This window comes from Streptomyces sp. NPDC030296 (assembly GCF_055572815.1).
The window spans coordinates 53,017-109,386 of record NZ_JBVICQ010000015.1; the positions used below are offsets into that span (position 1 = coordinate 53,017).

The window sequence follows — 56,370 nt, forward strand, 5'->3', positions numbered from 1 at the left end:
CGCCCCCGTACGCGGCCAACCGGTCCACGCCCTACGGCGGCGGCCCCACCCCGCCGAGCCACGCGGGGTACCCGACGGTCACCGCCGTCGCCCCGCAGCCCGGCACCCCCCGGCGCAAGATGCCCCCGGCCGCGCTCGTCGCGCTCGTCGTGGCGATGCTTCTGGTGGCGGGCGGCGGTACCTGGGCCGTGGTCAAGGTGCTGAAGGACCGCTCGGACGGCCCGGACCAAGACGTGATCGCCAAGTACCCCTACGGCAAGAAGGCGGCCCTCACCCAGCCGCTGCAGGTAGGGGACTGCGTCAAGGCGGTCTGGACGGGGGCGGCGTTCAAGTCGCTGCCCGACCTCGGCGTGGTGGACTGCGACGAGGACTGGCCGGACGGCCAGGTCGTGGCCATCGAGACGGCCTCCGACCACGACGACGCCCGGGACAACGGCCCGCAGCGCTGCGCCAACCAGGCCGACTCGATGGCCGAGGCCCTCCCCGACGCCGGGGTCTACGCGCTCGTGCCCACGAAGGAGGGCTTCACCGCCGCCAAGGGCGGTACGGCATGTCTCGTACTCGGCAAGCACGTCCCGATCGGCGGGGAAGTGGGCCGGCTCCGCGACACGGGCATGAACCTGTGGCCCACGCAGATGGCCGTCGGCGACTGCTGGGACTACACCACCAGGGACGACAAGGGATATGACGCGCCGCTGACCGACTGTGCCCAAGCGCACACCGACCAGGTCGTCGGATCGGTGCAGGCGCCGGACAGCATGACCTTCCAGGGCGCCCTCGACGAGGGGGGAAAGCTCTGCACCAACAGGTTCGAGACGACTTGGGCGCCCGGCTCCGAGCTGATCGTGTCGGGCTGGGTCTCCGACGAGGACGAGTGGAAGAAGGGCTTCAACAAAGTGGTGTGCACGGTGCGCAACGCCGACATCTCCAGGACGACCGGGAAGATACCCACGCCCGGCTCGGTCTGAGGACCCGGACGCCTCGCGTTCACCTCGGGTTCGCATGTCCGCTTCCCGTGCGTGCCAGCCTCCCCTCGCTGGGTGTCGAGGGGTGGGAGAGCGGGACATGGAAAGCGAATCGGCGATCTTCGCGGGAGTGGTGTTCGCCCTGTTCGGGGGCGGGCTGCTGCTGTGGACCACCGTCCGGCTGCGGCAGGGACTGCCGGTCGCGCACGGCGTGCGCCCTGTGATGTCGGCAACGCTCGCGAGCGCCGCCGCGGTCGCCGCCCTCCTGCTCGGAGCGTGGTGCTTCGCGCAGATCTGAGGGTGCTCCGGGCGCCGGAGCGGGGAGCGGGCCGGGTGACCACGGTGTGACCCTCCGCATCGGTCCGAAAGGGCCGGTGAACACGCCGGGCGGCAGGAATGGCGGTAGTCGGGTTACCGTTCGAGTGGCCGTTGCGGGCTTTTCCCGTTTGACACGGGGGCGGGATGTACCGTCACACTCCGCAGCGTCAGCATGACCCGATCCCCGGGCCCATGGCCGCGCCTCCTGCGAGGCACCGGTCTCCGGGGGTGCCCGACCCCGGACACAAGGCGACCCCGGGGAGATCCCAGCGTCGACCGGAGAGAAGAGCGAAGTTGTCCCCGACCAGCGAGACCGCGAAGGGCGGCCGCCGACTCGTCATCGTCGAGTCGCCTGCCAAGGCGAAGACGATCAAGGGCTATCTCGGCCCCGGCTACATCGTCGAGGCGAGCGTCGGGCACATCCGCGACCTTCCCAACGGCGCCGCGGAGGTGCCCGAGAAGTACACCGGCGAGGTCCGTCGCCTCGGCGTGGACGTCGAGCACGACTTCGCGCCCATCTACGTGGTCAACGCGGACAAGAAGGCGCAGGTCAAGAAGCTCAAGGACCTGCTGAAGGACTCCGACGAGCTCTACCTCGCCACCGATGAGGACCGCGAGGGCGAGGCCATCGCCTGGCACCTCCAGGAGGTCCTCAAGCCCAAGGTCCCGGTCAAGCGGATGGTCTTCCACGAGATCACCAAGGCCGCGATCCAGGCCGCCGTCGCCAACCCGCGCCAGCTCAACCAGAAGCTCGTCGACGCCCAGGAGACCCGCCGCATCCTCGACCGCCTCTACGGCTACGAGGTGTCGCCGGTCCTGTGGAAGAAGGTCATGCCCCGGCTGTCCGCGGGCCGTGTCCAGTCCGTGGCGACACGGCTCGTCGTGGAGCGGGAGCGGGAGCGGATCGCGTTCCGCTCGGCCGAGTACTGGGACCTGACCGGCACCTTCTCCACCGGCCGCGCCGGCGACCCGTCCGACCCGTCGTCCCTGGTCGCCCGCCTGCAGTCCGTCGACGGCCGCCGGGTCGCCCAGGGCCGCGACTTCGACTCGCTGGGGCAGCTCAAGGGCGCGAACGTCCTGCACCTCGACGAGGCGAACGCCCGCGCGCTGGCCGCCGCCCTGGAGAACACCCGCTTCGCGGTCCGCTCCGTCGAGTCCAAGCCGTACCGCCGCTCGCCGTACGCCCCGTTCCGTACGACGACGCTCCAGCAGGAGGCCTCGCGCAAGCTCGGCTTCGGGGCCAAGGCGACCATGCAGGTGGCACAGAAGCTGTACGAGAACGGCTTCATCACCTATATGCGTACGGACTCCACGACGCTCAGCGACACGGCCGTGGCCGCCGCCCGCGCCCAGGTCACCCAGCTGTACGGCGCCGACTACCTGCCGGCGCAGCCCCGGACGTACGCCGGGAAGGTCAAGAACGCGCAGGAGGCGCACGAGGCGATCCGACCCTCGGGTGATCGTTTCCGCACGCCCGCCGAGACCGGGCTGACCGGCGACCAGTTCAAGCTGTACGAGCTGATCTGGAAGCGGACCGTCGCCTCCCAGATGAAGGACGCGACCGGCAACTCCGTCACCGTCAAGATCGGCGGCACCGCCTCCGACGGCCGGGACGCCGAGTTCAGCGCCTCCGGCAAGACGATCACCTTCCACGGCTTCCTCAAGGCCTACGTCGAGGGCGCCGACGACCCGAACGCCGAGCTGGACGACCGCGAGCGCCGACTGCCGCAGGTCTCCGAGGGCGACGCGCTGGCCGCCGAGGAGATCACGGTCGACGGGCACGCCACCAAGCCGCCCGCCCGCTACACCGAGGCCAGCCTGGTCAAGGAGCTCGAGGAGCGCGAGATCGGCCGCCCGTCGACGTACGCGTCGATCATCGGCACGATCCTCGACCGCGGCTACGTCTTCAAGAAGGGCACGGCCCTCGTGCCGTCCTTCCTGTCGTTCGCCGTGGTCAACCTCCTGGAGAAGCACTTCGGGCGGCTCGTCGACTACGACTTCACCGCCAAGATGGAGGACGACCTCGACCGCATCGCCCGCGGCGAGGCCCAGTCCGTGCCGTGGCTGAAGCGGTTCTACTTCGGCGAGAGCACCGGTGACATCGGCGCGGCCGCCGAGGCCGGCAACGGCGACGGCGACCACCTCGGCGGACTGAAGGAACTGGTCACCGACCTGGGCGCCATCGACGCGCGTGAGGTCTCCTCGTTCCCCGTCGGCAACGGCATCGTGCTGCGCGTCGGACGCTACGGCCCTTACATCGAGCGCGGCGAGAAGGACAGCGAGGGGCACCAGCGCGCCGACATCCCCGAGGACCTGGCGCCCGACGAGCTGAACGTCGAGCTGGCGGAGGAACTGCTGGCGAAGCCCAGCGGCGACTTCGAGCTGGGCACCGACCCGGCGACCGGCCACCAGATCGTCGCCAAGGACGGCCGCTACGGGCCCTACGTCACGGAGATCCTCCCCGAGGGCACCCCGAAGACGGGCAAGAACGCGGTCAAGCCGCGGACGGCCTCCCTGTTCAAGACGATGTCCCTGGACACCGTCACGCTCGACGACGCCCTGAAGCTGATGTCCCTGCCGCGCGTCGTCGGCGCGGACGCGGAGGGCCAGGAGATCACCGCGCAGAACGGGCGGTACGGGCCGTACCTGAAGAAGGGCACGGACTCGCGCTCCCTCCAGTCCGAGGACCAGCTGTTCACGATCACGCTGGAAGAGGCGCTGGAGATCTACTCCCAGCCCAAGCAGCGGGGGCGGACCGCCGCCAAGCCGCCGCTGAAGGAGCTGGGCGCGGACCCCGTCAGCGGCAAGCCGGTCGTGGTGAAGGACGGCCGCTTCGGGCCGTACGTCACCGACGGCGAGACCAACGCGACGCTGCGGTCCGGCGACAGCGTGGAGACGATCACGCCTGAGCGCGGGTTCGAGCTGCTCGCGGAGAAGCGGGCGAAGGGGCCGGCCAAGAAGACGGCGAAGAAGGCGCCCGCGAAGAAGGCGACCACGGCGAAGACCGCTGCCGCGAAGAAGGCGGCGCCGGCGAAGAAGACGGCCGCGAAGAAGACCGCCACCGCCAAGACGGCCGCGGCGAAGAAGGCCGCGACCGCGAAGACGGCGGCTGCGAAGAAGACCGCCGCGTCGTCCGAGGGCTGAGAGGCGTCGAGGGACGTCGGGCGTCCGGCACAAGGCTGCCGGGCGCCCAGCGGTTCGTGAGCACCCAAGGAGTGGGGGGTTCGGGAACTTTGCGCGGGTGCGGGAGCGTTGTGGCTGGTCGCGCAGTTCCCCGCGCCCCTGGGTCGGCTGTCGATGAGCTTGGCTGGAATCTTCACCTCGGCTTTTCTGAACCCGCGCTATTTACACGACTTGGTGGCGACGTGTGCGTGCGTTCGGGCGTCGGTCCGGGGTGCCGGTGGGTGCCGATAGGCTGAAAGCATGATGCGAGGCGAGCAGCCGACTGCCCTGACTCCGGCCCCCGACGACGCCCTGGCAGCCGACTCCAGGGAGCGCGCGGTACGGGCGCTCTTGCGCCGACCTCAGCTCAAACGGCTGTGGAGCGCACAGCTCGTCGGCGGCGTGGGCGATGTCCTCGCCCTGTTCGTGCTCGTCCTCCTGGCCTTCCAGACGGCGATCGCCGAGGAGGCGTTCGGGGGCGGGTACCGGGGCGTCGCCCTGACCGTCGCCGTCGTCTTCGGCACGCGGGTCCTCGCGACCCTGCTCTTCGGCGCCGTACTCCTCGGCCCCCTCACCTCGCTGACCTCGCAGGACGGCCCGCTCGACCGACGCTGGACCATGGTCGGCGCGGACGGGCTGCGCGTCCTGCTGCTGATCGTCGCGCCCCTGTGGATCGACTGGACACCCGGCAACGCGCTCGCGGTGCTCCTGGTGACCGTCTTCGTGACCGGCGTCGCCGAACGGTTCTGGACCGTCTGCCGGGAGAGCGCGGCACCCGCGCTGCTGCCCGCGCCGCCGCTGGAAGGCGCGACCGTACGCCCGCTGCCGGACCACATGGACGCGCTGCGACGCCTGTTCCTGCGCACCGGATTCGTGGCGGTGCCCCTCGCGGCCGCCACCCTCGTCGTCGTGGCGCTGCTCAACAACCTGCTGGGCGCCGGCCTCGACTGGTTCGGCCAGCACCAGGCGGCGCTCGCCTCGTACGTCGCCGCCGGACTCTTCGCCGCCTCGCTGTCGGTGGTGACCTTCCTCGAACTGCCCAAGACGCGCACCCCCCGCGCGCGGTCCCCGCTGGAGGGGCTGCGCCGGCCCAGGACCGGCACCGGCGTCGACAAGGGCCGCACGGGCGCCATCCCGATCCTGGTGCCCGCGTGCGCGGCGGTCGCCGGCGCTGTCGCCGCCGCTGTCGCCGTCGCCGTGCTGCACGCCAAGGACCTGGGCGGCGGCCCGGTGCTGTACGGCCTGCTGGTCGTCGCGCTGACCGGCGGCGTGGGCCTCGGCATCCGCCGGGCGCCGTCGCTGCTGCCGGCGCTGTCCCGCCGTCGGCTCCTCGCCCTGGCCATCGCCTTCACCGGTGTCGCCCTGCTCGCCGGCGGACTCGTGCCGGACGTCACCAGCGTCGTCCTGATCTTCGGGCTGGCGGGTGTCGCCGCGGGCATCGCCGCGAACACCGGGCACACACTGCTCGACCAGGAGGCCGAGGAATCCCGGCGGTCCCGGACCACCGAGCACCTCCACGCGGTCGTACGCGTCTTCGTCGCGCTCGCCGCCGTCGTCGCCCCGCTGGTCGCCGCCGCCATCGGCCCGCACCGGCTGGAGAGCGGCAAGTTCGTGTTCGCGCACGGCGGCGCCGCGTTCACCCTGATGCTGGTCGGGGCGCTGCTCCTGCCGGTCGCCGCGCTCGTCCTCGCCAAGGTCGACGACCGGTCCGGAGTGCCGCTGCGGCACGACCTGCGGGACGCGCTGCTCGGCGGCGACGACCCCGACCAGGCACCGGCCGAGACCGGGTTCTTCATCGCCCTGGAGGGCGGCGACGGCGCCGGCAAGTCCACCCAGGTCGAGGCGCTCGCCGAGTGGATCCGCGCCAAGGGGCACGAGGTCGTCGTGACCCGCGAGCCCGGCGCCACCCCCGTGGGCAAGCGGCTGCGGTCGATCCTCCTCGACGTGTCCAGCGCCGGACTGTCCCACCGGGCCGAGGCGCTGCTGTACGCGGCGGACCGCGCGGAACACGTGGACACCGTGGTGCGGCCCGCGCTGGAGCGGGGCGCCGTCGTCATCTCCGACCGGTACATCGACTCCTCCGTCGCGTACCAGGGAGCCGGCCGGGACCTCTCGCCGACCGAGATCGCCCGGATCTCCCGCTGGGCCACGAACGGGCTCGTACCTCATCTGACGGTGCTGCTGGACGTCTCGCCCGAGGCGGCGAGGGAGCGGTTCACCGAGGCGCCGGACCGGCTGGAGTCCGAGCCGGCCGAGTTCCACGAGCGCGTACGGGCCGGATTCCTGACGCTCGCCGCCGCCGACGCCGGACGGTACCTGGTCGTCGACGGCGGGCAGGACGCGGAGGCCGTCAGCACCGTCATCCGGCACCGCCTCGATCTGATGCTCCCGCTGTCCGAGGCCGAGGTGGAGGCGCGGGAGGAGGCGCGGCGCAAGGCCGAGGAGGAGGCCCGCAAGAAGGCCGAGGAAGAGGCCGCGCGCAAGGCCGAGGAAGAGCGGCTGGAGCGGGAGCGCCAGGAGGAACTCGCCCGGCTGCGCGCCGAGGAGGAGGAGCGCAAGCGGCGCGAGCTGGAGGAGGCGCAGCGGCGCGAGGCCGAACGGCAGGCCGAGGAGGCCCGGCGACGGGCCGAGGAAGCGCGGCGCCGCGCCGAGGAGGAGCAGGCACGGCTCCTCGCGGAGGAGAAGGCCCGCGCCGAGGAGGAAGAACGCCGCCGGGTCGAGGAGGAACGGCGACGCCGGCAGGCCGCGGAGGAGCAGCGACTGCGGGCGGAGGCCGAGGCGCTCCGCCTGGAGAAGCAGCGCAAGGCCGAGGAAGCGCTGCTGCGCGCCGAGGAGGCGCGACGGATCGCCGCGGAGCGGGCCGCCGCCGCGGAGGCCGAGCGGGTCGCGGAGGCCGCGCGGGCGGCAGCGGCGGCGGCCGAGGCGGAGCGGGCCGCTGCGGCGGAGCGTGCGGCGGCGGTTGCTCGGGCGGCTGAGACGGCGGCCGCGGCTGCGGCGCCTCGGGATGCCGAGGATGCTCGGGGGGCTGACGGCGACGGGGAGCGTGGCGGTCGAGCTGAGCGGGGCGACGGGGCTGAGCGGGGCGGTTCGGGTGACGCCACCGTGCCCACGCCTGTGGTGACGCCCACGAACGCGTCCGGGGGGCCGTGGGACGAGACGGCGGTGCTGCCGCCGGTTCGGCCCGGGGGAGCGACGGATTCCGAGACCACGGCGAAGCTGCCTCGGCCGCCTGAGCCGTCGGCATCGGCGGAGGGGGCTGGGTCCGGGTCCGCGTCGTCGGATTCCGCGTTCGGGGCGGGGGCTCGGGCGGAGGACGAGACCGCGGTGCTGCCGCCGGTGCCTTCGGGGGCGGCCGACGAGACCGCTGTGCTGCCGCCGGTGCGTGAGGATCGGGTGCCGCCGGGGTTCTTCCGGGACGAGCGGCCCGCGCCGGACGGGGCCGCGGAGCGGACGCGGGAGTTGCCGCAGGTCGACGAGGAGGGGACTCCTCGGCGTCGGCAGCGGTCCGACTGGGCCGAGGAGACGCCGCTCGACGATCTGCCGACGCTGGCGGACGAGCTGCTGGGGCCGCACGACTCGGACGATCCGGACGAGAGGCGCGGTCGTGGCTGGGGGCGGCGGCGGGGCTGAGCCACGTTCGTGCCGGGGGTGAGCTTGTCGGCGTGGCTGGGCTGAGCCTGTGTGCCTGTGTGCCTGTGTGCCTGTTTGCCTGCTTGAGCTGCGGTGGCTGCCTGCCTCCGGCTGCGCCCTCGGGTTTCGTCGGCTGAGTCCTGCCGTCGGGGCGCGTGCGGTTCGTTGCGGGGGCGGGGCCGTGCCGCGGTGGGGGTACGTTTCTGCGCCGGGCGGGCGCCGGGCGGGCGCGGGTGCGCGTCCGCGGCCGGCCCTTCCCGGTGGTTCGGTGGTGTCAGTGGGGTCGCGCAGAATGGGGCCGACGGGGTTCGGGTTCGGTGCTTGGGACGGAGGGCGGTGGGGGCATGACCGTGTGGGACGACCTGGTGGGGCAGGAGCGGCTGAGCGGGCAGCTGGACGCGGCCGCCCGGGACGCGGATGCCATCGTCACGGCGGCGGAGACCGGGGGGCCGCCTCCCGAGGCCTCGAAGATGACGCACGCCTGGCTGTTCACGGGGCCCCCGGGGGCGGGCCGGAACACGGCGGCGCGGGCGTTCGCGGCGGCGTTGCAGTGCGTGAGTCCGGACCGGGCGCTCGGGGGGAGCCCGGGGTGCGGGTTCTGCGACGGGTGCCATACGGCGCTGGTGGGGACGCACGCCGATGTGACGACCGTCGCGGCCGTGGGCACGCAGATCCTCGCCGAGGACATGCGGGACACGGTCCGCAAGTCGTTCACGTCGCCCGCGAACGGGCGGTGGCAGGTGATCCTCGTCGAGGACGCCGAGCGGTTGAACGAGAAGTCGGCGAACGCGGTGCTCAAGGCCGTGGAGGAGCCCGCCCCCCGGACGGTCTGGCTGCTGTGCGCCCCCTCGCTGGAGGACGTGCTGCCGACCATTCGCTCGCGATGCCGGCACGTCGGGCTGCTCACGCCGTCGGTGGACGCCGTGGCGGACATGCTCGTACGGCGTGAGGGCATCGAGCCGGAGGCGGCCGCGGTCGCCGCCCGGGCCACCCAGGGGCACATCGAGCGGGCGCGGCGGCTGGCGACCGATCCTCGGGCACGGGAGCGCAGAGCCGCCGTACTGAGGCTGCCGTTGCGGATCGAGGACATCGGCGGATGCTTCAAGGCCGCGCAGGAGCTGGTGGACGCGGCCTCCGAGGAGTCCAAGCAACTGGCGGAAGAGGTCGACACCAAGGAGACCGAGGAGCTGAAGGCGGCGCTCGGGGCCGTGCAGGGCGGGCGGATGCCGCGCGGCACGGCGGGCGTGATGAAGGACCTGGAGGACAAGCAGAAGCGGCGCCGTACGCGGGCCCAGCGGGACAGCCTGGATCTGGCGCTGACCGAGCTCACCGGCTTCTACCGGGATGTGCTGGCCCTGCAACTGGGGTCGAGGGTCGCCCTCGCCAACATCGAGGTCCAGGACGTGCTGGAGCGGATGGCCCGCCACGGGACGCCCGAGGCGACGCTGCGGCGGATCGACGCGATCGCGGCCTGCCGGGAGGCGCTGGACCGGAACGTCGCCCCGCTGCTGGCGGTGGAGGCCATGACCATGGCTCTGCGGTCCGGCTGACGGCGGCGAGGGACGCGCTCGGTGGCTCGGGCGGGTGGGGGCGGTGGCGTTCGGGTCAGTGGTGGCGGGGCGTTCGGGTGAGTGTGGGCGGGCGATCGGTTGACCGTGTCACACGTACGGGGAGCATTCGTCGTCGTTCGCGATCATTTGGGTGCCTTTGGTTACGCTCGCGAGATGCGACCCAGGCGTACTTCCCGGCCGAATCGGTCCGCGCGTATCGGCGGCACGTTGCTCGCAGCCGCCGCGATGCTCCTGTCGGCCTGTTCCTCCGGCGGTGCGAGCCGGGCGGCCACGGCGGACGGCGCGGCGCCCGCGCTCGGCGCGCTGCCCCGCGCGACGCCCGCCGCGCTCGCGCCGTACTACGAGCAGAAGCTGCGCTGGCGCGACTGCGAGGTGCCCGGTTTCCAGTGCGCCACGCTGAAGGCGCCCCTGGACTACGCGAACCCGGGCGAGGGCGACATCAAGCTGGCGGTCTCCCGGAAGAAGGCCACCGGCCCGGGGGAGCGGCTCGGTTCGCTGCTGGTCAACCCGGGCGGCCCGGGCGGCTCCGCCGTCGGCTACCTCCAGGGCTACGCGGGCATCGCCTACCCGGCGCAGATCCGCGCGCGGTACGACATGGTCGCCGTCGACCCGCGGGGCGTGGCCGGCAGCCAGGGGATCGAGTGCCTCACCGGCCGCCAGATGGACGCGTACACGCAGACGGACCTCACCCCGGACGACGGGGCGGAGAAGGAGGCGCTGGTCGCCGCGTACAAGCGGTTCGCGGAAGGGTGCGGGGCGCGGGCGCCGAAGCTGCTGCGGCATGTGTCGACGGTCGAGGCGGCCCGTGACATGGACGTCCTGCGGGCCGTGCTCGGGGACCGGAAGCTGACGTACGTCGGCGCCTCGTACGGGACGTTCCTCGGCGCGACCTATGCGGGGCTGTTCCCGGAGCGGGCCGGCCGGCTGGTGCTGGACGGAGCGCTGGATCCGTCGCTGAGCGCGGACCGGCTGAACCAGGAACAGACGGCGGGCTTCGAGACGGCGTTCCAGGCGTTCGCGGAGGACTGCGCGCGCAGGGACGACTGCCCGCTGGGGCGCACGCCGGCACAGGTCGGCACCAACCTGAGCGCCCTCTTCGAGCGCCTGGACGCGCGGCCCCTGGCGACCGGTGAGACGGGCAGGCGGAAGCTGGGCGAATCCCTGGCCACGACTGGGGTGATCGCGGCGATGTACGACGAGGGGGCGTGGCCGCGGCTCCGCCAGGCCCTGACCCAGGCCGTCCGGGACCGGAACGGCGCCGGACTGCTGGGCCTCTCCGACGGCTACTTCGAGCGGGAGGCCGACGGCAACTACTCCAACCTGATGTACGCCAACGCGGCGGTGAACTGCCTGGACCTCCCCGCGGCCTACGCCACGCCGGACGAGGTGGAGCGGGCGCTGCCCACGTTCGAGAAGGCGTCCCCGGTGTTCGGCCGGGCCCTGGCGTGGGCCTCGCTGAACTGTGCGTACTGGCCGGTGAAGCCGACGGGGGGACCGCACCGGATCGAGGCGAAGGGCGCCGCCCCGATCGTGGTGGTCGGCACCACCCGCGACCCTGCCACGCCGTACCGCTGGGCCCAGGCCCTGGCCTCCCAGCTGTCCTCCGCCCGCCTCCTCACGTACGACGGCGACGGGCATACGGCGTACGGGCGGGGCAGCGCTTGCATCGACTCGGCGATCAACACGTACCTGCTGCGCGGCACGCCTCCCACGGAGGGAAAGCGCTGCTCACCGGCCTGACGGGCGCCTTCGCCGACAGCCGGGAGGCGAGGCGTGCGGCCCCGCCCCAGGCTCCGCGCCGCCCGGCCGCGGGGGTGCTCCGGACCCTGGTTCGGAGCACCTCAGAAACTGTGTAGACTTACCGACGTTGCTGATCGCACCATGGTGCGGACGGCGCGCCGCCTTAGCTCAGATGGCCAGAGCAACGCACTCGTAATGCGTAGGTCTCGGGTTCGAATCCCGAAGGCGGCTCCACCTTTGACCAGCGGTTTCCATCGGGGAGCCGCTGTTCTGCTTTCCGCCTAGTTGCAGTGCTAGTTGCGATAGAACAGTTGTTCACCCCCACAGCGCGTCTCCCATCCGCTTCGCCGCGTCGTTCGCGAGGACAGACGCGACGTGGGTGTAGCGCGTCATCATCCGCATCGAGCTGTGGCCGAGGATCTCCATCACGACGCGCGGCGAGACGCCCGCCTCGATCAGCAGCGTGCCCGCGGTATGCCGGTTGTCGTGCACCCGAGCGTCGCGCAGGCCCGCAGCGCCGAGGATGTCCTTGAACTCCTCCCAGTCCATGCGGGGATCGATCGGCCGGCCGTTCTCCTGGCAGAACACGAGGTCGTGCTCCTCCCACAGCTCCCCGGCCGCCAGCCGCTCGCGAAGCTGGTCCTTGCGGTGCGCCTTCAGTAGCGGGACCAGCGGGGGAGGGATCGGGGCCAGGCGCTTGTTCTTGCCCTTCGGCTCCCGGAAGACCAGGCCCCCGCCCGTGCGCTCCGGGCACGCCTTGGCGTGGTCCGTGCAGCCCTTCGGGCACGGCTTCGGGCACCCGCGCTTGTAGTTCTTGTGGGTGGTGCAGTCCTTCTTGCAAGCCTTGCGGTGATGCTTCTCCCCGCAGGCGTGCGGGTCCTCGCAGCCGTGCTGCCACGTGAGGCGCTGCAACTGCCACCAGACCTTGGCGACCCCGGCGTCCAGGTCGACGTACTTCCAGCGCAGGCCGAGCGCCTCGCCTTGACGCAGGCCGAGCGCGAGGGCGACGGACCAGCGGGCGCCGTTGCGCCGGTCGGCAGCCGCGGCCAGCAGTGCGCGGGCCTCCGACTGGCTGAAGGGCTCGATCTCGCCCTCGGCGGCGGACGGCGGCTCCACGAGGGTGGCGACGTTGCGGGTGACGATGTCCCGCTGCATGGCCACCTTGAGCGCACGGGCGATGATCCGGTGCGTCTTCAGGACCGTGCCGGACGACAACCCACGCTTGATCATGCCGAGGTACAAGGCGTCGAGGTGCGACGCCTCCAGCTTGTCGACGCGGTGCTTCCCGATGCCGGGGAACAGGTAGAGCTTGCACTTCGACCGGTAGTCGTCGAGGGTCCGCGGGCTCATCGTCCCGTCGGCCACCTTGCGGGCGCAGGCCGTGTCCATCCACGTGGTGAGCCACTGCTCGACGGTCGGCGGACGGCCGGCCTTCCGCGTCTTGCCCGCGTCGCGCTCGCGCTCCAGCTGGCGCACCTTGGCACGCACGACCGCCTCGTCGGCGCCCATCCGGTGACGGCGGTCCGGCGCGCCGTTCGGCTTCGTGCCGACCGTGACCCAGCCGTGCCACTTCCCGTCCGCCTCGGAGAAGTAGACGCTGCTCTCGCCGTTGCTGCGGCGCCCGCTCATCCCGCACGCCCCGGACGGCCGGGAGGCAGCATTCCGCGCTGCCGCGCGTTCACGATCCATCGTCGGACTGTCGCCACCGGGGCCCCGGTCTGCTCGGCGATCACTGTTGCCGGTGCGGTCTCCTTGGAAGCCACCAACCACTGATAGGTGCGGGCGAGGCTGGTCAGGAACTCGTCCGTGATCCGGCCGTCCGGCTTGCTCAGCGGAGGAGGAGCTTCTCCAGGCGTGCTGGTGCCTCCGACGAGAATCATCATGTTGTTCGAGATGACCGGGTTCGGGCCGTCCATGGACGCCAAGTCCTCGGCCGTCCCGAAGTGGCGCTCCAGCTGCTCGATGCCGACCGGTTCCACGGCTGCGGGCTTCAGCAGTTCTTCGCGAAGCGGGTTCCAGCCTGTAGCGCCGAGGATCCCGTGCAGGTTGTTCGCGACCTCTTCGACGCCCTTGAAGGGCACATCACGCCAGATGTGCGTGCTGATTGGCGAGTCGCTGTCCATGACCACGGTGTGCACGTTGAGGCGCTGCATTGGGCCCTCGCCTGCGCCCCGTAGACGCATGTAGACGGTGGTCGCATCGGCCGGCCTGGTGGCCCGGACCCATCCGCCAGGGGCACAGATCACGCGCCAGTTACTGGGATCCTCCATGGCCCACAGCATCGCAGTGAACAGGTCCGTGCGCAACCTGCGTGAACAATCTGGACGGTCTTGCACGACCCGGCGCGACCCTGTACCTTCGAGTGAACAGCCTGGCTGATTGGTCGGCCAGCCGTTTCATGGAGACCGCATGTCCCAGATCCTCTACGACGCCAAAGAGTGCACGACGGTGCTTCGCCTGGGGCTCACGACCGTCAAGGCGCTCATCCGCTCGGGAGAGCTGCGAAGCATCAAGATCGGCCACGCCCGCCGGGTCCCGGCGGATGCCCTGCACGAGTACGTGCGTCGCCTCGACGCCGAGCAGAACGGCGACGGCGCCGGGGGTCCAGCCCCGACGCCGTCTGTCGAGAACGTCCCGTCCATCGCCTGAACAAGCAAACGGCCGGGGGTCCAGCCCCGGCCGCTCGAAGGAGTTCTCATGGCCCAGACTAAGGCTCTCGCGTCCAAGAAGGCCACCGGCCGCCCGAACATCGCGGCCCGGATCGCCGCCGCGCTCGCCCACCCGGTCGACCCGTTCGACGCACACCCGGCCCTGCCGGTGGTGCCCGGCATCGACACTGAGACGTGCGGTGACTGCTCGGCCCCCGCCACCACCACCTTCACCGGCCTCGACGACATCACGTTCGGCCTCTGCGCCGACTGCGACCGCCGCCGCGCCAACATCGCCCGCGCCAACGCCGCCACGACGCCGGCCGCCGCCGCTGCCCGCGCCGAGGCCGCCATCACCGAGGCCATGCGCCTCCGCCTCGACGGGCTCACCACCAACCCGCGCGACACCGCCGAGCAGCTGATCCGGGCCGTCGAGGAAGCGCAGGCCGAGCACCTCGCCCGCCCCGACGTCGGCGGGTTCCCCATCGACCAGGCGCGCTGCTCGGAGGCGTTCGGCACCGCTCACGCGGCGATGGAGCGGGCGCTGCGCCTGTCGGACGACCCGGCGGAAACCGCGCGCGGACTGCGCTGGCTCCTCGGTGAACTCACCCGCGAGGCGGGCGCGTGACCAGCCGCACCACCGACCGGTGGTACTTCCTGACCGAGCCCTATCAGGCGCTCCTCGACCTCGATGGATTCCCGATCGTCGAGGGCGACCCGGACACCTTTCCCCCGGTCTTCCTCGCCGGCATCGAGTACGCGCCGCGCCGCATCATCGTCCACCCGTCGGTCACCGGCATCGAGCGCGAGTACGTCGTCCGTGGCCTGCTGGCCGCACGGATCGGCGTCGACACCTCGGACTGGCCGGTGCCGATGGATCTCACGAGGGCCGTATGAACAGCCGCAGCAACCCGGACCGTCCTCGCCTGGCCCTCGCGGCCGGGCGGGGGCGGCCCCTGCACACCGTCCCGCCCGATGCCGACGCCGGGGAGGTCACCCACCTCCGCGCCTGCGCCCAGGCGACCGCGCTCCTCCGCGACGGCGACACATGGCCGACGTACGGCACCCTCCCGTGGCTGCAACTGCCACCGGACGACCCGCGCGTCTACGTCGCCACCCTCGAAGCCGCCGAGCTGCACCGGATGGCCGACGAACGCCGCTACGCCGACGCCCGAGCCCAGGCCGTAGTCACCGTCCGGGCCGCCGCCGAGGAGCGGCTCACGCAGCCCCGCACCAGTCGCACCCGTGAGCCGCACCAGCTCACCGCAACTCCCGGCTGGCCGCCCATCCAGATCCCCGGACGGCCCGGCGAGTACCTCACGTACCAGGAGACCAGCGAGTGACCACCTCGTACGACCCCGCAGACCCGCTGCCGCACATCCGCGCAGCGGGCCTGCGGGGTTCCGACGTCGCCCGGACCGAGTCGGGGCTGTACGTCCCCACGCAGCCCGTACGGCCGGACCCCGAGACGATGTCGAGCGAGGAGTACCTCGCCGCCTGCGTCGCACAGATGCGGGCCGAACTCCTCGACACCGATGGCCTCGACAAGATCCCGCCGCTGGAGCCCCTCGTCGGTGACCTCCTCCAGATGAACACCACAGCGCGGATCATCGGGCCGTCAGGCACCTTCAAGTCGTTCGTCCTCCTCGACCTCGCCGGGCACGTCGGGACCGGCATGCGCTGGCACGGCCACTACGTCCGCCAAGGGCTGGTCGTCTACCTCGTCGCCGAGGGCGAGCAGGGCATCCGCAAGCGCGTGAGGGCCTGGGAACAGCACCACGGCGTCCGCATGGACAACGTGAAGTTCCTGCCCCGGCCGGTGCAGGCCCGTTCCCCGGAATGGACCGTGTTCACCGAGCTGGCGCACCAGTTGGCGCCCGTGTTCGTCGTCATCGACACCCAGGCCCGCGTGTCCGTCGGCGTCGAGGAGAACTCCAACAAGGAGATGGGCGAGGTCGTCGACCGCATGGACGACCTCCGCCGCGCCACCGGCGCCTGCATCGGCCTGGTGCACCACACCGGCCATGTCGGCGAGCACGGCCGCGGCGCCTCCTCAGTGAAGGGCGCGATGCAGTCCGAGATCAACGTCAAAAAGACTGGCGACCGGATCTCGAACATCGTCCTCACCTTGAAGCCGACGAAGCAGAAGGACGAGGAGGAGGGCAACGACCTTCAGTTCGGCCTGAAGCGGATCGCCCTCGACGGCGAGTACAAGCCTGACGGCCGGCCGGTCACCTCCCTCGTCATCGAGTCGCTCGACGCCATTCCCGCGCAGGAGCGCACGCCTGCCGAGGGCACCGTCGAGTGGATCGTGTGGCAACTCGACCGGGCCGGAGTGCCCAACGACTACGGCCGCCGCAGGCTCGCCGAGGAGTGCCAGAGGCTCGGCTTCCGGGCCCGGAACGAGAAGTTGCAGGAGGCCGCCAACATCCGCAAGGGGCGGTCCCAAGACCGGTCCCCGGGGCAGGCAGCCGTCTTGGTCCCCGTTGACGGGACCGGATCGCAAGAAACCGCAGATGAGACCGGTCCCGGACCGCACTCGGGACCGGTCGGGACCGCACCCTCTTCACCGGTGGTCCCCTCCTCCTCTCTAAGGAGGGGACCGGTGGTGAAGGAGGGACCAACGTGCTCCGTCTGCCACACCCCCCTCGATGCCGAATGGGCCGCACGCGGCCACGACCGACACGTCGCCTGCTAACCCCTGGAGCCCCTCATGAGCGTCATCCCCGACCACCTCGACGGCGCCGTCATCCCCGGCGGCTGCAACACCTGCAACGCCGAACAGCGCATCACCCAGGTCGAACCCGGCATGTGGACCATCGGCATCGCACACGACGACTGGTGCCCCACCTGGCAACGCATCCAAGCCCAACGCCAGACCCACCCCTGACCCGCCGCGCATCCGGTTCCAGCACCCCTCGCGTGCATCGCCCGCATACATGTACGGAGACCCCGTGACCGCCAAACCCCAGTACCCCGGCCGCGACCAGCTCGACACCGCCAACGCCCGCTTCCGCCGCGCCATCTCCCGACTCCACCGCGAGGCCGGCCGCCACGATCCCAAGCTGATGCCCGAGGTCGAGCGGATCGCCAGGGAGGCCGCCGAGACCCTCGGCAGGCTCGCCGCCGACGCCGAGGCCGCCGAGTCCACCAGCGCCCGCCACCAACGCGACCTCAAGGCGCAGGAGGACAAGCTCCGGGCCACGCTGCGGCCCGCCGCCCGGCGCGGCGACCAGCGGGCCGTCAGCATCCTCGCCCGCCTCGACGAACGCGCGGCACGCCGTCCCGGACCGGCGCCCGACGATGCCGCCTGACCCCACGGTCGCCGCGCTGCTGCGGCCGGACGGCTCAGTCGTCATCCCGCCGCACGTCGCGGGGGAGGTACTCCGCGCCCTCGTACGCGATCTGACGGCCCAGACGCGCGCCAACGGCGGCGAGATCTCCCCGGCCGCCCGGCGCGTCCTCTACGCACTCCACGCCGCCGAGCAGCAGGACACCCCCGGTTTCCCCACCGAAACCCCCACCGCCCCCGCTGCCACCGTGGAGTTGGGCATGAGGGAGGTCGCCGCGCTGCTGGAGTGCTCACCCCAGTACGCGCGGCGCCTCGCCCGTGAGGGACGTCTCACCGCCCGCCGCGCCGGCCGCATGTGGCTGGTCGACCGCGCGTCGCTCGACGCCTACCGCCACGGAGGGACCGAATGCCCGACCAGCCCCGCCCCACCCTCGGCGAAGCCGTCGCCGCCCGCCTGACCAGCCAGCCCACCCCCAACGCGGACGCCGAGCGCCAGTTCGTGGCCCGCCTCGACCCCGACGCCCAGCTGTACGGCACCCCGGCCTACGACGCGCTGCCCGCCCCGTACCGGGCCCGACTCGCCGCCCGCGCCCTCGAAGTCGCCCGCACCACCACCACCGGCCAGGGAGGCCAGGAATGAGCACCGTCACCCACCCCGCCGACCTCACACCCGCGCAGGCCCGCGAAGCGCTCGCCGCCGCCGAGAAGGAGAAGGCGGAAGCGCAGGGCCTTGCCGAGGCGCTCGCCGAGCGCGCCCGCGACGGTGACCCCGACGTCACACCGGCCAAGCTCGCCGAGGCCCGCCAGCTCGCCGACTTCGCTCAGCTCCGCATCACCGCCGCGGAACGCAAGCTCGCCGCCGCCGAGGACGCCGACCGCCACGCACGCGCCGACCAGCTCGCCGCCGAGGCCCGCGACCTCGTCGACGAGGACGACCTCCAGGCCCTCGCCGACGGCGTGCGGAGAGTCGCCGAGGCCACCGCCGCCCTGTACGAGGTCGCCGTGACGCGCAACGAGCGCATCCGTGCCGTGAACGCGAGCGCGCGCACCCTGGAGGGCGAGTTCACGCAGGCCGGCCAGCCCGGCGAACTGTCGACACGGCACGGTGTGGTGCGGCACCCCGAGGGCGTGATCGTCGGCCGACACGGACAGGCCATGCTCCTTGGCGCGGCCGAGCTACTCGCCGCCGCCGTACGTCTGGCCGGTGGCCCGTACCAGGTGACCGAGGGCGAGCTGATCGAGGCGTTCAACGGCCCGGACGGCACCCTCGGGCGCGTCCTCAAGGCGGTGCCTTCCCTCGCCGAGGAGTGGCGCCACAGCCCCGAGGAGTGGGCGCAGATGAGCCGCAGGCAGCAGTCCCACGCCGTCGCCGCCCGGCGAGCCCCTGTAACGGCCTCCATACCCCGCTGACTCCACTCTCTCCGCACACGACTGCGCCCGGCACCCCACCAGGGGCCGGGCGCTCTGCTGTTCCTCAGAGGACCGGATGCGTCCATGTCTTGCGGCGGCGGAACCAGCCACGCCACGTGACCACAACGGCGAAGTCGCCCTCCCCGACCCCAGGCGTCACCAGCACCATCAGCCCTTCCCCTTTGGCCACGGCCGCGGCCTCGGCGGATGACGCAACATGCATTGGATCGGACAGCCGACCCACGCGTATGTGCACGTCCCTCGCCACACGGTCCCCGACGTTCACGACCCGCGAGCGGCCCATCCCGCTCTTGGGAGGCTGCACTTCCCACGACGCGGCGTGACGCCCGCGCCACCAGGTCGCCACGGACGCTACGGCTGCGACGCTGCTCGCCGTGGCACTGACCAGCACGGCCCACTCTGTTGCCTTCACGAGGCAGCACCGTACGGGATGAGTGGAGCGCGGGCGCAGCTGTACCGTGCCCAGATGGCACAGGACAGACCACCCATCCCCGCGGCGATGCGCCGAGCCGTGCTGGAGGAATCCGGGTACGCGTGCGCGATTCCGGTTTGCCGTATGACGCCCGTGGAGATCGCCCACATCGAGCCATGGTCGAAGGCCCAAGAACACACCTTCGACAACCTCATCGCGCTCTGTCCGAACCACCACACGCGGTACGACGTCGAGAACCGCATCCCGCGGGCCTCCATGCTGAACTACAAGGCGAACCTCGCCCTGTTGAACGGCAGATACAGCACCCTGGAGCGGCGGCTCATCGAGCAGGCCGCTGACTGGGCACCCAACACTGAGATCCCGATCCACATCGGCGTGCGCATCCTGATCAGCCGCTTCCTGGATGACGGACTCCTCGCGGAAGCCGACGATCTGATGTACCAGATCACCGGGTTTGAGGGCGGGATGAAGACCACCCTCCTCTATCGGTTCACAGAGAAGGGGCGGGAGTTCATTCGCCGATGGCACGGGGGTGAACCGCTCGCCGTCGCGACGGAGGCCGCAGACTGCTAACCCGTACGACACAGCGCCCAGCACCTCACTGCAAGGAGCTGGGCGCTGCTGTTTGCGGATCGTCAGGCGTGGTCGTAGCCTCCCGCTCGACCTCGCCCAAGCGGGGTGGGAAGGAAGCGCGATGAGCGAGTCGTTCGAGGAACTGGAAACGCGGTACAGGACCGCCCTCAACCGGGTGAGCGAGGCGTACCGAGCCTTGCAGGAGGTCATGGGCGACCCCAAGCCCCTTGCGCTGGGGGAAGATCCTCCGGTACTGACCAAGGCAGAGCGTGACGCACAGACCGAAGCCATGCAGGCGTTCCAGGAGTACGTGCCCTTGCGGGACCGGTACTGGGCGACACGTTGGGGACGCGAGGGTAATCCGCCCAAAGCCTGACGGCAGAGTTCCGCGCCCGGCAACCTCCCTCGACGAGGTGCCGGGCGCCGCGGCGCGAGCAATTCCGAGCAATCTTGCCCCGCCTGGCCCGCATTCCTCGCATCCTGATGGTCAACCCGACAGCACGAGAGGCAGAGGACCCATGGCCCTTCAGCTCCGCATGCTCGGTACCACCAGCGAGGACGGCAAGTGCCCCACCCTGTACGAGGACACCGCCACCGGCGACATCGTCGTGCAGGGCTACACCGTCACCGACCCCGAGGACATCGCCCAGATTCAGCACGTCCTCGACGGCGAGTCGTTCGTACGGGTGCCACGCGAGCTGCTGACCCGCTTCGCCCCGAAGGAGTAGGTCGCGTGCCGCAGTTCATCGACGACGACTCGTTCGGCGCGTACTTCGAGGACTTCGCCCACACGGCCTGGAGGCTGGAGACCCGCCGCGGGTACGGCTCCGACCGTGCCGGCGCGAAGTTCCGCACGTGGCTGGAGACCGGCCGCACGGCGGACGACATCGACCGGCCATGGTGCGTCAACGTTCGCGCGCAGACCAGCGCGGGCAAGCGCATCGAGCGCGTCCGCCTGGCCGATACCCCGCCGACCCCGGAGCAGCGCTACCTCCTCGCCGCGGCCTCGACGAACAACGCGGCCGGGGAGGACATCCGCTACCTGTGGCGGGCGGACGCCGAGAAGCTGCGCCTCCCCGCGGTCGACTTCTGGCTGTTCGACTCCCGGCACGCCCTGGTGCTGCACTTCGACGATGCGGACGACTACCTCGGCGCCGAGCTGGTCGACGATGCCGCGCGCATCGTGGAGTTCTGCCAGATCCGCGATGCTGCCTGGCATCACGCAGTACGGCGTGACGAGTTCGCCGAGCAGGTAGCTTCGGGGCCGTGACCGACTACCAGCACGCTCGGAGGGTCCTCGGCGCGCGTCTGCGGGAGCTGCGCGTCGAGGCCGGCCTGAACGGGCGGGAGTTCGCCGCCCGGATCGGCTGGCAGCAGTCCAAGGTGAGCAAGCTGGAGAACGGTAAGCAGACCGCCAGCATCCCCGACGTTGAGGCGTGGGCGCTGGCGGTCGACCGCCCCGAGGCGGCGGCCGAACTCCGGGCCAGTCTGCGCACCCTGGAGACGTCCTACCGCAGTTGGAAGCGCCAGCTCTCGGCCGGACACCGGGCGGTGCAGGAGGGTCACCTCCTTCAGGAGCAGGACGCCCGCGAGATCCTCATCTTCGAGTCGGGCATCGTCCCCGGCATCTTCCAGACCCCTGAGTACGCCCGCGGTGTGCTCACCGATGTGTCCAACCGGGTCGGCTCGCCGAAGGACATCGAGGAGGGCGTACAGGCCCGCATGAGACGACAGGAGATCCTCTACCAGCCCGGCCGCCACATCCACGCCGTGCTGTGGGAGGCCGCCCTCCACGTCCTGCGGTGCGAGCCTGCGGCCATGGGCGCGCAGCTGGAGCGGCTGACGGCCCTGATCGGCTCCACCACGGTCACGCTCGGCGTGATCCCGTTCGGGGTCCGTACGCCGTTCTCCCCGAAGCACGGTTTCTGGATCATGGATCAGTCTGTGGTCGTCGCCGACACATGGAACGCTGAGCTGTGGCTCAACTCCGCTGACGACGTCACGTTCTACGCGAAGGTGTGGACGTTGATCAGCGAGTCGGCGGTGTACGGCCACCAGGCGCACCGGCTGATCATGCGGGCGCGGGCCGCCCTCGACCTCGCCTGAGCAATCCAGCGCCAGGCGCCGCACGTTGCCGCAATACCGAGCAATCGGCGGGCATTGCCGCAATTTGCGCGCCTACGGTGCCCGGCATGGACGCGCAGACCACCACCCCGAGCACCAGCCAGGACACCGCCGAGGACAGCCCCGCGCCGGTCGCGTACGGCTGGTGCAGCTGGCATGAGGGCTACGCCGGCGGTATCCGGCTGATCCACATTCACGAGCAGGGCTCCGGGCCCGGCGGCGGCATCTTCGCGTGCGGGCCGTGCCGTGACGTGCACGGCCTCGTGCCGTTCGCAGACCAGCCACGGTGACCGTGCGGGAGTTGCCCAGCGCGGTCGACATGCCGCGTGAACGGTGGGCGGGCCGGGCGTGCGTCTGGTGCGGCACCCCGCTTACGTCCGGGGCGGTGTCGCAGGGCATCGCGCGCGGGCAGGTGGGGGCGATCGTCCTTGATGCCGAGGTGTGGGCGTGCCCTGGGTGCGCCGAGAGCCCCCGGCCCGACAGCTAGCCGCCCCCGTGCGAGGCGGTTGGACCGGGCCCCTGCGCGCGTACGCGTCTCCGCGCGCAGACATGAGGCGGCCCCCGGACGGTTCGCGTGTCCCGTCCGGGGGCCGTTCTCTGTGGTGCGAGCGGCACGGATCGTACCGCCGATTGTGCAACGGGGTGCACAACCTGTGGATTCGCCCCGGCCTCCATCCCGCAAACCCGCTACAGGCCCGATTCCGGAGCCCCGAGCGAGGGCCCGAAACTCGAAACTTCCCAGCTCAGCCCCGATACGCGGCGGGACGCCTCTCCGAGGTGAAGGACGAGGCAGGCAACCTCTGGTCGTACCAGTACGACGTGCGGGGGCGGCAGACCAAGGCGGTCGACCCGGACGCCGGTACGTCCTGGATGACCTACAACGACCTGGACCAGCTGAAGACGGTCCGCAACCAGCGTGAGATCACCCTCACCTTCACCTACGACAAACTGGGCCGTCAGCGCTCGCTCTTCAACGGCGACAAGAAGCTGACGACCTGGGAGTACGACAGCGCGACCGTGCCCAACGGCAAGGGGCGCCTGACCTCAGCCACCAAGTGGGTGGGGGAGAACGGCTACGTCTCGTCGGTCGACGCGTACGACGTGGCGGGCCGCCCGACGAAGACCTCGGTGGTCATTCCGGCCTCCGAGGGCAAACTGGCCGGGACGTACACGGCCACGGCGTCGTACAAGCCGGACGGCTCGATCGACGACATCGGCCTCCCGGCGGCCGGCGGCCTCCCCGCCGAGACAATCACCACGGGCTACACGGCGACCGGTCTGACGTCCTTCACCCTGGGCGACACGACCGACTACGCCCGCGAGACCCGCTACTCCAACTACGGCGAGATGCTCCAGCTGACTCTGGGCACCGCCAGCGCGGACAAGTACACCTGGCTCACCAACACCTACGAGGAGGGCACCCGGCGCCTGGAACGCGTCCGCATCGACCGGGAGATCGTCAAGACCCCCGACTCCGACATCACCTACGGCTACGACGCCGCAGGGAACATTCTCGGGATTGCTGACGCGCCCGAGGGCAAGACGGCGGACGTCCAGTGCTTCACCTACGACTACCTGCGCCGCCTGACCGAGGCCTGGACCCAGACGGCGACCACCTGCGCACCGAGCGCCGGTGAGGCGACCGTCGGCGGCCCGGCACCGTACCGGCACTCCTACACGTACGACGCCGCGGGCAACCGCACCGGCGAGGTCCGCCACGCCACCGGCACCACCGGTGATGCGGCAATCACGCAGACGACGACGTATGTGCCCAAGGCCACGGACACCAAGGGTGGCACGCACGCCCACGCCTTGAAGTCGGCCGAGGTCCGCACCGCGACGGCGGCCAAGGAAGTGACGGCGGCCCAGAGCTTCCAGTACGACGAGGCGGGCAACACCATCCGCCGTACCAAAGCGGCGACGGACCTCTCCCCGGCGGTCGACCAGAAGCTGGACTGGGACGAGGAAGGCCGTCTGAGCGCGGTCACCCCGTACCTGTCCGGCGACAACCTGGACGAGGCCAACAAGACCTCGTACCTGTACGGCCCGGACGGAAGCCGCCTGCTCCGCAAGGAGAAAGGCGCGGTCACGCTCTTCCTGGGCAGCCAGGAGATCCGCCTCGACACGACGAAGAACACCCTGTCGGGCACGCGCTACTACTCCCACGCTGGCAAGAAGATCGCCGTACGGACGACTGCCGGGGTGACCTGGCTGGTCGGTGGTCAGAACGGCACCGCCGAGATCGCCATCAAGGCTGCGAACTCGGCGATCACACAGCGCCGCACCCTCCCCTTCGGTGAGGTGCGCGGCGCCAAGCCGACGGCAGGCGCGTGGCCGGGCGACAAGTCCTTCGTGGGCGGCACAGCGGACGCGACGACGGGCCTGATCCAACTCGGCGCCCGCGCGTACGACCCGGCGACGGGACGGTTCGTCTCCGTCGACCCCGTGCTGAACGTCGGGGATCCGCAGCATCTGAACGCCTACGCGTACGGCCGCAACAACCCGCTCGCCTTCCCGGACCCGACGGGCCTGTACTGGGGTGAGTCCTGGATCAGCCCGATCGGTCACGGTGCTCTCGATGTCGTGGGGTTGGTCCCAGGCTTCGGTGAGCCCGCCGATCTGCTCAACGGCCTGTGGTACACGGCCGAGGGCAACTACATCGACGCAGGTCTCGCCTACGCCTCGGCGATTCCGCTCGCGGGCTACGCGGCGACCGCGGCGAAGGGCGCGCGATACGTCAACAAGGCGGTGGATGCCGCCGACACGGCGTCGGATGCCACCAAGGCGACCGAGAAGACCAAGGACGCGGTCGACGCCGCCGACAAGGTCACCCCGCCAGTCACTCCGAAACCGAAGCCGGTTCCCAAACCAGCGCCCCCGGCCAAGGCCAAGCAGGCACCCGAAGCCAAAAAGGGTGATTCCGGCGGGAAGAAGGACGACGGGGCGGCGAACAAGTCCGATGCCGGAGGAAAGAAGGACGGCAACGGCGGCAAGAACGGCAAAACCGGTCAAGCAGGTCCGGATGTCCTGTACCGCTCGCCGGGCACAGGTAAGAGGGCCAGTGAGGCGAAGGGGCTCAACCCCGCCAACCACTCGGGCAAGTATCCCACCGCCTATCTGTCCAACCTGCCCGAGGGCGCTGCCCACTACGCGGGCAACGGCCACGATCTCGGCATGCATGTCTTCACCATGAAGCCCGGATTCAGGGAAGCGTTCGGTAATAAGGAATACCCCTTGGAGAACTCCATGGGCTTGACGGAGGGGCTCACGGAATGGAGAATCCCGGCCGACCGTTTTGACGAGTTCAACTCGTACATCGACCATGATCTGACGGAGTGGTGGCCCGCTGCTGATGGCCACTTCTTCCCACCACCGGGAACCAGGCACACGGTATGACGGAAGGTGAAATTCTGATGGTTCACCCAGACGACCGCGACCGGTTCGGACGTTTCGTGGAAAGCATGAGGGCGAAGTTCGCCGCGGCGCCGGACATCCAGGATGTTCCGCCACGGGAGCCCGAAGACGGGCCGGTCCTCGCCTTGGTGTACACGAATGTGCCCGAGCCCGGGTTCGTGACCGGTCTCACCTATGGCCTGTCACCGTTTCGCCGGGCGAACGCGCAGACACCCGCTCGCGAGCTCTGCATCACGATGCGGTCGACCGATCCTGCATGGGCGAGGGTGCCGGCTCTCACTGTGGCCGCTCTGCGCGGCTTGTGCCCGTTTGATTCGGGGATGGTGGTCGGGTACAAGAAGCCGTACGTTCCGCCCTCGGATCTGAGCAGTCTGGTCCTGGCTTCGGCTCCGCCGCCGTTGGCGCTCGCCGACCCTGTGGATGTGACGACCCCGGGTGCGGACGCCCAGGATCTCATCGAGATCGTCGGTGCCTATCCGGTCTATCCCTCGGAGCGGACTGCCGTCCATGCCGACGGGCTGGGGGTGCTGTTCGATTCCGAATGGGATCCGTACGACCCTGGTCGCCAGACCGTGGTCTGACAATTCGGGCCCCTGGATATCCAGGTAGCACGATCGTCGGGGAGTGCGTCACGCGCTCCCCGACGCGCACCTGTTTATGTTTGTCGAAGCGCTCGCTCACGTCTTGCTCTGCTTGGTCGTGAAGGCTGGTAATGGCTGTGGATCTCGATGTTCGTGTCCGAGACACGTGATGGATCGCCATGTGCGACATCTGCGGCCCTTCGCATTGTGACAGTGGGCAAGTCGTCGGGGCACTGTTGTTTGTATGGAAACGACAAGGCGTCCTGATCGTCCTGCTACTGTTTTGAACAGCTAATTTGTGTGCTCGGGGTGCTCTTGCTGGTCGCTCTGCAGCAAGTCCCGGTGGACAGCCGGTGGACAGACGCCTTTGGACGGTGCGTCACGGGGTAACACGAGTCAATCTGCTGCACGTGCTCTGATCAGGAAAAACATCACCACGCAGCACGGCGAGACACCAGGCAACACGAACGCTCATGGTCTCGTAATGCGTAGGTCTCGGGTTCGAATCCCGAAGGCGGCTCCACTTGGAACCCCAGGTCAGGATTCTGATCTGGGGTTTTTGCTGTGTGGGCTTCGCTGGGGCCGTAGGTCAGGTGTGTTGTTGGTGTTGTTCTGGTAGGTGGCTTTGCGGGTGGGCCCAGACGACGACGTTGTCCGGGTGAGTCCGGCCTTCTTGGGCAGGGGGATCCGGGGGCGGCTTCCGGGCTTGTCGATGCTCTGCTCGATCTGGTCCCCCGGGGCGTGGACGGGCGCCGCGACTGGTGTCTTGCCCCCTCTCCGCTGCGGGAGCATCTGGCCGGCCTCGCGGACTCCGCCGGGCGGCTGGAGGAACTGGCCCTCGACGCCCGGTTCCTGGTCTTCGCCGATCCGGATCGGCTTGCCCGCGTACTCCACCGGGTCGATCTCCCGGGCGGTTGAGCGCCCTCGCCTTCGGGGCGGTGGGTGGGCGGACCGTTCTCGCGACCGGTCACCGGGGGCTGGGACTGGTTCAGTTGTGGGATCCGGTGCGGGGGAAGCTACTCGAACGGTTTGACGGGGGTGACGCCGGTCTGGCCCTCGGCTCCGTCGCCGGGCGGGACGTCTTCGCCGCGGGAGTGGGGCGCGAGGTCCGGATCGGTGACGCCCGCGACGGGCGGCCCGTGGCGGTCGTCGAGAACCCGGGGGCCACGGTGACCTGCCTCGCCCTGGCCACCGTCCGCGGCCGTCCGCTGCTGGTCACCGGGGACAGCGCCGGCACCGTACGGATGTGGGACCCGGTCACGGGACGGTACCTCACCACCCTCGCCACGTACGCCCGCCTCGTCCACGAGGTCGCCGTCGGGGCCATCGACGACGAGGCGTACGTCTTCGCCCAGTCCCGGGCAGGGCGCGTGACCGCCTGTCGGCTCCACGGTGGCGACCTGTCGATGCTGTGGCCGGCTCGCGACGAGGACTCCCGGCGGCTCGGGCAGGGAACCGGGGGCCCGGCCGGTCAGGGGGCGGCAGCCGTGGAGCCCGGGGTGATCAGACCCGACTCGTAGGCGACGACCACCGCCTGGGCGCGGTCGCGGAGGTTCAGTTTCGCGAGGATGCGGGCCACGTGCGTTTTCACGGTGGCCTCGCTCAGGTGGAAGTGCGTGGCGAGTTCGGCGTTGCTGAGGCCCGTGGCCAGGGCGCGCAGGATCTGGCGCTCCCGGGGGGTGAGGGGTGTCAGATCGCGGTGGAGGGCCGGGGTGTCCGGGGTGGGGGACAGGAAGCGTTCGATGAGGCGGCGCGTGATCGTGGGGGCCAGGAGGGCGTCGCCGGTGCGGGCCAGGCGGACGGCGGCCACCAGGTGTTCCGGGGTGACGTCCTTGAGGAGGAAGCCGCTGGCACCCGCCGCGAGGGCTGCGTAGACGTACCGGTCCAGGTCGAACGTGGTCAGCATGACGATGCGGGGTGGCGTCGGGAGATCGGCCGCGAGGATCTCGCGGGTCGCCTCCAGACCGTCCTTGCCGGGCATGCGGATGTCCATCAGGACCAGGTCCGGGTGGGTGCGGTGGACCGCGTCCACCGCCTCGTCACCGTCGGCCGCCTGCGCCACCACGTCCATGCCGTCCGCCGTCAGGATCATGCTGAAACCGGTGCGGACCAGGGCTTGGTCGTCCGCTATCACCACACGGGGCGGCACAGGGGGAGAAGAGGGAGGGGGAGGGGGAGAGGAGCGTGGTGGTGGCTGGGTCATGGGGCCTCCTCCGGGCGGTTCAGCGGAATCGCCGCTTCCACGCGGTAGCCGCCTGTGGGGCGTGGGCCCGTGCTGAGGGTGCCTCCGTAGACCGTCAGACGTTCGCGGAGGCCCAGCAGACCCCGGCCCGTGCCCGTGGCGGCCTCGGGCGTGGGGGTGCCGCCCGTGTCCGTCACCTCCACCCGGACCGTGGTGGGCGTGTGGTCGACGGTGACCTCGACCCGGGCGCCCGCCGCGTGCTTCACCGTGTTCGTCAGGGCCTCCTGCACCACCCGGTACGCCGCGAGGTCCGCGCCGGGTGGCAGGGAGGACGTGGGTGACGGGGTACCGGTGACGGTGAGGTGCACGAGGACGCCCGTCTCGCGGACGCGGTCCACGAGGGCGGGCACATGGGCCAGGCCCGGTTGCGGGGAGAGCGCGGGGTCCAGCGGCGTCGGCACGGGGGAGGCCGCAGCGGACGGGGCTTCCGTCGTCATCGTCAGCAGGTGCATGACGTGCCGTAGTTCGGACATCGCCGTGCGGCCGCTCGCCTCCACGGCGAGCAGCGCTTCGCGGGCGTGGTCCGGCGCGGCGTCCATGACCTTGCGGGCCGCACCCGCCTGGATCACCATCACGCTCACATTGTGGGTCACGACGTCGTGCAACTCCGCGGCGATACGGGAACGTTCACGGTCGACGGCCAGCTGGGTCGCGGTCTCCTGCTCGTCCTTCAGGGCGTGCACGCGTTGCTTCCAGGTGTGGATCGCGTTGGCGCCCAGGCCCACACCGAGCAGGGCGACGAACGGGATCACACTGGGAGTGAGGTACGGGAAGTTCTCCTCGGGGTACGCCGCGATCAGGCCGGCGCCCGCCACGAGGCTCGCGATCGCGCCCAACCGGTGCGGGCTGTGCACGGCCGCGCTGTACGCGGCGATCACGCACGACAGGAACGTGTACACGGTCGTGTCGCCGGCCCCCAGGCGCTGGTTGAACAGCAGCGCCGTACCCGTCACCGCCCAGAACGCCACCAGTGGCCAGCGGCGTCGCACGGCCAGGGGCAGCGCGGTCAGGGCGGCGAGGACCAACTGCCAGGCGGGGACGGGGGCGAGACGCGGTTCCGGGGGCGCCCCCGGCAGGGGCGGTACGACCGGCGGCGCCGGTACGGCTCCCGGGAGCGGCGACTCCAGCGGGGCGGGCGGCAGCAGGACCGTGCCCGTCCCCTGGCGCAGCGCCGTGACCACCGTGCACACGGCGAGGAGGAGCGCCAGCGTCGCGTCGGCCGTCCACATCCAGCGGGAGGGGCGGGGGAGCGGGACCGGCGTGAGGACGGGGGAGAGGAAAGCCGGCGGGTTGAGGCGCGAGAGGCGGCGCAAGGGGGACGGCAGCCGCGCCCCACCGAGTCCTCCTGACCGCCGCGGCGCGTGCGGGTTCGGGTCGATGTCCGAGGCTTGTCCGGCGGCGTCCGGCCCCGTCCGTCGCCTTCGGTTCGTCAGTCCCTTGCGCATCGCATCGCCCGTGTCGTCGTCGCCCCGCCGCCCATGCGCACAGTCTGGCAAGCGGGTTCGGGCGTCACATCGTTCTCCGTGCGGACGGGGTCTGCATCCTCCGCGTACATCCCAGGGATGACGCCCCGTACGGGTCCGTCGTGTGCGGCAGACGAGGTCGTCGCCGTGGGGGACGACCGGTCGCCCCGCGCTTCCTAGCGTCGTGGTGCGTCATCAACCACCGTCCTGGGGAGGTCTCGTGGCATCGACCACGACCGCGAGTACGGCCATGAACGGGGCCGTCGCCGCGCCCGTCATCGACATCCGTGAGGTGAGCCGGGCGTACGGCGGCGAAGGACCGCCCGCGCTCTCCGGTGTCACCTTGAGCGTGCGGGCCGGGGAGGCCGTGAGCATCATCGGGCCCTCGGGGAGCGGCAAGTCGACGCTGCTGAATCTGATCGCCGGACTGGACCGGCCCAGTTCGGGAAGCGTCACGGTCGACGGCGTACGGGTGGACAAGCTGAACGAGGCGGGCTCCGCGCGCTACCGGAGGGCCAAGGTCGGCATGGTCTTCCAGTTCTTCAACCTGCTGGACGACCTGACCGTCGGCGACAACGTGCTGCTGCCCGCCCAGTTGGCGGGGATGCCCGGCGGCGAGGCACGGCGACGGGCCGCGAGCCTGCTGGAGTATCTGCGGGTCGACCGGCACACCCGCGCGTATCCCGGACGGCTCTCCGGTGGCGAGCGGCAACGCGTCGCCGTCGCACGGGCCCTGATGAACCGTCCGGCGCTGCTGCTCGCCGACGAGCCCACCGGCGCGCTGGACACGGCGTCCGGCGACGACGTACGGCGACTGCTCACCGACCTCCACGCCGACGGGCAGACGATCGTCCTCGTCACCCATGACCTGGGTCTCGCCCGTTCCTGTGCCCAGCGGACGGTCGAGCTGGTGGACGGCCGGATCGTCCGTGATGTGGCCGCCGACGGAGCCGGTGCCGGCGCCGGTGCCGGTGCCCGTGCCGGTGGCGCAGGGGACGACTGGGGTGGTGGCCCGCAGGGTCCCGGTCGGCGTCCGGGTGGGGGCGTGGCGGGGGTGGGGCGGTGAGCGCCCTCGGGAAGGTGGTGCGCGCCGGAGTGGGGCGGCGGCGGGTGCAGACCGTGGTGATGGTGCTGACGACGCTGATGGCTGTCACCGCCTCGGTCCTCGCGGCCGGGCTGCTGGTCGCCGCGCGGGCCCCCTTCGAACGGGCGTTCGCAGAACAGCGTGGGGCGCATCTGGTGGGGCAGTTCGACGGTGCGCGGGCCTCGGCCACCGAGGTGAAGGCCACCGCCGAAGCCGCGGGGGTGGCTGCCGCCGTGGGGCCCTTCCTGAGTCTCTCCGTGCGGCCGCGTACCGCCTCGCAATCGGAGTTCGTGCCCGCCGGTGTCGATCTTCCGCCGTTGACCGTCGTCGGCCGGGCCGACGCCGCGGGGCCGGTCGACCGGATCGAACTCGTCGAGGGCGCGTGGCCCTCGCGGGCGGGTCAGATCGCGGTGGACGAGAGCGAGGTGCCCGTACGGCCGGGGGCGCGCCTCACGGTCCCGGACGCGCCGGGCAGTCCGACGCTGACGGTGGTGGGCGTCGCGCGATCGGTCACGGGCACCGCGGACGCGTGGGTCACCCCGGACCAGGCGAAGGCGCTGGCGGGGGCGCCGGCGGGGGCCACCGATGCGGCCGTGGCCTCCCGCCCGTCCCCGTCTCCGTTCCCGTCTCCGTCCCCGTCTCCGTCTCCGTCTCCGTCCGCGTCTCCGTCTACGTCGTCGTCTGTGGCCCCGTCTTCGTACTCGTACGAGATGTACTACCGCCTCCGTGACGCCCGCACCGCCGCCGACGTCGCCGCCGGGCGGGCCGCGGTCGCCGGTGCCGTGCCGGAGGGGGTGATGACCGGGGCGCGGTCGTATCTCACGGTGAGGCAGGAACAGACGGCGAACGCGATGGCGTTCGTACCGTTCCTGGTGGCCTTCGGCGGGCTCGGGCTGTTCCTGTCGGTGCTCGTCATCGGGATCGTGGTCGGCGGGGCGGTGGGGGCCGCGACGCGCCGGATCGGGGTGCTCAAGGCGCTCGGGTTCACTCCGGGACAGGTCGTACGGGCCTACGTGGCGCAGGCGTTCGTACCGGCGGCCGTGGGATGCGTGCTGGGGGTGGGGCTGGGCAACGCGCTGGCCGTGCCGGTGCTCGCGGAGGCGGGCGACGTGGTCGGGGCTCCCACGACGACGGTCCCGCTGTGGATCGACGTGGCGGTGCCGGCGGGCGCGCTCGTCCTGGTCGCGGGTGCCGCGCTCGTCCCCGCGCTGCGGGCGGGACGGCTGCGGACGGTCGAGGCGATCACCGTGGGGCGTACGGCCGGCGAGGCCGGGCGGGGAGCCGGGCGGCTCGGGCGGCTCGCGTCGCGGCTCGCCCGGCGGGTGCCGCTGCCCAGGGCGGTCGGGCTCGGGCTGGCGTATCCCTTCGCGCGGCCGGGGCGGTCGCTGGTCGCCGCGGCGGCGGTCGGGTTCGGGACGGTGTCCGTCACCTTCGCGGTGGGGCTGGCGCTGACGCTGGGCGCGGTGCAGGAGGGGCGCCTGCTGAACTCGGCCGCCGACGTGGTCGTCGAGGCCGGCGGCGGACAGGGGCCGCCCGGCGCGGACGTCGTCCGGGCCGGAGGCGAGGAGGAAGGGGAGCGGGCCGATCCGGGGGCCGTGGCGGACGCGCTGCGGGCGCAGGAGGGCACCGCCCGGTTCTACGGCACCGCCCAGGCCCAGGTGGCGGCGTCCGGGGTCACCGGGGCGACGACCGTCGTGGCGTACGAGGGCGACTCGGCGTGGGGTGCCCCGCAGATCGTCTCGGGGCGCTGGCTCGACGGAGCGGGCGAGGCCGTCGTCACGGAGCGGTTCCTCGACGCGGCCGGTATCGGGGTCGGGGACACGGTGGCGCTCACGGACGACGGGCGGCGGACCACCGTACGGGTCGTCGGGGCGGCGTTCTTCACCGAGGGCGGCAGCATGGCACTGCTCACCTCGACCACCACGCTCGCCGACCTCGGGCTCGGCGCCGACGCCCGGCCCGGACAGTTCCATGTACGGACGGAACCCGGCACCGATCCGGCGCGGTACCTCGACTCGTTGAACGGCGGGCTGAAGGCCGCCGGTGTGGGCGCCGTCGCCCGGACCGGCACCCCGGGCACCTCCGGTGTGATCGTGGCCATGGACGCGCTGATCGGGATGCTCACGCTGATGCTGGTCGTGGTCGCGGGGCTCGGCGTGCTCAACACGGTCGTCCTCGACACCCGCGACCGGGTCCGTGACCTCGGTGTCCTGAAGGCGCTGGGGATGACGCCCCGCCAGACCGTCGCGATGGTCGTCACCTCGGTCGCGGGGGTCGGTCTGCTCGCCGGTGTCGTGGCGGTCCCGGTCGGTGTCGCCCTGCACCGTGCCGTCACTCCTCTCATGGGCGACGCGATCGGCATGTCCGTACCGGCCGCCGACATCGCCGTCTACGACCCACCCGTCCTGGTGCTCCTCGCGCTGGGCGGGCTGGTCCTCGCGGTGGCGGGCGCCCTGCTCCCGGCCGGCTGGGCGGCACGGGCGGGGACGGCGACGGCGTTGCGGACGGAGTGAGCGGAGGCCTGGCGGCAGACCGAGGGGAACGGTGGGGGCGCGAACCGGCCACGGGGCGGGGCTCCGGTCCGCCGTCGGGCGGGCGCGCCTTCCTCGGCCATCCGCTGCGCGAGCCGCGCACGCGGGGCGGCCTTCCGGGTGGCGGAGGGCCCCCTGGCCGCTCCGCCCTCGGCCGAGGGGGCTTGTCGCGGCGGTGGCTCGGCGTGGAGGGGGCTGGGTGTGCAGGGGCTGGGCGTGGAGGGGGCTGGGTGTGCAGGGGCTGGGCGTGGAGGGGGCTGGGCGTGCGGGGGCTGGGCGTGGAGGGGGCTCGCGGAGGGGTTGCGTGGGGGCAAGTTCCGGGCGGCAGTCCGGCGATTGCCCCAACCGGCGCGCGTGTCACAGCCGTTGACCCGGATCAGGAGCGCCAGCACAATGAGCGGCGCGCGCTCTGAGAGCGCTCTCAAACGGCAGGTGCCGCCTGATGTCCCGCACCCCAAGGGAGAACCATGACCGGCAGACCAGGTCCGACACCCAGCCGTCGCGCGCTGCTCGGCTTCGGCGTGGCGGCGCTCACCGCGACCGGCCTCTCCGGCACGGCCCACGCGGCACCCGGGGTCCCCGCCAGGCAGGAGCCCGGCGCCGCCAAGGCCCCCGGCGGGTCGGCCCGACGGCGTGCGCGGTCCTTCCTCGCCGCCGCCATGGACGCCTACCCGGACCACGGCACCGTCCGGCTGACGCAGAGCTACACCGACCAGGCGAACCTGTTCAGCACGGCGTTCACGTACGACAACGCCCTCGCTATCCTCGCCCACTTGGCGGTGCGCACGCGGGACGGCGAGGCCCGGGCCGTCACCCTCGGGGACGCGCTGATCTACGCCCAGACGCACGACCCGGCGTACGACGACGGCCGGTTGAGGCAGGCCTACAACGTCGGGCCGTACGTCTTCTTCGACGGCGTGCCGCAGCCGCACGGCTTCGTACGGCCGGACGGCACCGCGAACGTCGGCACGCAGTTCGGCTTCACGGGGACGGCCGTCGGGGACATGGCGTGGGCCGGTATCGCGCTGAGCGCGCTGGCCCGGCGGACACGGGCCCGGCGGTTCCTCGCGGCGGCGGTGCGGATCGGGGAGTGGATCGAGCGCACCGGCCGTACGGACGAGCCCCTCGGCGGCTACAAGTTCGGTGTGAACGGGGCGAACGAGAAGCTGCCGTTCACGTCGACCGAGCACAACACGGACCTGGTCTGCCTGTTCGGGCGGCTCGCCCGGCTCACCGGCGACCGGGTGTGGCGGGAACGCGCGGCGCGGGCGGAGGCGTTCGTGCGGCGCATGTGGGAGCCGGAGGGCGGCTTCTTCTACACGGGCACCAACGACGGGGTCACCGTCAACAAGTCCCCCGTTCCCGAGGACACCCAGACCTGGACCCACCTCGCGCTCGACTCGCGCCGCTTCGCGCGGTCACTGGACTGGGCGGCCGGTGAACTGGCCGTCCTGGACCACTCCGGGCGCCGCAACAGCACGGTGCCGGCCGGGCAGTCGTTCGAGGGGGTCACGTTCAGCTCGGCGAGCCTCGTCGCCGACGAGGACAAGCCGATCGCCGAGTTCCAGCCGAAGCCGGACCGCAACGGCGTGTGGTTCGAGGGGACCGCCCATCTGGCGCTCGCGTTCCGTGACCGGGGGGCGCGCGGCGACGAGTACCGCGCCCGGCGCCTGCTCGACTCCCTCGAACGCGCCCAGGACCACCTCGGCACCGCTCAGACGGTCGGCGGCCGTACCCTCCCGGAACGCTCCGGCATCGTCTCCGCGAGCAGCCCCCTCGACACGGGTTTCGGCTTCGGCTACTACCCGTACCGGCACACCGGGGCGACGGCCTGGTACCTGATGGCGGCGGTACGGGCGAACCCGCTGCGGGCGTGAACGGGCCCGGGTGACCTCGGAGAAGCGGCCCCCTTCGCGCGAAGCCATCGCGCGGGGGAGGGGCCGCGCGGTGTCCACGAAGCGGAGATCGTTTATTGGTTTGCCGCCGGTCCGAGCGGTCGGATAGGAAGCTCGCATGCTGAAGGGGACCAAGGTCGGGCTCAGGGCCCGGTACGAGGACGACATCCCGGTCCTGCGGACCGAGCTCTACGACGACGTGGCCAACTCCGCGCGCGCCGAGGCCGGGCCGTGGCGGCCGATCACGCCCGACTCGAAGGACCCCCGGCTGTTCGTGGACGGCAAGAACGACGGAGTCGTCCAGTTCTCCGTGGTGGACCTGGAGAGCGACACCCTGGTCGGCACCGCGACGCTCTGGGGCATCGACAACCACAACCGGTGCGCCCACATCGGGCTCGGGCTGCTGCCGTCCTGCCGAGGCAAGGGCTACGGCACCGACGTCGTCGCCGTGCTGTGCCACTACGGGTTCGTCGTGCGCGGCCTGCACCGGCTCCAGATCGAGACGCTGTCCGACAACACCGCGATGCTCCGCTCCGCCGAGCGCAACGGCTTCGTCCGCGAGGGCGTCCTGCGTTCCTCGGCCTGGGTGATGGGCGAGTTCCTCGACGAGGTGCTCCTCGGCCTCCTCGTCGAGGACTGGAAGCCGGCCGCCAAGAGCTAGCCCGGCCGGCGGGCCCGCCGGCCCCCGGCCCGCTGGCCCCCTGGCTCCGGCCGGTGGCCGCCGGTGTCACCGGTCACCCGCCTCCGATCACCGGCCGGCGGTCACCCCGGGCCACGCCTCCGCATCGGCCCGCGCCCCTTCAGCGGCCTTCCCGCCCCGCACCGGCGCGGCGTCCTCCGCCCGTCCCGTGCCCTCGTCGCGCCCCCGTCCGGCCCGCCCGGGTTGTGTCGGTGGCGCGGTTCTGGCATGCCGGAAGGGTGGAGGTGTGTGTCTTCTACCTCGGAGGTCCGGCATGGGTGCTGGTTCGGGTGGGGGCGGGTACTCCGGTACGCCGCTCGCCAAGAAGATCGGCGTCAAGGCCGGGCAGCGGGTGCGGTTGCTGCACGCGCCGGACGGGTGGGAGATCCCGGGGCTGCCGGAAGGGTGTGACGTTGGCGAGGGCGGGCCGCGGGGCGCCGATGTCGTCGTCGCCTTCTACCGGGCGTACGGCGATCTCGCCGCCGAGGGGCCCGGCCTGGTCGCGGACCTCGCCGACCCGGCCATGCTCTGGATCGCCTGGCCCCGCAAGGCGGCCGGCCACACCAGCGACATCACCGAGAACGCCCTCCGCGACCTCTTCCTCCCCCTCGGCGTCGTCGACGTGAAGGTCGCCGCCCTCGGCGACGACTGGTCGGGGCTCAAGTTCGTACGCCGGAGGGAGGAACGGCGGGGCGGCGGCGGGAAGCGGTAGCGCGAGTCGAGAGCCGCCCACCTCATCCCCCTTGCACCCGCCCCCTCCAGCCCGCCGCCGCACCCCGCCCCCTCCAGCCCGCCGCTCCGCCCCGCCTCCCAGCCCACCCCGCACCCATCCCCATTCGCCGCAGGCAACCGCGTACTTGGGGCGTCCCTGAGAAGTCGTCGGCATGAACGGCTAGCATCCGGCGGTAATCAGTCGGTCGGTTGCGGGGGCTCGTCGGCTGTCTCGGATGGTCGGTCGACGGGATGGGGTTGGTGTCGTGACGGACGCGGAGGAGGGGCCTCGGATCGCCGTCGCCGTGGTGACGATGGGGAACAGGCCCGCCGAGGTGGACGCGCTGCTCGCGTCCGTGGCCAAGCAGGACCTGGCGCCCGCGCGCATCGTCATCGTGGGCAACGGCTGCCCGCTGCCGGAGTTCGCCGAGCGCCTCGGCCTCCCCGGCGAGGTCACGCCGATCGAGGTGGACGAGAACCTCGGCTGCCCCGGCGGCCGCAACGTGGCCATCGAGCGGCTGCGGGCGTTCGGGGACGTCGACGTCGTCGTCGAACTGGACGACGACGGACTGCTCGTCGACGCCGACGTCCTGCGCCGCGTCCGGGACCTCTACGTCGCCGAGCCGCGCCTCGGCATCGTCGGTTTCCGTATCGCCGACGAGACCGGCGAGACCCAGCGGCGGCACGTGCCGAGGGTCGGGGCCAAGGATCCCCTGCGGGGCGGCCCGGTCACCGGCTTCCTCGGCGGCGGACACGCCCTCTCCATGGCCATGCTCCGTGAGACGGGCGACTGGGCCGCCGAGTTCTTCTTCGCGCACGAGGAGACGGACCTGGCGTGGCGGGCGATCGACGCCGGCTGGACCGTGCTCTACGCCCCCGAACTGCTCCTCCAGCACCCGAAGACGTCGCCCGCCCGGCACGCCATCTACTACCGGGTCAACGCCCGCAACCGCGTCTGGCTGGCCCGCCGTCGGCTCCCGCTGCTTCTCATCCCCGTCCATCTGGGAGTGTGGGTGCTCATCACCCTGCTGCGGACCCGTTCCGGGGGCGGATTGCGCGCGTGGTTCGGCGGGTTCATGGAGGGCTGGCGCGAGTCCGGCGGCGAACGCCGCCCCATGCGCTGGCGCACCGTATGGCGCCTCACCCGGCTGGGCCGCCCACCCATCCTGTAGCCCGGTCGGCGGCGGCCATCCGCCAGGCGCTCGCGTACACACACGAATGCCCCGGTCGTTCACCTCCACCGACCGGGGCACCGCGCGTTTTCGGATCCGGCAGCGGCGGCGGCGCTCCCCCGAGCTACGCGTCGTCCGCGTGCGCCGTCGGCGCCGGATCCGATGAAGTGATCACATCAGGTCCCGCCAACGGATCGCTAACATGTGCCCAACGGTCCTACCGGGACCGCACGGAAGCCGTGGGAGAGTCGGCGCGGGCCGACGCGAGTCGCCGGGGGGCGCGGTCCGGTACGACGGCACGGGAAGGCAGCGGACGGACGCTATGCGGGACGGGCTGCGGTTCGGACTGCTGGGTCCGCCGGTGCTGTACGACGCCTCCGACACATCCGACGGCGACACCGCCCTCACCTCCGACTCGGGCCCCCAGCCCGGCCCCCACACCGGTCCCGGCTCAGGTCCCGCCCCCGGCCCCGACTCCGGTCCCCACCCCCGCCCCGACCACCGGTACGCCCGCCCCGGTCACCCGTACGCCCGCGCCGTACGCCCCGTCGGCAGCGGCAAGGTGCGCGCCCTCCTCGTCGCGCTGCTCCTCGAACCCGGCCGTGTCGTGTCCGTCGACGCGTTGAAGGACGTGCTGTGGGACGGGTCGCCGCCGCCGTCCGCGCAGGCGTCCCTCCAGAACCATGTGACCCGGCTGCGCAGGCTCCTCGACGACCCCGACCGGCTGCGCGCCGTACCACCGGGTTATCTCCTGCGGGTCGACGAGGGCGAGTTGGACGTCCGCGTCTTCGAGGCGCGCGCCGCTGCCGCGCGTGCCGCGCACGCCGCCCACGACTGGGCCCGCACCGTCCGCGAGGCCACCGCCGCGCTCGACCTCTGGCGCGGCACTCCGCTCGGCGGCCTGCCCGCAGGGGACTTCGGCGCGCACGCCTTCGTCCAACGCCTGGAGGAGGCCCGACTGCTCCTCCTCGAACGCCGCTACGACGCCGAACTCCACCTCGCGCGCGCCGCCGCCGACGTCACCTTCGGCACCGCGGGCCATGAAGGCTCCGCGCCCCACGGGGAGGCGCACGCCCTCACCGCCCTCGCCCCCGAACTCGCCGCCCTCGTCGCCGAGCACCCCCTGCGGGAGGCCTTCCACCGCCTCCTCATGCTCGTCCTGCATCGCACCGGCCGCCAGGCCGAGGCCCTCGCCGTGCACCGGGACCTCCGGGACCGGCTCCGCGACGAACTCGGTGTGGACCCCGGCCCCGCCGTACGCGAGGCCCATCTGGAGATCCTCCGGGAGGGCGAGGGCACACCGCCGGTCCCGCCGACCGCCGAGCCGCCCGCCCCCGAGCCGCCGCGCCCGGCGCAACTTCCGCCTCCTCCCGCCCACTTCACGGGCCGACGCCGAGTCCTGGCCGAGCTGCGCGCCGCGCTCGCCGTGACCACGCCGGCCCGCGGCCACGGCGTACGGGACACCACGCGGCCCGCCGCCCGCGAACCGCGCCCACCGGGCGGCCACGGCCCCGGTCACGCCCCCTCCCGTGCCGCGCGTCGCCCGGCGGCCGCCGAACCCGTCGTGATCAGCGGCATGGCCGGTGTCGGCAAGAGTGCCCTCGCTCTCCACCTCGCCCACGAACTGGCCGACCGCTTCCCGGACGGCCAGCTGTACGTCAACCTGCGCGGCGCGACCCCGGGCATGACGCCCCTCACGCCGGCCCAGGCCCTTGCCGCCCTCCTCCGCGACCTCGGCACGGACCCGCGCCGTATCCCGGAACACCCCGACGCGGCCGCCGCGTTGCTCCGCTCGACGCTCGCGCCGACGCGCACGCTGATGGTGCTGGACGACGCCGCGCACGCCGCACAGGTACGCCCGCTGCTGCCGGCGGGCGCCGGGTGCGCGGTGATCGTGACGAGCCGTTCGCCGCTCACCGCGCTGGACGGCGCCCATCGCTTCCCGCTCGCCCCGCTGTCGGACGACGAGAGCGCCGCGCTGCTGCGCGCCGCGTCCGGACGCGCGGCCGGGCTCGACGCCGCGCACCCCCTCGTCGCGCTGACCGGGCGGCTCCCGCTCGCCCTCCGTGTCGTCGCGGCCCGCCTCGCCGCCCGTCGCGCGCTCACCCCGGACGCCCTCGCGGGCCAACTGGCGGCCACCGAGAGCCGGTTGCACCACCTCGAGTACGACGACCTGAGCGTCCGCCGCTCCCTCGCCGTCGCCCACGAGGCCCTCCGCGCCTCCGCCCGCGAGGCCGACGGCGACGCCGCCCACGTTCTCCACCTCGTCGGCGCCCTCGACCTGCCCGCCTACGGCGCCCCCCTCCTCGCCCGCCTGGCCGGCATCGACGAACGCCGCGCCGAGGCCGCCCTCGACCGCCTCGTCGACGTCGCCCTGCTGGAGGAGACCACATACGGCTGCTACGTCCCCCACGACCTCGTCCGCCACTTCGCCCGCGAACTCGCCGACACGGCCCGGACCGACACGACCCGGACCCGGGCGGCCGAAGGGACGAGAGCCCCCGCCGACCCCAGGACCGGCCCCGCCGCCGGGGGCGAGACCACCGAAGCCCTCCGCTGGTATGCCTCCCGTGCCCGCGAGAGCCTGCTGGTGCTGCTCCCGCCCGGCCACGAACGCGACGAACGGCTCCGTACGACCCCGACGGAACCGGCGGCGACCGCCACGGAACCCTTCGCCTCCGCCGAGGAGGCCTTCGCCTGGGGCGACCGCGAACTCCCCAACATCGTCGCCCTCGTGGAGCGCTGCTCCCGCGAGCCGGGCGGCGACGGGGGGAGGGCGGCGTACGCGCCCGCCCTCGTCCGCCACCTCTTCCCGTACCTCCACCGGGGCGGCCGGCTCGCCGAGCTCGATGTGCTCGGGAGGTACGCCCTGGACGTGGCGCGGTCGCTGGGGGACGACGAGGCGGAGGCGTTCGCGCTGACCGACCGGGCCGGGCTGCACTTCATGTCCGGCCGGGCCTCGGACGCGCTCGACCTCAACGACCAGGGCCTGACACTGTGGCGGAAGCTCGGTGTCGTGTCGTGCGTACGGCGGTGCCTCAACAACCGGGGGCTCGTGCTGGAGAGCCTCGGCCGGTACGAGGAGAGCGAGGAGGCCCTCCGGGAGAGCCTGGAGCTGTCCCGGCAGCTCGGCGACCCGTACGGCGAGGCCGTCACCTTCAGCCATCTCGGCAACCTGGTCAAGCACACCGACGCGCGGGCCGCCATCGCCCACCACGAGCGGAGTCTCGCCCTCGGCGAGATCGCCGACAGCGTCGTCGTACGGCACACCGCGCACTGCAACATCGGCTACGCCCACCTCAGGCTCGGCGAACCGGCCGCCGCCGTCCGCAGCTTCGAGCAGAGCCTGCGGGTCCTCGGCGACGACGAGGACTGGCAGGGCGAGTCCAAGACGCGGCTCGGTCTGGTCCGGGCCCTGCGCGAACTGGGGCAGGCCGACCGGGCCGACCGCGAGTGCGCCCTCCTCCTCGACTTCGCCGTGGCCCGCGCCGACCAGTACGCCGTCGGCCTCGCCCGCCACCAGCGGGGCCTGCTCCTGCGGGCCGACGGGCGCACCGAGGAGGCGCGCGACGAATGGCGGCGCGCCCTGGCCGTGCTCGACGGCACGGAGTCGACGGTGACGGGCGAACTGCGCCGCCTGCTGGGGGAGGAGTGAGAGCAGCGAGAGCTGTGATAGCTGTGAGAGCAGTGAGGGGAAGCGCCTTCGGCCGGTATCTCCTCCCGTCCTGCGGCTACTTCGCGTCGGCATAGCACTCCACCACCGCCGTGGTGAACGGGAACCGCACCGGTGTCTCCCCGAACGTCAGCCGCCCCGACAGCTCCGACGCCTCCCGGATGGCGGCCACCACCGCGTCCGCCTCCTCGGCCGGGCAGTGCACGATCACCTCGTCGTGCTGGAAGAAGACCAGCTCGGCGGCCATCCCGGTGAGGGCGCGGCGCAGCGCGGCGAGGAGCAGCAGGGTCCAGTCGGCGGCGCTGCCCTGGACGACGAAGTTACGGGCGAAGCGGCCGCGGGCGCGGGAGTCGGTGGAGGCGTACCCGGGCACCCACTCGGTCGTCTGCTCCTGGTCGCCGCCGTCCGCGGCGGCCTCGGCCTGGGGGAGCCCCGCCTCCTCGCCCGCCGCGTCGGAGGCCCCGGCCGCGGGCGGGCACGTACGCCCCAGCCAGGTCCGCACCAGCCGGCCCTCCTCCCCCGCGCGGGCCGCGTCGTCGACGTACTGCACCGCCCTGGGGAAGCGGCGGCGCAGCGCGGCGAGGTTCTTGAGGCCGTCCCCGGACGTCTGCCCGTACACGGCGCCGAGGACGGCGAGCTTGGCCTGGTCGCGGTCGCCGGAGAAGGCCCGGTCGGAGACGGCCTGGTAGAGGTCGGTGCCGCGTCCCGCGACCTCCATGAGCCCGGGGTCGCGGGAGATCGCGGCGAGGACCCGGGGCTCCATCTGGTCGGCGTCGGCGACGACGAGGCGCCAGCCGGGGTCGGCGACACAGGCGCGGCGGATCACCTTCGGGATCTGCAACGCGCCCCCGCCGTTGGTGACCCACCGGCCGGTGACGGTGCCGTGGGCGAGGAACTCGGGCCGGAAGCGGCCGTCACGGACCCAGTCCTGGAGCCAGGACCAGCCGTGCGCGACCCAGATGCGGTACAGCCGCTTGTACTCCAGGAGCGGTTTCACGGCGGGGTGGTCGACGGACTCGATCTCCCAGCGCCGGGTGGAGCGGATCCGGATGCCCGCCTGCCCGAACGCCTTGACGACGTCGGCCGGTAGATCGGGCCGCACGCGGCGGCCGAACGCCTGCGACACCTCGTCGGCCAGCTCGGCGAGCCGGCGGGGCTCCCCGCCGCCCGCGTACCGCTCGCCGAGCATCTCGTGCAGGACCTGGCGGTGGACGTCCGCCCGCCAGGGCATTCCGGCGCGGTTCAGCTCGGCGGCGACGAGCATCCCGGCCGACTCGGCGGCGGTCAGCAGCCGCATCCGGTCCGGGTGGGCGGTGGTGTCGTGCCGTCGCTGCTGGTCCGCGTAGACCTCGATGAGATCGGTGAGGGGGACGTGGACGGGGCGCGGCTCGAAGAGGGACGGCTGGGCGCCGGGTTCCGCGGAGCGGAGCGGAGGGTCCGGGGGGACCGGGGTGCGGCGCAGGCGGGCGAGGGCGGCGGCCGCGGAGCGGGGTTCGCCGAGACGGCCCTCGTGCCCGAGGAGCAGGGTCTCGGCGTCCTCGATGTCGTAGCACCGCTCGACGCGGACGCCGTCGGCGAGCAGCCGGGGGTAGATCTCGGCGGTGGCCCGCCACACCCACCGCCCGACGTCCGGCTCCCGCCGCCGGACCGCCTCGGCGAGGTCCGGCTCCCGCAGCACGGGTCCGGCGGGCAGCCCGTCCGGGCCGAGGGGGGCGAGCTCGACGCCGCCGTCCTCGGTCGGAGCGAGAGCCCACCGGTCGGTCATGGGGTGAGTGTCGCAGCAGGGTCTGACAATCGGCGCGGGAGGAAAGGGGGCCGGGGGGTGCGTGGGCGGGTGCGGGTGGGTGGGAGTTGTCCGCGCAGTTCCCCGCGCCCCTGAAGGGAACGGGCCTGCGGCCCGCCCTTCATCCTGAAAGCACGGGGCGCAGCCCCGGCCGCTTTTCAGGGGCGCGGGGAACTGCGCGACAAGCCACAATGGACCCGCACCCGGAAACGGCCCCTAACCCTGCCCCTCCGTCACCGCCCGCAGCGCCCGAGCCACGTCCGCCTCCGTCGCGGCCTTCGTCACGCCCAGACCGCTCAGGACGCCCTCCCCGTTCTCGAACTCCAGGAGCGCGAGGAGGAGGTGCTCGGTGCCGACGTAGTTGTGACCCAGCCGCAGCGCCTCACGGAACGTGAGTTCGAGGACCTTCTTCGCGTCGGAGCCGTACGGGATCAGCTCGGGCACCTCGTCCACGGCCGGCGGCAGCGCGGCCGTCGCCGCCTCCCGCACCGCCTCCGGTGACACCCCCTGCGCGACGATCGCCTTGGCCGCGAGCCCCTCAGGCTCGGCGAGGAGGCCGAGGACGAGGTGGGCGGGCAGGCCCTCGGGGTTCCCGGCGGCCTTGGCCTCGCCGTGCGCGGCCATGACCGCGTTGCGGGCCCGCGGGGTGTAGCGGGCGAAGCCCTGCTCGGGGTCGAGGTCGGCCTCGGCCTTCGGCACGAACCGCTTCTGCGCCGCCTGCCGGGTCACCCCCATGCTCTTGCCGATCTCCGTCCAGGACGCGCCGGAGCGCCGCGCCTGGTCCACGAAGTGGCCGATCAGATGGTCGGCCACGTCTCCGAGGTGGTCCGCGGCGATCACCGCGTCCTGGAGCTGGTCGAGCGGTTCCGGGTGGATCTTCTTGATGGCCTCGATGAGGTCGTCGAGACGCACGGATGCCGTGACTCGCGGGTTCGTCGTCATGTGTCAACCGTAGGTTGACAGCGGAGGGGTGTCAACCAGAAGTTGACACCCCGCGCGGAGGGCTCACGCCCGACCGTCCCCACCTGTCTGCCTGCGGCTCCCCTCCCTAGAAGGCCTCCAACCAGATCCCCACCGGCGCCCCCAGCAGTCCCAGCGCCCCCGCCAGCCCCGCCAGATTGATCGCGGAGACCGCCGCGCCGAGCACGGCGCCCACCGCCATGGCGACCAGGGCCTCACCCGCGACCACCACCCGGACCTGCCCCCGCGTGGCCCCCGCCAGCCGCAGCGACCGCAGTTCCGCCCCGCGTGCCGACGTGGCCATGAGCAGCGTCCCGGCCAGCGCGATCCCCGCGTACAGCAGCGCGATCCCCAGCACCACGAAGAGTCCGAGCCGGGTCTGGGCGCCGCCCTTCGGACGGTTGGCCTCCAGCCACTCCCCGGCGGACCACACCCGCCCGCCGGCGCCGGACTCCCGCAGGGCCGCTCCGACCGCCTCCCGGTCCGCGCCGCCCCGGACCCGTACCTCGACCCGGTCAACTCCGGCGCCGCCGGCGTTCGCGGCGGTCACGTACGCCCCGTTGTCACCGGTCCCGCGGGCGAGTACCGCCACGATCCGGAGCCGTACGGGGCGCCCGTCGCCGAGCCAGACCCGCACCGACCGGCCCACCTCGGGCCGCTCCCACTCCTCGTTCACGACGATGGAACGGTCGTCGAGGTCCCGTACGTCACCGGCGACCACCGGCAGCCGCGACACCGCCGCGAACGCCGCCACATCCGTCACCGCCCGCGCGTCGGACCGGACGAGCGCGGTCCGCTCCTCCCTCACGTACACCGCGGTGGAAGCCGACGCGGACACCACCGACGTGCCCGGATCGACCACCCTCCGCGCCCCGGCCGCCCCCGCACCGGCCCCGCTGGCCCCGCCGGACCCGTGGTGTCGCCCGGCCCACTCGCCCAGCCGACCCTCCGGCCCCGTCACGACGAAGTCCGCCCGGGTCCTGGCCTCCGCCTCCGCCGCCTTCGCCCCGGTGACCGTCGCCGAGGAGCCCAGCAGCGAGCCGGCCAGCGCCACGGTCACCAGGACCGGGGCCGCGACGGCGGCGGTGCGCCGTACGGACGTGGCCGCGTTCTCGCGGACCAGCAGCCCGACGGCACCGGGCAGCGCCGCGCCCATCAGCCGTACGAGGGGCCGGACGAGCAGCGGTGCGAGCGCCGCGACCGCGGTGATCAGCAGCATCGGCTGCGTCGTGTACGTCTTCCGCTTCAGCAACTCCGCCGGGTCCGTGCCCCATCTCCAGGCCAGCAGCCCCAGTCCGGCCGCCAGCAGGGCGACACCGATCACCCGGCGCGACCGGGGCAGCACCGCCGTGTCCACGGACGCCTCCCGCAACGCCTCGACGGGACCGATCCGCCCGGCCCGCCGCGCGGCGACCCACGCCCCCGCGAACGCCACCGACACACCCGTCCAGAACGCCACGTGGTACGGCCACACGACCGAGCCCGGCAGCGCGAACCACGACGGCGCCACCCCGCCCGCCACCAACTCCCGGATCAGCACGGGCGCGCCCCACGTGCCCAGCGCGCACCCGGCCGCCGACGCCGTGACCCCGACCGCCAGCGCCTCCCCGAGCAGCAGCCGCCGCACCTGTCCCGGCGTCGCTCCCGCCATCCGCAGCAACCCGAACTCCCGTCGGCGCAGCGCCACGACGAAGGCGAAGGTCGACGCCGTCACGAACACCGACACGAACGCGGTGACCCCGGCGGCCGTGCCCAGCAGCGAATTGACGGCGACCAGCGCCTCCGCGTCCCGCTCGTACGACGGGTCGACCCGCCGCCGGTCGTCCCCGGTCAGCACCCGTGCCCGACCGCCGACGGCGGCCCGTACCTCCGCGACGGGCGCGTCCACCCCGACGGCGTCCCGCGCCGCCCTGCCGTCGGTCCGCACCGGCCCCAGCTTCCGAAGCTCGGCCAGCAGCCGCTCGTCCACAGGGTGTGGACGGGCCAGCGCCTTCGACACCCACGCGGTACCGGACCCCCGCTCCACCTCGACCGTGAGTGTGTCGACGCCCGCCACCACGACGGGGGAGGAGGCGAACCGTTCGGGTTCGCGCACCGGCGGGTCCAGGGTCGCGGCGACCCCCAGCCCCATGACCGCCACCACGCCCACGCCGAGTGCGACGGCCACGAACGATCCCACCAGCGCGGCCCACCGCGCCCGCAACGACGCCAGACTCAGCACGACGACCTCCCAGCGACCACGCCCGCCTCGCCCGTCACACCCGCCGCGCCGGTCACACCTGCCGCGCCCGTCATGCCTGTCCTGACTGCCGCACCTGCCCCGCCTGCCGCACCCGCCCTGCCCGCCACTTCCGCCGCCGGACCCGGCGCGCCGGGTCCGGCGCCGCGCTCCAACCCCGCCATGTGCGCCGCCACCGTCTCCGCGGACGGTGCGGTCAGCTCCCCGCTCACCCGCCCGTCGACGAGGAACACCACCCGGTCCGCGTACGACGCGGCCACCGGGTCGTGCGTGACCATGACCGTGGTCTGCCCCTCCCGGTCCACCAGTTCACGCAGCAGTCCGAGCACCTCGCGGCTGGTGGTGGTGTCGAGCGCGCCCGTCGGCTCGTCGCCGAACAGCACCGCGGGCCGGGTGATCAGCGCCCGCGCCAGCGCCACCCGCTGCTGCTGCCCGCCGGACAGCTCGGCCGGCCGGTGCCCGGCCCGCTCGCCGAGCCCCACCCGGTCGAGCGCCGCCCGCACCGCGCCCCGCGACGGCCGCCGCCGGGCGAGCCGCAGCGGCAGGGCGACGTTCTGGGCGGCGGTCAGCGAGGGGAGCAGGTTGAAGGACTGGAAGACGAAGCCGATCCGGTCCCGCCGCAACAGCGTCAGCCGCCGCTCGTCCAGCCCGCCCAGCTCGACCCCGTCGACCCGCACCGTCCCGTCCGACGGCCGGTCCAGCCCCGCAGCACACTGCAACAACGTCGACTTGCCCGACCCCGACGGCCCCATCACCGCCGTGAAGGTCCCCGCGGCGAAGTCGAGATCCACCCCGTCCAGGGCGACGACATCCCCGTACACCCTCCGCAGCCCTCGCACCCGCACGGCCGCCGAGCCCTCTGCGGCCGACGCCCCTCCCGACACCCCGGCCGCGGCCGGTGCCTCCGGTGCCCCTGACGTCCCGTACGTTCCCGCCGGCCGCCTCAGCCACCCCGGCCGTCCCGGCCGCGCCGCTCTCCGGAGTGCCCCCGACGTGCCCGTTTCCTCTGTCCTGGTCATGACTCCAAGCGAACCGTCCGCGGTCCGCCCGCACACGACCACTGGAGGGCGTCCCGAGGTAGGGCCTGCACTACCTCCGCCCCGCCCACGCCATGACACGATCGAACACGTGAGTACGACCAGCACGGTGGACCGCGCCTTCGAGGCGGCCCTCTACGCCGACACCGACGCCGCCCTCGACACCGGCGCCTCCTTGCTCGCCGCCGACCCCGCGACCGACGCGGAGGTGGCCCGGCGGGGCCGGGAGTTCGTCGCAGGCGCCTGGCGACGCGGCTGGCAGCCCGCCGACGTCGTACGCCAGGTCCGGCGCGAGCTGGACGACGCCCACGTACGGCTGGCCGCGCGCCTCGTCGTCGACGAGCACGAGGAGGGGCGGGACGACGAGCACCGCGACGGGCGGGCGCCCGGCGGTGGACGACGGCAGCCACCGAGCCCCCGCTGGGCCGCCCAGCTGGACGAGGCGCGGGCCCTCGCCGAAGCCGGGCCCGCAGCCGAGAGCGGACCCGGCGGCGACCGCTTCTCCCGGGCCACCACCGCGCTGGAGCTGTACCGCCTGCTCCTGCGTCTGCCCACCCTGGAGTCCCTAGACCGCCCCAGGGACACCGGCGCGCACCCGTCCGACCACTCCGAGTCCCGGATGCTCACCCGGATCCGCGCCCTCCTCGCCAAGGCGGAGGCCACCGACTTCCCCGAGGAGGCGGAGGCGCTCAGCGCGAAGGCGCAGGAGCTGATGGCCCGGCACAGCATCGACGAGGCACTGCTGGCGGCACGCACGCACGCGAAGGACGCGCCCGGCGCCTGCCGGATCGGGGTGGACGCGCCGTACGAGACGGCCAAGGCGGTGCTCCTCGACGCCGTGGCCCGCGCGAACCGCTGCGAGGCCGTGTGGAACGAGTCCCTCGGCTTCTCCACGGTCGTCGGCTTCGAGGCGGACCTGGAATCGGTCGAGCTGCTCTACACCTCGCTCCTCGTCCAGGCCACCACCGCGATGACCAAGGCGGAGGCGGCCCAGCGCAAGGGCGGCCGCAAACGGACCAAGACCTTCCGGCAGTCGTTCCTGGCCGCCTACGCCCACCGGATAGGCGACCGGCTGGCGGCCGCCGCCGAGGCCGAGGTCGAGCGGACCGAGGACGGGGGCACCCCGGAACAGGACCTGCTGCCCGTGCTCGCCGCCCGCGGTGTCGCCGTCCGCGACAGGTTCACCCGGATGTTCCCGGACACCGTCACCACCCGCGTACGAGGCGTCAGCGACGCCGCCGGCTGGCAACAGGGCGCCGAGGCGGCCGACCGAGCCCAGGTCAGGGCCCGCCCCCGGCTGCCGTCATGAACGCGCCCCGGCCGCCGTCAGAGCGCGCCGGGGCGACCCGTCCGTACCGTCGGCCCGGCGCCGGTCACCGCACGGGTCGCCCCACGGGGTCGCCCCATGGTTCGCCGCTCAGTCGCCCACCGGCGTGAACGGCCCCACCGTCGCGTCCAGCGTGCCGCCCGACCGGAGGGCGATCTCCGCGTCCGGCCAGTCGTAGGTGTTGGCCTTCTTCTCGCCCGGCAGGCTGAAGCTCAGCTTCTCCACGTCGGCGCTCTTCTGCGCGTCCCCGGCCACCCCGCGCACGTAGGCGATGGTGAAGGTCACCGACTGGCCCTCCGCGAGGGTCGTCTCGGCGTCCTTCGCTGCGCCCTCCTGGGGCGCGAGCGGCCAGGACTTCCCACCGGCGAGCAGTTCGACATGGGCGAGGCCCTTCAGGGTGCAGGGGGCACCGCTCTTGTTGGTGACGGTGACCGGCACAGCCCCCTCGTCACCGGCGGCCGGCGCGGCGCTGCTCGGCCCCACCTCGAACGCGGCCCCGGCGGCGACGCAGGCGGAGCCCGAGCCCGCGCCCTTCCTGTCGCCGGAGGGGGACGCGGTGGCGGTCTTGCCCCCGTCGCCGGCGTCACCCCCGTCGTTCCCGCCGCAGGCGGTCAGTGAGAGAGCCGCGAGGAACGCGGCGGCGATGGCGGTCGGAGCGGTACGCATGGAGTTCCCGAGAGTTCGTGGCTGTCGCAGCCTGTGCTGGTGTGAAGGGACGAACGGGCCGCGGAACCCGGCGGTTCCCCGGCCCACCCACCCATGATCGGACGCCCCGGCCCCGGACCCGTACGATCCCGCCGCCGCGGGGCCGGACCCGTACGATCCCGCCGTCCTGGAGCCGGGCCGGAGCGATCCCGCCGCACGGAGCCGGACCGGACCGGAGCGTTCCCGCTGTCGCCGGGCCGGACCCGTACGATCCCGCCGTCCTGGAGCCGGGCCGGAGCGATCCCGCCCACGGAGCCGGACCGGAGCGTTCCCGCTGTCGCCGGGCCGGACCCGAGCGGTTCCGCCGTGCATGCCGTGCGGCCCGCCGCCGGATCCTCCCCGCTGAGGGGCACGTGCCGGACCACCGCCCGGGCGGCCCGTGCCGGGTCAGGACCCCGCGGCCGCCGTGGGCAGGTCCGTCGGGAGGCCCGAGGGGAGCGCGCCCTCGGTCTTCTGGAAGGTCTCCTTGCCGACCTTGCCCTCCCAGGTGACGGTGAGGGACTTGGAGTCCACCGAGTCGACCATGCCCGAGGTGCGGTCCTTCGTGCCGTCGGTGCACTTCAGCTCGATCATCCGCATGTTCGCCTCGTCGGAGACCTTGCCGCTGCACACCGTGCCGCCGACGACGAACAGCGCGGCCTCGTCGCCGTTCACGAAGAGGGCGACCGGCTTGCCGCCCGTCGTGGCGAGCCAGTTGCCCTGCAGCTTCTTGTCGCCGCCGGTGGAGCCACCGGAGTCGGTGCCGCCCTCGGCCGTCTCCGTCGCCGTGGGGGTGGCCTTCGGCTCCTTCGACGCGGAGTCGCCGTCGTCGCTGCTGCACCCGGTCAGCACGAGCGCGGCCGCCAGCCCGGCGGCCGCGGCCCCGGCCCGCACGCGCCGACGGGTCGAGGTCCCCCTCGTCGCGGTCCTTGCCGTCATCGCCGTAGTCACTGAGGTCTCCCCAAGGTATGGCCGGATCCGGTCGCCGCGGCGACAGCGGCAAGCTACCAGGAGCCCCCGGGCGCCGGTCCGCCGGGAACTGTGAGGACCCCGCGAACCGTTGATGACGACCCCGCCCGCGCCCCCGCACGCCGCCCGCGACCGCCCCGTCCGTCACCAGGACGACTTGCGCACCCCCGGCAGATACCCGGCGTGCGCCTGCTCCCGCAGACTGACGCGGGACAGTCCGAACGCCCGGAAGTAGCCGCGCGGCCTGCCGTCCACACTGTCCCGGTTGCGGACGCGCGTCGCGCTCGCGTCACGCGGCTGCCGCGCCAGCTCCCGCCGCGCCGCGAACCGTTCTTCGTCCGTGGAGGACGGCCGCCGGATGATCTCCTTCAGCTCCGCGCGCCGCGCGGCGTACCGGGCGACGATCTCCTGCCGCTTGTCGTTCTTCGCGATCTTGCTCTTCTTCGCCATCAGACCCGCACCCCCCGGGCGCGGATCCGCGCGACGGCGGCCTCGACGCCGATGACGTCCACGGTCTTGATCCCCTTCGCACTCAGCCGGAGCCGCACGTACCGGTTCTCGTTCGGCAGCCAGTACCGCTTGGTCTGGATGTTGGGGTCGAAGCGGCGTGACGTGCGCCGGTGGGAGTGCGAGACGCGGTTGCCGAAGCCCGGCCGGGCGCCGGTCAGCATGCAGTGGGCGGACAAGGGTGACGCACCTCTCTCTGCTCGATGATGTAAATGGAATTCATTTTCAGTAAGATACCAGCATGGCACGCAACGAACTCCGCCCGGTCGTCAAGCTCCGCTCCACGGCCGGCACGGGCTACACGTACGTCACCCGCAAGAACCGCCGGAACGACCCGGACCGGCTGACCCTGCGCAAGTACGACCCGATGGCGGGCCGTCACGTCGACTTCCGAGAGGAGCGCTGACCGCGATGAAGAAGGGCATCCACCCCTCGTACGGGCCCGTCGTCTTCCGGGACCGCGCCGCGAACCACGCCTTCCTCACCCGCTCGACGATGACGAGCGAGAAGACGATCGAATGGGAGGACGGTCACACGTACCCGGTGGTCGACGTCGAGATCTCGAACGTCAGCCACCCCTTCTACACGGGCACCGCGCGCGTGCTGGACACGGCGGGCCGCGTGGAGAAGTTCGAGAAGCGGTACGGGAAGAAGCGGGGCTGACCGACGTGACCCAGCTGTCTGTCGCGATCGTCGGCGGGCTCCACGCCGACGCCCGGCGGGCCGCCGTCGAGGCGCTGCTCGCCGGGGTCCCGGGCAGCGTCGCGCTGCACCACGACCTGTCCACCGCCGTCGACGGCACCGTCCTGCGGACGATCCGGGACGCCGCGGGCCTCGTCTCCACGGGCGAGACCCCGCTCGTCAACGACTGCGCCTGCTGCGCCCTGCGCGAGGACCTCGTCCCCGAACTGGAGCGCCTCGCCGAAGCGGGGCTCACCCGCCTCGCGGTGGTCGAACTGTGGGACTCGGTCGAACCCAAGGCCATGGCCGAGGTCGTCGCGGCCGGCGGTCTGCCGCTGACCTCGGTGATCACGGCGGTCGACCCCGCCCTTCTGCTGCCCTACCTCGCCAACGGCGACGACCTCGCCGAAGCCGGCCTCGCCGCCGCCCCCACCGACGAACGCACCGTCGCCGACACCTTCGCCCGCCAACTGGAGTACGCCCCCGTCCTCGCCGTACTCGACTCGGAGGAGGCGGACGAAGAGGACAGAGCCCTCCTGTCCCAACTCCACCCCACGGCGCTACGGGTGCCCATAGGGGAACGGGGCGGGGTGCTCGAAGGGGCCGCAGGCCCTGAGAGGGGCGCGGGGAACCGCGCGACCGGGCACGACGCACCCGCACCCGGCAGCTCCCAGTACGCCCCACGGCGCTCCCCGGCCCTGCCCGCGGCAGCGCTCGCCGGGTTCGACGTCGAGGCCGCCGCCGCGGCCCAGCACCCCGCCTGCGCCCTCCTCCCCACCGACGCCGACGAACACGGCGTCACCACCCTGGTCTGGCACCGCCACCGCCCCTTCCACCCGGAGCGCCTCTACGCGGCCCTGGAGGACCTGTGCTGCGCGGCCGCCCGCAGCCGCGGCAGGTTCTGGCTGGCCGAACGCCCGGACACCCTGCTGCACTGGGACGCCGCCGGCGGCGCCCTGTGCGTGGAGTCGGCCGGGCCCTGGCTCGCCTCGCTGCCGGACGCGGCCTGGGAGATGGTGCCCCCGGTGCGCCGCGCGGCCGCCGCGCTCGACTGGCACCCGGAGCACGGCGACCGCTGCCAGCACCTGGTCTTCACCTCACCCGGCCTGGACCGCGACGGACTCGAACGGCTGCTGGAGTCCTGCCTGCTCACCGACGCCGAGTACGCCGCCGGGCGCGAAGCCTGGGAACGGCTGCCGCGCCCCTTCGACACCTTCCTGGAGGTCTGACCCATGGCCCGCAAGCCCGAGCGGAAGCCCGCCAAGTCCCGCCCCAACCCTCTGGACCAGGCCGGGATCACCTACATCGACTACAAGGACACCGACCTGCTGCGCCGGTTCATCTCCGACCGCGGCAAGATCCGCAGCCGCCGGGTCACCCGGGTCACCGCCCAGCAGCAGCGGCAGCTGGCCCGCGCGATCAAGAACGCCCGGGAGATGGCGCTCCTCCCGTACTCCTCACGATGAGCGCCTCCCACTGATCCACCACCCCCCACCCGGCCCCCGGCGAGGACCCACCACCTCGCCGGGGGCCGCTTCTTTTCCGCCAATCTGTGCGATCCGGAATCCCGCCGTCGACGGGCCGCCGTGAACCTCCGGGGGCCGCGCCACGTACGGAGAAGTGAAGAGGTGACGTGCGAAAGGGAACAGGAACGCCCCAGGACGCGTCTCTCAAGTGCCCCGGTGCTGTAATCGCGGCACCACCCCTCGTGCACGTGCATCTGACCGTGCAAGCGCAGGTGCATCCGCCCATGCAGCAGCACGTGAACGAAGCTATGATCCGGGGCAGTTGACTACTGCAACTCTGGCCACACCAGTGCCGAGCGCATCGAGCGCACCACTGCACCACCCCGGGGAGCGACCTGTGGACCACGACGTGTACGGCGTGGATGACGTGTACAACGGCATGGCCGCGACGGAGCTGACCGAGCTCCACGCGGTGGCCTGGCAGAAGAGCCGGCACAGCAACTCGCAGGGGAACTGCGTGGAGTTCGCGCGGCTGCCTGGCGGTGACGTGGCGGTGCGGAACTCCCGGTTCCCGGACGGGCCCGCGCTCGTCTACACCCGCGCCGAGATCGAGGCGATGCTGCTGGGTGTGAAGGACGGCGAGTTCGACCACCTGATCCGCTGACGCCCGCTCACGCACGGCCGTCCGGTGGTGTGACACGCGTAGAACCGTGGCGCGCAGGTGCGCCGCGGTTCGTCAGCGGTCCGAGGAGCCGCCGCTCGCGGGCGGTACGCGGAACAGCGCCCACACGACCTTGCCGCTGAGCGTGCCGGCCAGCGGATGCCAGCCCCAGCTGTCCGCGAAGGAGTCGACCAGGAACAGTCCGCGTCCCGACTCCGCCGAGAAGTCGTCCGAGTCCCGGGCGACGGGGCTGTCATGGCTGGGGTCGCGCACCGCGCACACCAGCCGCTCCGTCCAGCGCATCAGATGCAGCCGTACGGGAGGGTCCTGGGCGGGGCGGTGCCCGTTGGCCGAGGGCAGTCCGTGCCGCAGCGCGTTGGTGACGAGTTCAGAGACCACGAGACAGATGTCGTCGAACCGCTCGCCCAGGTGCCACTGGTCGAGAGTGCCCCGCGTGAACTGCCGTGCCTCGCGCACCGCTTCGTAGCGGGGCGGGAGCGCACAGGACGCGGCGTCGGACACGGTCGCGGGATCGAGAGGCGGGAGTCCCTGCCGTAAGGGTTCGAGCATGGTCGATCCATTCGTCCCCATGCGAGGCACTCCCGAGTGTTCGCGGTCGTAGCGATGCAGCGGTGCGCGGGACCATGGTTTCGGATGCGTACAGCAGATGCAAGGGCAGATGCACGTGCACGCGCCCGGAATGGACCCGGCGGTACCGGTTCCTGGACATTTCTTCTGTCACGTTGTTCCCGGAAACCGGGCGCGAACCGACGCCTTACCGGCGGTTTTCAGCGACCTCCACCGACTCTCCACGGCATCTTCGACCGCCCGTCGAGTTCTTGGCGCTCTCGGCCGCTCCTCGCCCCACCCGTCCCAGGTGTTGAAGACTTTCCATTTCTGTAACCGGACGAGTGCGGATCGGAGTGGTTTAGTGGCAGACTGCGGCCCTTGAAGAAGTTGGGGAGGCTGGACGAACGTGGGCGCCGGTGAATCGAGCGGGTCGGTGGTGAGGCGGATGCTGCTGGGCTCGCACCTCAGGCGGCTGCGCGAGGCACAGGGGATCACCCGGGAGAAGGCCGGGTACTCGATCCGCGCCTCCGAGTCGAAGATAAGTCGTATGGAGCTCGGCCGGGTGAGCTTCAAGACCCGTGACGTGGAGGACCTGTTGACCCTCTACGGCGTCACCGACGAGGCCGAGCGCACCTCCCTGCTCTCCCTCGCCAAGGAGGCGAACGTCGCCGGCTGGTGGCACAGCTACTCCGACGTCCTGCCCAGCTGGTTCCCCACCTACGTCGGGCTCGAGGCCGCCGCCCACCTCATCCGCTCCTACGAAGTGCAGTTCGTCCACGGCCTGTTGCAGACCGAGGCGTACGCCCACGCGGTTGTCGCCCGGGGCATGAAGGACGCGAGCGACGCCGAGATCGACAAGCGGGTCGCCGTCCGCATGGAGCGCCAGAAGTACCTGGTCTCCGAGCGGGCCCCCGAGTTCCACTGCGTCCTCGACGAGGCCGCCCTGCGCCGCCCGTACGGCGACCGCGAGGTGATGCGCGGTCAGCTCCAGCACCTCATCGAGATCTCCGAGCGCCCCAACGTCTGCCTCCAGGTGATGCCGTTCGGCTTCGGCGGGCACTCCGGCGAGAGTGGCGCCTTCACGGTCCTCAGCTTCCCCGAGTCCGACCTCTCGGACGTCGTCTACCTCGAACAGCTCACCAGCGCGCTCTACCTGGACAAGCGCGAGGACGTCGCCCAGTACGAGCGGGCGATGAAACAGCTGCAGAACGACAGCCCCTCCCCGGCGGAGAGCCGCGACCTGCTGCGAGGGCTGCTCCAGCTGTCCTGAGGCCCCGCGGGTCCCCGGTGAGTCTCCGAGATTGCCTCTCAACTCCCAGTGCACAGACGTACGATGACGCGTGATCACATCGTCATGCACTGTCGTGTGCGTACGGGTGTCCGTCCCGGGCGCGAGGGATTGAGGGTTCACATGTCGTCCTACTTCACCGATCTGGCGCAGCAGTACATCGGCGGTGAGTGGCGCCCCGGCACCGGCTCGTGGGACATCATCGACTTCGACCCCTACGACGGCGAGAAGCTCGCGTCGATCACGATCGCCACGGCCGACGAGGTGGACGAGGCCTACCGGGCCGCCCGGGACGCCCAGCGGGAGTGGGCCGACGTCAACGCCTACGCCCGTCGCGCCGTGTTCGAGAAGGCCCTGCGGGTCGTAGAGGAGCGCGAGCGGGAGATCACCGAGGTGATCATCGCCGAGCTGGGCGGGACCCGCCTCAAGGCCGGCTTCGAACTGCACCTCGCCAAGGAGTTCCTGCGCGAATCGATTCAGCTGGCGCTGCGGTCGGAGGGGAGAATCATTCCCTCGCCCGTCGAGGGCAAGGAGAACCGCCTCTACCGCGTGCCGGTCGGTGTGGTGGGGGTGATCAGCCCCTTCAACTTCCCGTTCCTGCTCTCCCTCAAGTCGGTCGCCCCGGCCCTCGCGCTCGGCAACGGTGTCGTGCTGAAGCCGCACGAGGACACCCCGGTCACCGGCGGCACACTGGTCGCGAAGATCTTCGAGGAGGCGGGTCTGCCGGCCGGTCTGCTGAACGTCGTCGTCACCGACATCGCCGAGATCGGCGACGCCTTCGTCGAACACCCGATCCCCAAGGTCATCTCCTTCACCGGCTCCGACAAGGTCGGCCGTCATGTCGCCACCGTCGCCGCCTCGCACTT

Annotated in this window: 54 protein-coding genes and 1 tRNA gene (2 of these 55 cut by a window edge); 42 read left to right on the forward strand and 13 right to left on the reverse strand. The window is 72.4% G+C overall.

From position 1 onward, the window contains the following. The 7 genes from ACZ4Z3_RS34345 to ACZ4Z3_RS34375 all read left to right on the forward strand — a co-directional run. Positions 1-968, forward strand: the 3' portion of a protein-coding gene (locus tag ACZ4Z3_RS34345; RefSeq protein ID WP_468504719.1) for a serine/threonine-protein kinase. 1,447 nt of this gene lie to the left of the window's left edge; only the last 968 of its 2,415 coding nucleotides appear in the window; the start codon falls outside the window, past its left edge; the stop codon is at positions 966-968. A 97-nt stretch (positions 969-1,065) separates the two neighbouring features. Beyond that, complete coding sequence (locus ACZ4Z3_RS34350; protein ID WP_468504720.1) at positions 1,066-1,263, forward strand: hypothetical protein; 198 nt, start codon at positions 1,066-1,068, stop codon at positions 1,261-1,263. A 314-nt stretch (positions 1,264-1,577) separates the two neighbouring features. Then, positions 1,578-4,427, forward strand: coding sequence for a type I DNA topoisomerase (gene topA, locus ACZ4Z3_RS34355; protein WP_468504721.1), 2,850 nt, complete (start codon positions 1,578-1,580; stop codon positions 4,425-4,427). Positions 4,428-4,706: 279 nt separating this feature from the next. Beyond that, positions 4,707-8,075: a dTMP kinase gene (gene tmk / locus ACZ4Z3_RS34360; RefSeq protein ID WP_468504722.1), complete on the forward strand. Its 3,369-nt coding sequence runs from the start codon at positions 4,707-4,709 to the stop codon at positions 8,073-8,075. Between the two features lie 344 nt (positions 8,076-8,419). After that, the gene (locus ACZ4Z3_RS34365) at positions 8,420-9,625 is read left to right on the forward strand and encodes a DNA polymerase III subunit delta' (protein WP_468504723.1); all 1,206 of its coding nucleotides are present in this window, start codon (positions 8,420-8,422) and stop codon (positions 9,623-9,625) included. A gap of 174 nt (positions 9,626-9,799) precedes the next feature. Then, a complete protein-coding gene (locus ACZ4Z3_RS34370) occupies positions 9,800-11,386 on the forward strand; it encodes an alpha/beta hydrolase (protein WP_468504724.1) in 1,587 nt (528 codons plus the stop codon). Between the two features lie 157 nt (positions 11,387-11,543). Further along, a tRNA-Thr gene (locus tag ACZ4Z3_RS34375) sits at positions 11,544-11,620 on the forward strand. An 81-nt stretch (positions 11,621-11,701) separates the two neighbouring features. On the opposite strand, the gene ACZ4Z3_RS34380 is transcribed toward ACZ4Z3_RS34375, so the two are convergent. Next, positions 11,702-13,015 (reverse strand): tyrosine-type recombinase/integrase, encoded by a 1,314-nt coding sequence (locus ACZ4Z3_RS34380; protein WP_468504725.1) that lies wholly within the window; start codon positions 13,013-13,015, stop codon positions 11,702-11,704. Continuing rightward, positions 13,012-13,656 carry a hypothetical protein gene (locus ACZ4Z3_RS34385; protein ID WP_468504726.1) on the reverse strand — a complete coding sequence of 215 codons (645 nt, stop codon included), beginning with the start codon at positions 13,654-13,656 and terminating at the stop codon, positions 13,012-13,014. Before ACZ4Z3_RS34385 ends, ACZ4Z3_RS34380 begins: the two co-directional genes overlap by 4 nt. A gap of 139 nt (positions 13,657-13,795) precedes the next feature. Between ACZ4Z3_RS34385 and ACZ4Z3_RS34390 the strand changes: the two genes are divergently transcribed. From ACZ4Z3_RS34390 to ACZ4Z3_RS34485, 20 genes are all read left to right on the forward strand, one after another. Further along, positions 13,796-14,035: a helix-turn-helix domain-containing protein gene (locus ACZ4Z3_RS34390; protein WP_468504727.1), complete on the forward strand. Its 240-nt coding sequence runs from the start codon at positions 13,796-13,798 to the stop codon at positions 14,033-14,035. A gap of 48 nt (positions 14,036-14,083) precedes the next feature. Next, positions 14,084-14,662: a hypothetical protein gene (locus tag ACZ4Z3_RS34395; RefSeq protein ID WP_468504728.1), complete on the forward strand. Its 579-nt coding sequence runs from the start codon at positions 14,084-14,086 to the stop codon at positions 14,660-14,662. After that, the gene (locus ACZ4Z3_RS34400) at positions 14,659-14,931 is read left to right on the forward strand and encodes a hypothetical protein (protein ID WP_468504729.1); all 273 of its coding nucleotides are present in this window, start codon (positions 14,659-14,661) and stop codon (positions 14,929-14,931) included. Before ACZ4Z3_RS34395 ends, ACZ4Z3_RS34400 begins: the two co-directional genes overlap by 4 nt. Further along, positions 14,928-15,377 (forward strand): DUF2742 domain-containing protein, encoded by a 450-nt coding sequence (locus ACZ4Z3_RS34405; protein ID WP_468504730.1) that lies wholly within the window; start codon positions 14,928-14,930, stop codon positions 15,375-15,377. The genes ACZ4Z3_RS34400 and ACZ4Z3_RS34405 overlap by 4 nt, the downstream gene beginning before the upstream one ends. Continuing rightward, positions 15,374-16,732: an AAA family ATPase gene (locus ACZ4Z3_RS34410; protein ID WP_468504731.1), complete on the forward strand. Its 1,359-nt coding sequence runs from the start codon at positions 15,374-15,376 to the stop codon at positions 16,730-16,732. The genes ACZ4Z3_RS34405 and ACZ4Z3_RS34410 overlap by 4 nt, the downstream gene beginning before the upstream one ends. A gap of 15 nt (positions 16,733-16,747) precedes the next feature. Next, positions 16,748-16,924, forward strand: coding sequence for a hypothetical protein (locus ACZ4Z3_RS34415; protein ID WP_468504732.1), 177 nt, complete (start codon positions 16,748-16,750; stop codon positions 16,922-16,924). Between the two features lie 64 nt (positions 16,925-16,988). Beyond that, positions 16,989-17,348: a hypothetical protein gene (locus ACZ4Z3_RS34420; protein ID WP_468504733.1), complete on the forward strand. Its 360-nt coding sequence runs from the start codon at positions 16,989-16,991 to the stop codon at positions 17,346-17,348. Next, positions 17,338-17,784 carry a helix-turn-helix domain-containing protein gene (locus ACZ4Z3_RS34425; RefSeq protein WP_468504734.1) on the forward strand — a complete coding sequence of 149 codons (447 nt, stop codon included), beginning with the start codon at positions 17,338-17,340 and terminating at the stop codon, positions 17,782-17,784. The genes ACZ4Z3_RS34420 and ACZ4Z3_RS34425 overlap by 11 nt, the downstream gene beginning before the upstream one ends. Then, positions 17,733-17,966 (forward strand): hypothetical protein, encoded by a 234-nt coding sequence (locus tag ACZ4Z3_RS34430; protein ID WP_468504735.1) that lies wholly within the window; start codon positions 17,733-17,735, stop codon positions 17,964-17,966. Before ACZ4Z3_RS34425 ends, ACZ4Z3_RS34430 begins: the two co-directional genes overlap by 52 nt. Next, positions 17,963-18,736 (forward strand): hypothetical protein, encoded by a 774-nt coding sequence (locus tag ACZ4Z3_RS34435; RefSeq protein ID WP_468504736.1) that lies wholly within the window; start codon positions 17,963-17,965, stop codon positions 18,734-18,736. Before ACZ4Z3_RS34430 ends, ACZ4Z3_RS34435 begins: the two co-directional genes overlap by 4 nt. A gap of 520 nt (positions 18,737-19,256) precedes the next feature. Continuing rightward, the gene (locus ACZ4Z3_RS34440; protein ID WP_468504822.1) at positions 19,257-19,763 is read left to right on the forward strand and encodes an HNH endonuclease; all 507 of its coding nucleotides are present in this window, start codon (positions 19,257-19,259) and stop codon (positions 19,761-19,763) included. 121 nt (positions 19,764-19,884) lie between these two features. Next, entirely contained in the window at positions 19,885-20,139 is a 255-nt protein-coding gene (locus ACZ4Z3_RS34445) for a hypothetical protein (protein WP_468504737.1), read from the forward strand. 142 nt (positions 20,140-20,281) lie between these two features. Continuing rightward, positions 20,282-20,491, forward strand: a complete 210-nt coding sequence (locus ACZ4Z3_RS34450) for a hypothetical protein (RefSeq protein WP_468504738.1) — start codon at positions 20,282-20,284, stop codon at positions 20,489-20,491. Positions 20,492-20,496: 5 nt separating this feature from the next. Further along, positions 20,497-21,033: a DUF6879 family protein gene (locus ACZ4Z3_RS34455; protein ID WP_468504739.1), complete on the forward strand. Its 537-nt coding sequence runs from the start codon at positions 20,497-20,499 to the stop codon at positions 21,031-21,033. Beyond that, positions 21,030-21,869, forward strand: coding sequence for a helix-turn-helix domain-containing protein (locus ACZ4Z3_RS34460; protein ID WP_468504740.1), 840 nt, complete (start codon positions 21,030-21,032; stop codon positions 21,867-21,869). Before ACZ4Z3_RS34455 ends, ACZ4Z3_RS34460 begins: the two co-directional genes overlap by 4 nt. Before the next feature lie 86 nt (positions 21,870-21,955). After that, the gene (locus ACZ4Z3_RS34465; RefSeq protein ID WP_468504741.1) at positions 21,956-22,177 is read left to right on the forward strand and encodes a hypothetical protein; all 222 of its coding nucleotides are present in this window, start codon (positions 21,956-21,958) and stop codon (positions 22,175-22,177) included. A gap of 487 nt (positions 22,178-22,664) precedes the next feature. After that, positions 22,665-25,283 (forward strand): RHS repeat-associated core domain-containing protein, encoded by a 2,619-nt coding sequence (locus ACZ4Z3_RS34470; protein ID WP_468504742.1) that lies wholly within the window; start codon positions 22,665-22,667, stop codon positions 25,281-25,283. Beyond that, positions 25,280-25,882, forward strand: coding sequence for a suppressor of fused domain protein (locus ACZ4Z3_RS34475; RefSeq protein ID WP_468504743.1), 603 nt, complete (start codon positions 25,280-25,282; stop codon positions 25,880-25,882). The genes ACZ4Z3_RS34470 and ACZ4Z3_RS34475 overlap by 4 nt, the downstream gene beginning before the upstream one ends. A 741-nt stretch (positions 25,883-26,623) precedes the next feature. Continuing rightward, positions 26,624-26,800: a hypothetical protein gene (locus ACZ4Z3_RS34480; RefSeq protein WP_468504744.1), complete on the forward strand. Its 177-nt coding sequence runs from the start codon at positions 26,624-26,626 to the stop codon at positions 26,798-26,800. A gap of 86 nt (positions 26,801-26,886) precedes the next feature. Beyond that, positions 26,887-27,402 carry a hypothetical protein gene (locus ACZ4Z3_RS34485; protein ID WP_468504745.1) on the forward strand — a complete coding sequence of 172 codons (516 nt, stop codon included), beginning with the start codon at positions 26,887-26,889 and terminating at the stop codon, positions 27,400-27,402. On the opposite strand, the gene ACZ4Z3_RS34490 is transcribed toward ACZ4Z3_RS34485, so the two are convergent. Beyond that, positions 27,354-28,085, reverse strand: a complete 732-nt coding sequence (locus ACZ4Z3_RS34490; protein WP_468504746.1) for a response regulator — start codon at positions 28,083-28,085, stop codon at positions 27,354-27,356. The genes ACZ4Z3_RS34485 and ACZ4Z3_RS34490 overlap by 49 nt on opposite strands. After that, on the reverse strand, positions 28,082-29,437 hold the full coding sequence (locus ACZ4Z3_RS34495; protein ID WP_468504747.1) for a sensor histidine kinase: 1,356 nt from the start codon (positions 29,435-29,437) through the stop codon (positions 28,082-28,084). Before ACZ4Z3_RS34495 ends, ACZ4Z3_RS34490 begins: the two co-directional genes overlap by 4 nt. Positions 29,438-29,837: 400 nt before the next feature. Here ACZ4Z3_RS34495 and ACZ4Z3_RS34500 point away from each other — a divergent pair, with 400 nt between their 5' ends. From ACZ4Z3_RS34500 to ACZ4Z3_RS34530, 7 genes are all read left to right on the forward strand, one after another. Then, positions 29,838-30,653, forward strand: coding sequence for an ABC transporter ATP-binding protein (locus tag ACZ4Z3_RS34500; protein ID WP_468504823.1), 816 nt, complete (start codon positions 29,838-29,840; stop codon positions 30,651-30,653). Continuing rightward, the gene (locus tag ACZ4Z3_RS34505) at positions 30,650-33,184 is read left to right on the forward strand and encodes an FtsX-like permease family protein (protein ID WP_468504748.1); all 2,535 of its coding nucleotides are present in this window, start codon (positions 30,650-30,652) and stop codon (positions 33,182-33,184) included. Before ACZ4Z3_RS34500 ends, ACZ4Z3_RS34505 begins: the two co-directional genes overlap by 4 nt. Positions 33,185-33,669: 485 nt before the next feature. Beyond that, positions 33,670-35,079, forward strand: a complete 1,410-nt coding sequence (locus tag ACZ4Z3_RS34510) for a Tat pathway signal sequence domain protein (RefSeq protein ID WP_468504749.1) — start codon at positions 33,670-33,672, stop codon at positions 35,077-35,079. A gap of 136 nt (positions 35,080-35,215) precedes the next feature. Further along, on the forward strand, positions 35,216-35,758 hold the full coding sequence (locus tag ACZ4Z3_RS34515) for a GNAT family N-acetyltransferase (protein WP_468504750.1): 543 nt from the start codon (positions 35,216-35,218) through the stop codon (positions 35,756-35,758). Between the two features lie 292 nt (positions 35,759-36,050). Then, complete coding sequence (locus ACZ4Z3_RS34520; RefSeq protein WP_468504751.1) at positions 36,051-36,488, forward strand: DUF3052 domain-containing protein; 438 nt, start codon at positions 36,051-36,053, stop codon at positions 36,486-36,488. Between the two features lie 235 nt (positions 36,489-36,723). After that, positions 36,724-37,659, forward strand: a complete 936-nt coding sequence (locus tag ACZ4Z3_RS34525) for a glycosyltransferase family 2 protein (RefSeq protein WP_468504752.1) — start codon at positions 36,724-36,726, stop codon at positions 37,657-37,659. A 322-nt stretch (positions 37,660-37,981) separates the two neighbouring features. After that, positions 37,982-41,314 carry an AfsR/SARP family transcriptional regulator gene (locus ACZ4Z3_RS34530; RefSeq protein WP_468504753.1) on the forward strand — a complete coding sequence of 1,111 codons (3,333 nt, stop codon included), beginning with the start codon at positions 37,982-37,984 and terminating at the stop codon, positions 41,312-41,314. A gap of 76 nt (positions 41,315-41,390) precedes the next feature. On the opposite strand, the gene ACZ4Z3_RS34535 is transcribed toward ACZ4Z3_RS34530, so the two are convergent. The 4 genes from ACZ4Z3_RS34535 to ACZ4Z3_RS34550 form a co-directional block, all read right to left on the reverse strand. Continuing rightward, on the reverse strand, positions 41,391-43,097 hold the full coding sequence (locus ACZ4Z3_RS34535) for a bifunctional 3'-5' exonuclease/DNA polymerase (protein WP_468504754.1): 1,707 nt from the start codon (positions 43,095-43,097) through the stop codon (positions 41,391-41,393). Between the two features lie 234 nt (positions 43,098-43,331). Next, on the reverse strand, positions 43,332-44,057 hold the full coding sequence (locus ACZ4Z3_RS34540) for a Clp protease N-terminal domain-containing protein (RefSeq protein WP_468504755.1): 726 nt from the start codon (positions 44,055-44,057) through the stop codon (positions 43,332-43,334). A gap of 106 nt (positions 44,058-44,163) precedes the next feature. Beyond that, positions 44,164-46,296: an ABC transporter permease gene (locus ACZ4Z3_RS34545; RefSeq protein WP_468504756.1), complete on the reverse strand. Its 2,133-nt coding sequence runs from the start codon at positions 46,294-46,296 to the stop codon at positions 44,164-44,166. Beyond that, complete coding sequence (locus ACZ4Z3_RS34550; RefSeq protein ID WP_468504757.1) at positions 46,290-47,159, reverse strand: ABC transporter ATP-binding protein; 870 nt, start codon at positions 47,157-47,159, stop codon at positions 46,290-46,292. Before ACZ4Z3_RS34550 ends, ACZ4Z3_RS34545 begins: the two co-directional genes overlap by 7 nt. Positions 47,160-47,442: 283 nt before the next feature. Here ACZ4Z3_RS34550 and ACZ4Z3_RS34555 point away from each other — a divergent pair, with 283 nt between their 5' ends. Continuing rightward, positions 47,443-48,660 (forward strand): DUF2786 domain-containing protein, encoded by a 1,218-nt coding sequence (locus tag ACZ4Z3_RS34555; protein WP_468504758.1) that lies wholly within the window; start codon positions 47,443-47,445, stop codon positions 48,658-48,660. 108 nt (positions 48,661-48,768) lie between these two features. Here the strand turns inward: ACZ4Z3_RS34555 and ACZ4Z3_RS34560 are convergent, their stop codons facing one another. The 4 genes from ACZ4Z3_RS34560 to rpmB form a co-directional block, all read right to left on the reverse strand. Further along, the gene (locus ACZ4Z3_RS34560; RefSeq protein WP_468504759.1) at positions 48,769-49,344 is read right to left on the reverse strand and encodes a DUF4232 domain-containing protein; all 576 of its coding nucleotides are present in this window, start codon (positions 49,342-49,344) and stop codon (positions 48,769-48,771) included. Positions 49,345-49,770: 426 nt separating this feature from the next. Next, positions 49,771-50,301, reverse strand: coding sequence for a hypothetical protein (locus ACZ4Z3_RS34565; RefSeq protein WP_468504760.1), 531 nt, complete (start codon positions 50,299-50,301; stop codon positions 49,771-49,773). Positions 50,302-50,475: 174 nt separating this feature from the next. Continuing rightward, positions 50,476-50,781 (reverse strand): 30S ribosomal protein S14, encoded by a 306-nt coding sequence (gene rpsN / locus ACZ4Z3_RS34570; RefSeq protein WP_468504761.1) that lies wholly within the window; start codon positions 50,779-50,781, stop codon positions 50,476-50,478. Then, the gene (rpmB, locus tag ACZ4Z3_RS34575) at positions 50,781-51,017 is read right to left on the reverse strand and encodes a 50S ribosomal protein L28 (RefSeq protein WP_468504762.1); all 237 of its coding nucleotides are present in this window, start codon (positions 51,015-51,017) and stop codon (positions 50,781-50,783) included. The genes rpsN and rpmB overlap by 1 nt, the downstream gene beginning before the upstream one ends. A 62-nt stretch (positions 51,018-51,079) precedes the next feature. On the opposite strand from rpmB, the gene rpmG reads away from it, so the two are divergent. The 5 genes from rpmG to ACZ4Z3_RS34600 all read left to right on the forward strand — a co-directional run bounded on the left by rpmG (position 51,080) and on the right by ACZ4Z3_RS34600 (position 53,649). Continuing rightward, positions 51,080-51,244, forward strand: a complete 165-nt coding sequence (gene rpmG / locus ACZ4Z3_RS34580) for a 50S ribosomal protein L33 (RefSeq protein ID WP_055520975.1) — start codon at positions 51,080-51,082, stop codon at positions 51,242-51,244. Positions 51,245-51,249: 5 nt separating this feature from the next. Next, positions 51,250-51,501: a type B 50S ribosomal protein L31 gene (locus ACZ4Z3_RS34585; RefSeq protein WP_468504763.1), complete on the forward strand. Its 252-nt coding sequence runs from the start codon at positions 51,250-51,252 to the stop codon at positions 51,499-51,501. A gap of 5 nt (positions 51,502-51,506) precedes the next feature. Beyond that, positions 51,507-52,748, forward strand: a complete 1,242-nt coding sequence (locus tag ACZ4Z3_RS34590) for a CobW family GTP-binding protein (RefSeq protein WP_468504764.1) — start codon at positions 51,507-51,509, stop codon at positions 52,746-52,748. Between the two features lie 3 nt (positions 52,749-52,751). Beyond that, positions 52,752-52,985 (forward strand): 30S ribosomal protein S18, encoded by a 234-nt coding sequence (gene rpsR, locus ACZ4Z3_RS34595; protein WP_468080284.1) that lies wholly within the window; start codon positions 52,752-52,754, stop codon positions 52,983-52,985. A gap of 397 nt (positions 52,986-53,382) precedes the next feature. Next, the gene (locus ACZ4Z3_RS34600) at positions 53,383-53,649 is read left to right on the forward strand and encodes a DUF397 domain-containing protein (protein ID WP_107465361.1); all 267 of its coding nucleotides are present in this window, start codon (positions 53,383-53,385) and stop codon (positions 53,647-53,649) included. Positions 53,650-53,721: 72 nt separating this feature from the next. Here the strand turns inward: ACZ4Z3_RS34600 and ACZ4Z3_RS34605 are convergent, their stop codons facing one another. After that, entirely contained in the window at positions 53,722-54,216 is a 495-nt protein-coding gene (locus tag ACZ4Z3_RS34605; protein ID WP_468504765.1) for an ATP-binding protein, read from the reverse strand. A 445-nt stretch (positions 54,217-54,661) separates the two neighbouring features. On the opposite strand from ACZ4Z3_RS34605, the gene ACZ4Z3_RS34610 reads away from it, so the two are divergent. Together ACZ4Z3_RS34610 and ACZ4Z3_RS34615 are read left to right on the forward strand one after the other, a co-directional pair. After that, positions 54,662-55,486, forward strand: coding sequence for a helix-turn-helix domain-containing protein (locus ACZ4Z3_RS34610; protein WP_055712108.1), 825 nt, complete (start codon positions 54,662-54,664; stop codon positions 55,484-55,486). A gap of 141 nt (positions 55,487-55,627) precedes the next feature. Further along, positions 55,628-56,370, forward strand: partial view of an aldehyde dehydrogenase family protein gene (locus ACZ4Z3_RS34615; protein ID WP_468504766.1) — the 5' portion only. Its footprint extends 718 nt past the window's final position; only the first 743 of its 1,461 coding nucleotides appear in the window; it begins with the start codon at positions 55,628-55,630; the stop codon falls past the right edge of the window.

Bases quoted from the DNA above. Each gene is read 5' to 3' on its own strand.
- ACZ4Z3_RS34440 (WP_468504822.1), top strand. From the start codon at position 19,257: ATGCGCCGAGCCGTGCTGGAGGAATCCGGGTACGCGTGCGCGATTCCG.
- ACZ4Z3_RS34510 (WP_468504749.1), top strand. From the start codon at position 33,670: ATGACCGGCAGACCAGGTCCGACACCCAGCCGTCGCGCGCTGCTCGGC.
- tmk (WP_468504722.1), top strand. From the start codon at position 4,707: ATGATGCGAGGCGAGCAGCCGACTGCCCTGACTCCGGCCCCCGACGAC.
- ACZ4Z3_RS34390 (WP_468504727.1), top strand. From the start codon at position 13,796: ATGTCCCAGATCCTCTACGACGCCAAAGAGTGCACGACGGTGCTTCGC.
- ACZ4Z3_RS34465 (WP_468504741.1), top strand. From the start codon at position 21,956: ATGGACGCGCAGACCACCACCCCGAGCACCAGCCAGGACACCGCCGAG.
- ACZ4Z3_RS34425 (WP_468504734.1), top strand. From the start codon at position 17,338: ATGCCGCCTGACCCCACGGTCGCCGCGCTGCTGCGGCCGGACGGCTCA.
- ACZ4Z3_RS34415 (WP_468504732.1), top strand. From the start codon at position 16,748: ATGAGCGTCATCCCCGACCACCTCGACGGCGCCGTCATCCCCGGCGGC.
- ACZ4Z3_RS34370 (WP_468504724.1), top strand. From the start codon at position 9,800: ATGCGACCCAGGCGTACTTCCCGGCCGAATCGGTCCGCGCGTATCGGC.
- rpmG (WP_055520975.1), top strand. From the start codon at position 51,080: ATGGCACGCAACGAACTCCGCCCGGTCGTCAAGCTCCGCTCCACGGCC.
- ACZ4Z3_RS34435 (WP_468504736.1), top strand. From the start codon at position 17,963: ATGAGCACCGTCACCCACCCCGCCGACCTCACACCCGCGCAGGCCCGC.
- ACZ4Z3_RS34500 (WP_468504823.1), top strand. From the start codon at position 29,838: ATGAACGGGGCCGTCGCCGCGCCCGTCATCGACATCCGTGAGGTGAGC.
- ACZ4Z3_RS34365 (WP_468504723.1), top strand. From the start codon at position 8,420: ATGACCGTGTGGGACGACCTGGTGGGGCAGGAGCGGCTGAGCGGGCAG.
- ACZ4Z3_RS34535 (WP_468504754.1), bottom strand. From the start codon at position 43,097: ATGACCGACCGGTGGGCTCTCGCTCCGACCGAGGACGGCGGCGTCGAG.
- ACZ4Z3_RS34445 (WP_468504737.1), top strand. From the start codon at position 19,885: ATGAGCGAGTCGTTCGAGGAACTGGAAACGCGGTACAGGACCGCCCTC.
- ACZ4Z3_RS34530 (WP_468504753.1), top strand. From the start codon at position 37,982: ATGCGGGACGGGCTGCGGTTCGGACTGCTGGGTCCGCCGGTGCTGTAC.
- ACZ4Z3_RS34610 (WP_055712108.1), top strand. From the start codon at position 54,662: ATGCTGCTGGGCTCGCACCTCAGGCGGCTGCGCGAGGCACAGGGGATC.
- ACZ4Z3_RS34605 (WP_468504765.1), bottom strand. From the start codon at position 54,216: ATGCTCGAACCCTTACGGCAGGGACTCCCGCCTCTCGATCCCGCGACC.
- rpsR (WP_468080284.1), top strand. From the start codon at position 52,752: ATGGCCCGCAAGCCCGAGCGGAAGCCCGCCAAGTCCCGCCCCAACCCT.
- ACZ4Z3_RS34585 (WP_468504763.1), top strand. From the start codon at position 51,250: ATGAAGAAGGGCATCCACCCCTCGTACGGGCCCGTCGTCTTCCGGGAC.
- ACZ4Z3_RS34520 (WP_468504751.1), top strand. From the start codon at position 36,051: ATGGGTGCTGGTTCGGGTGGGGGCGGGTACTCCGGTACGCCGCTCGCC.
- rpsN (WP_468504761.1), bottom strand. From the start codon at position 50,781: ATGGCGAAGAAGAGCAAGATCGCGAAGAACGACAAGCGGCAGGAGATC.
- ACZ4Z3_RS34395 (WP_468504728.1), top strand. From the start codon at position 14,084: ATGGCCCAGACTAAGGCTCTCGCGTCCAAGAAGGCCACCGGCCGCCCG.
- ACZ4Z3_RS34560 (WP_468504759.1), bottom strand. From the start codon at position 49,344: ATGCGTACCGCTCCGACCGCCATCGCCGCCGCGTTCCTCGCGGCTCTC.
- ACZ4Z3_RS34565 (WP_468504760.1), bottom strand. From the start codon at position 50,301: ATGACGGCAAGGACCGCGACGAGGGGGACCTCGACCCGTCGGCGCGTG.
- ACZ4Z3_RS34405 (WP_468504730.1), top strand. From the start codon at position 14,928: ATGAACAGCCGCAGCAACCCGGACCGTCCTCGCCTGGCCCTCGCGGCC.
- ACZ4Z3_RS34515 (WP_468504750.1), top strand. From the start codon at position 35,216: ATGCTGAAGGGGACCAAGGTCGGGCTCAGGGCCCGGTACGAGGACGAC.
- ACZ4Z3_RS34475 (WP_468504743.1), top strand. From the start codon at position 25,280: ATGACGGAAGGTGAAATTCTGATGGTTCACCCAGACGACCGCGACCGG.
- ACZ4Z3_RS34525 (WP_468504752.1), top strand. From the start codon at position 36,724: ATGGTCGGTCGACGGGATGGGGTTGGTGTCGTGACGGACGCGGAGGAG.
- ACZ4Z3_RS34380 (WP_468504725.1), bottom strand. From the start codon at position 13,015: ATGAGCGGGCGCCGCAGCAACGGCGAGAGCAGCGTCTACTTCTCCGAG.
- ACZ4Z3_RS34430 (WP_468504735.1), top strand. From the start codon at position 17,733: ATGCCCGACCAGCCCCGCCCCACCCTCGGCGAAGCCGTCGCCGCCCGC.
- ACZ4Z3_RS34350 (WP_468504720.1), top strand. From the start codon at position 1,066: ATGGAAAGCGAATCGGCGATCTTCGCGGGAGTGGTGTTCGCCCTGTTC.
- ACZ4Z3_RS34450 (WP_468504738.1), top strand. From the start codon at position 20,282: ATGGCCCTTCAGCTCCGCATGCTCGGTACCACCAGCGAGGACGGCAAG.
- ACZ4Z3_RS34385 (WP_468504726.1), bottom strand. From the start codon at position 13,656: ATGGAGGATCCCAGTAACTGGCGCGTGATCTGTGCCCCTGGCGGATGG.
- ACZ4Z3_RS34490 (WP_468504746.1), bottom strand. From the start codon at position 28,085: ATGACCCAGCCACCACCACGCTCCTCTCCCCCTCCCCCTCCCTCTTCT.
- ACZ4Z3_RS34540 (WP_468504755.1), bottom strand. From the start codon at position 44,057: ATGACGACGAACCCGCGAGTCACGGCATCCGTGCGTCTCGACGACCTC.